This is a genomic window from Pelagovum pacificum (assembly GCF_016134045.1).
Classification (GTDB): domain Bacteria; phylum Pseudomonadota; class Alphaproteobacteria; order Rhodobacterales; family Rhodobacteraceae; genus Oceanicola; species Oceanicola pacificus_A.
Genome location: NZ_CP065915.1, coordinates 940701 through 995061 on the forward strand (window position 1 = coordinate 940701; position 54361 = coordinate 995061).

Here is a 54361-nt window from a genome sequence, read left to right on the forward strand (position 1 = left end):
CACCGTCGACGGTGTGGCCGACATCACGCTCGCCGGTCTGCCGGAAGAGACGATCTACGTCATCCCGGACATGGCGATCCTCGCCAACCTCGGCATCTCGCCCGAGGCGATCATCGGCCAGGTACAGAGCGCCTCCTCCGTCGCGCGGGCCGGGTCGGCGGAGACCGGCGACCTGCGCATCGGCTTCGACATGCCGGAGGGCACCGACAGCGTCCGTGCGCTGGCCGAGTTGACAGTGACCGCCGGCGATCAGGTGATCCGCCTGACCGACATCGCGCGGGTCGAGCGGGGCAGGGACACGACCCCGCTTCAGATGATCCGCCACAACGGGCAGGAAGCCTTCACGCTCGCCGTCGCGGGAGACGCCTCGCGCAACATCGTCGACATCGGCAACCACGTCGATGCCAAGGTGGCCGAGATGTCCGCCGACCTGCCGGTGGGCGTCGATCTGCATCCGATCTACCGCCAGCACGAAGTGGTCGACGAGGCCTCCAACAGCTTCCTGATCAACCTCGCGGCCTCGGTCGCGATCGTCGTCGCGGTGCTCGCGCTCTTCATGGGATGGCGGGCCGCGGTCGTCGTCGGGGTGACGCTGCTGCTGACGGTCGTCGGCACCATCTTCTTCATGTCGCTCTTCTCGATCGAGATGGAGCGAATATCGCTCGGGGCGCTCATCATCGCGATGGGGATGCTTGTGGACAACGCGATCGTCGTCGCCGAGGGGATGCAGCTCAAGATGCTGTCGGGGCGGTCGTCCCGGGATGCGGCGGACGAAGCCGCGAACCGCGTTCAGATCCCGTTGCTCGGCGCGACGGTGATCGGGATCATGGCGTTCTCGGGCATCGGGCTGTCGCAGGACAGCACGGGCGAATTCATGTTCTCGCTCTTCGCGGTCATCGGGATATCGCTCCTGTTGTCGTGGCTGCTCGCCCTGACGGTGACGCCCCTGCTGGCGCACTACGTCTTCCGCCGCGCCGAAGAGGACGGATCGGAGGCCTACGGTGGCCGCCTGTTCCGGGCCTACGGTGCCATCCTGCGCCGCGCGATCCGTCTGCGCTGGCTGGTCATCGCGGGACTTGTCGTGATGACGGGGGCCTGTTTCTGGGGTTTCGGCAAGGTCGAGAACCAGTTCTTCCCGGATTCCGACACGCCGCTGTTCTACGTCCACTACAAGCTGCCGCAGGGCACCAGCATGGACGCGGTGGGCGCAGACCTTGCCGTCGCCGAAGACTGGCTGCTCGAGCAGGACGACGTCTCGGCGGTCTCCACGTTCCTCGGCGGGGGCGCGACGCGCTTCATGCTGACTTATTCGCCCGAGCAGATGATGCCCTCCTACGGGCACCTGATCGTCCGGATGACCGATGTCTCCCTGATTCCGGCGCTGCGCGACCGGTTGGAGGCGTTCGCCGCGGAAGAGCTTCCCAATGGCGAATTCCGCACCCAGCAACTCGCCTTCGGTCCCAACAGCGGCGCCCCGGTGGAACTACGGCTGTCGGGCAACGACCCGGTTGTTCTGCGCGAGCTGTCCGAGCGGATGACGGACATCATTACCGAGGCCGATCCGACCTTGCTCAACCTCCGCACCGACTGGCGGGAGTGGGAGCCGACGATGGTGCCGCTCTATGCTGCCGACCGCGCGGGCAACGCCGGCATCAGCCGCGCCGACGTCGCACAGGCGATCCTGATCGAGACCGAAGGCGTCACCGTCGCCCAGTACCGCGAGCAGGACCGGCAGATCCCCGTCGTCGTCCGCAGCCGCGGGACGGGCGCCCCGGTTAACGTAATGAACCAGGTGATCTGGTCGGACGCGGCGTCGGGCTACGTCCCGCTCGCCCAGGTGATCGACGGGATCGAGATCGAGCCGCGCAACACGATGATTCATCGGCGTAACCGGGTGCCGACCCTGACGATCCAGGCCGAGGTTCCCGAAGGCGGGACCGCGAGCGAGGCGATGTCGCGCATCCGCGGCGCCGTCGAGGCGGTCGACCTTCCGGCCGGATACAACATGGAATGGGGCGGCGAGTACGAGAGCAGCAGCGAGGCGCAGGCCGGCCTCGGCACCAAGCTGCCGCTGTCGTTCCTCGCTATGGTGCTGATCTCTGTCCTGCTGTTCGGAAAGCTGCGTCAGCCGCTCATCATCTGGCTGCTCGTGCCGATGGCGCTGAACGGTGCGGTGATCGGCCTGCTGGTCACGGGGCTGCCGTTCTCCTTCACCGCGCTGCTCGGGCTGTTGTCGCTGTCGGGGATGCTCATCAAGAACGGCATCGTCCTGATCGAGGAGATCGACCTGACCCGCGAGACCGGATTGCCCTTCGACGATGCCGTGGTCGAGGCCTCCGTCTCGCGTCTGCGGCCCGTGTTCCTTGCGGCGGCGACGACGATCCTCGGCATGGCGCCGCTGCTCGGCGACAGTTTCTTCGCGTCGATGTCGGTCACCATCATGGGCGGTCTCGCCTTCGCGACGGTCCTGACCATGATCGCCGCGCCGCTGCTCTACGTCATGCTGATGCGTCGCGAGAGGAAGGCGGACAAGGCGAGCGCGCTGCCGGCCTGAGGCACGTCCCCGTCGGCGGCGTTGTCCCCGGAAACGCATCCGCCCCGCACTCCGATCTGCGGAGGCGGGGCGTCTGCCGGGGGAGGACGGCGCCGCATCGGGAGGACTGCGGCACCGCCGGGGTCGGGGTCAGTAGCACTCGTAGACGGTGAACCAGTTGCCCCATGCGTCGTAGACGGTGACCCATTCGCAGTAGTAGTTGACCAGTTCGATGTCGGAGGTCGCGTCGACGGTGGTCTGTGCGACGGGCTGAGCGACGTCGATGGTGGGTTGGGCAGCGCTGGCGAGGCCGGCGATCAGGGAGAAGGCGGAGGCGGTGAGAGCGGTCTTGAACATCTGGGTTTTCCTATCTGTCTGAGGTGATCTGGTTGGGTTGGAATTGGTGAAGGGTTGAGAAGGGTGCGGACGGTTTGGCGGGGCTCAGTAGCACTGCCAGACGGTGACCCAGTTGCCCCAGGCGTCGTAGACGGTGACCCACTCGCAGTAGTAGTTGACCATCTCGATGTTGGAGGCGTCTTCGGTGATGGCGGTCTGCGTGGCGGGCTGGGCGATCTCGATGGTGGGCTGGGCAGCGTTGGCGAAGCCGGCGATCAGGGTGAAGGCGGTGGCGGTGAGCAGGGACTTGAGCATCTTTGTTTCTCCGGTGTGTGTGTTGGCTTGGTGCGTTGTGTTGTTCGATGATGTAGTTATTACACTAACAGATAGTGTTGTAAACACACTTAATGCGTCCGACCGCAGAAATCGTGCAAGCCATTGATGCCGAATAAGTAATTTTGGGATGGTTTGGCCCGCGCCGGGCGCTCCAGCGAGAAATACCGGGCCTTATCAGGCCGCGACTCCAGCTATTCCGGACTGATTCCACCGAAACAGCCAGCTGACCGACTCGTCGGACTCAGCCGAGAGCCGGATCGCCCCGCGCCGTCCGGATTGCGACCGGAGGGCCACCAGGCCCGCACAAACGCAAAACGCCACGGAGCTCCGTGGCGCAAGCGGGCGACGACCGGACGCGGGGCATCCGGAGATGTGGGGACGGCTCAGTCCGGCTTCAGCCGGAACAGCGCCGCCGGGCGATGCCGCCCGCCCGAGGACTTCTCTCCGGTGTCCTCGATCGACCATTCGTTGGACAGCCACTTGCGGAAGTTGCGCTTGTCCATCTCTTCGCCGCGCAGGGTCTCAAAGACACGCTGCGCCTGAGACAGGGTGAATTTCTCAGGCAGAAAGTCGAACGCGACAAGCGCGCTGTCATGGATGGAGGCGGTCACGTCGCGCGCCAGCTCGGCCCGGCCGTCGGCCAGGATCTCGGCGTGGTCGAACGCGAGCGGGGGGAGGTCGTCGATCGGGAACCATCGCGCATCCTGCGCGTCGCTGCCGCCCCGGGCGATCAATTCGTCGGACGGCACGAGTGCGATGAACGCGACGGTGATGACCCGGCCGCGCGGATCCCGGTCCGGGGCGCCGTAGGCGCGCAGCTGGCGGAGCGGAATGTCCGACAGACCCGTTTCTTCTTCCAGCTCGCGCAGCGCGCCGTCACGCAGGTCCTCGTCCATCTGAACGAAGCCCCCCGGAATCGCCCATGTCCCCTGAAAGGGGTCGATCTTGCGTTCGATCAGAAGCACCTGAAGGACACCGTCGCGGATCGAGAAGACAAGGATGTCCGTCGTCACGCTGGGGCGCGGGTAGTCGTATGTGTAGCTCATTCTGCTCGTCTCTGTCTCTGGAGCGATTATGTCCTGCCTACTCTACGTGACAGGTTTCTCGGGGCTGATGAAGGGGAGGACCAGGTCCGGCGGCGCCGCATCGGGAGGACTGCGGCGCTGCCGGGGTCGGGGTCAGTAGCACTCGTAGACGGTGAACCAGTTGCCCCAGGCGTCGTAGACGGTGACCCACTCGCAGTAGTAGTTGACCAGTTCGATCTCGGAGGTCGCGTTGACGGTGGTCTGTGCGACGTGCTGAGCGACGTCGATTGTGGGCTGGGCAGCGCTGGCCAGGCCGGCGATCAGGGTGAAGGCGGAGGCGGTGAGAGCGGTCTTGAACATCTGGGTTTTCCTATCTGTCTGAAGTGATCTGGTTGGGTTGGAATTGGTTGAGGTGGAGACGGTATTCGCGAGGTCCGGCAGTGCCCTGTCGGGAGGGTCACGGCACCGCCGGGGCTGGGGTCAGTAGCACTCGTAGACGGTGAACCAGTTGCCCCATGCGTCGTAGACGGTGACCCATTCGCAGTAGTAGTTGACCAGTTCGATGTCGGAGGTCGCGTCGACGGTGGTCTGTGCGACGGGCTGAGCGACGTCGATGGTGGGTTGGGCAGCGCTGGCGAGGCCGGCGATCAGGGAGAAGGCGGAGGCGGTGAGAGCGGTCTTGAACATCTGGGTTTTCCTATCTGTCTGAGGTGATCTGGTTGGGTTGGAATTGGTGAAGGGTTGAGAAGGGTGCGGACGGTTTGGCGGGGCTCAGTAGCACTGCCAGACGGTGACCCAGTTGCCCCAGGCGTCGTAGACGGTGACCCACTCGCAGTAGTAGTTGACCATCTCGATGTTGGAGGCGTCTTCGGTGATGGCGGTCTGCGTGGCGGGCTGGGCGATCTCGATGGTGGGCTGGGCAGCGTTGGCGAAGCCGGCGATCAGGGTGAAGGCGGTGGCGGTGAGCAGGGACTTGAGCATCTTTGTTTCTCCGGTGTGTGTGTTGGCTTGGTGCGTTGTGTTGTTCGATGATGTAGTTATTACACTAACAGATAGTGTTGTAAACACACTTAATGCGTCCGACCGCAGAAATCGTGCAAGCCATTGATGCCGAATAAGTAATTTTGGGATGGTTTGGCGTTAAGCGAGCGAAAGCCCACCCGGTTCAGCCCCGGCAAAACGCCCCAGACCCACTGGAATCACGGCGACGAGGCGAATCTGCGGAGCGATTCAGCCCGAAAACGTCCAGCGTCGGTGGCCGGACTCAGTCCGCGTCCGCCCCCGCTTCGTCCCGCGCCGTCGCAAGCTCGGTGCGCAGCAAGTCGGGCCAGCCCTCCTGCTCGCCGAACAGCGCGCCCTGCGCCTGCAGGTCCGTGGCGATGTCGAGCGCCTCGCTCAGCGCAGCCACCGCCTCGTCCGGCGCGGTCGCGCGCGACATGTTGAAGAGGCTGGTGACAAGGTCGATCTGCAGCGCGGTATTTCCGGGCGCGGCGTTCGAGAGGGCGCGCCGCATGTCGAGGGACTCGCCGTATGCTGATAGGGCGGCCCCGGTATCTCCCAGTTCCATGTGCAGATTGCCGATCGCGTCGAGCACGAGTGCCAGGTCGCGCCGCCAGAGCACGTTTTCCGGATCGAGCTCCAGCAGGTCGCGCACGGTCCGTTCCGACTCCTGGAAATGCTCCAGTGAGCCTTCGAAATCGCTGTCGAGCGCGCGCAGGTAGCCGATCTTGTTGAGGTTCAGCGCGACGTCGCGCCGCCATGAGACGTTGCCGTCGTCAATCGCGGCGAGGCCCCGCACGATCCCGAGCGCTTCGGTGAAGGCCTCCGTCGCGGCGTCGGGATCGTCCGACCACATATGGAGGTCGCCGATCTTGTTCAGCCCGAACGCGACGTCGTGCTGCCACTGGGTGTTGCCGGGGTCGATCTCGACCAGCTCCCGAACGATGTCGAGCGCCTCCCGGTAGGCGGACAGGGCGCCATCGACGTCTCCGGCGATCGCTCTGAGATCGCCGATCTTGTTCAGGCTCACCGAGATCGAGCGCTGCCAGTCAGTATTGTCCGGGTCGGTCGCCCCGAGCGCGCGCGCGATCTCGAGCCCCTCTTCATAGGCGGCGAGCGCGGCGTCCGCATCGCCGCTCAGCCGGCTGACGTCGCCGATCCGGTCGAGGCCGAGCGACACGTCCCGCTGCCACTGGGTGTTGTCAGGGTCCGTCTCTGCGAGACGACGGCGGATCTCCATCCCTTCGACGAAGGCCGTGCGGGCGGCCTCCAGATCGCCGGTCTGCAGGCTGAGGTCGCCGACTTTCTCGAGCCCGATGGCGATGTCGCGCTGCCATTCGGTGTTGCCGGGATCGGTGCGCAGCAACTCACGCGCGATGCCGAGCGCTTCCTCGTAGGCGGCGAGGGCACCGGCGGCGTCGCCGGCTCTCCGCCGCAGGTCGCCGACATTATTGAGGCTGAACGCCACGTCCCGTCGCCACTCGGCATTGCCGGGATCGATCGACGACAGCCGCCGCACGATGTCGAGGCTGTCGCTATAGGACTGGAGTGCCGCGCCTGCGTCGCCCGTGCGCAGCTGCAGATCGCCGGCATCGTTCAGGCTGACCGCGAGGTCGCGCTGCCAGAGAGTGTTGCCCGGCTCCTTCGCCACGAGTCGCCGCATGATGGATTGCGCCTGCTCGAAGGCCTCCAGCGCCTCAGCGGTGCGGCCGGCACGCAGGTGCAGGTCTGCAACGAGGTTCAGGCTCACCGAGACATCGCGCTGCGCCTGCGCGTTGTCGGGGGCGAGCGCGGCGAGGTGGCGGCGGATCTCGAGCGCCTGATCGTAGGCCTCGGTCGCGGCCCCGATTTCTCCTCGCCGAACGTGCAGGCCACCGATCCGCTCGAGGCTGATGGAGAGATCCCGGCGCAGCACGCGATCCGTCGGCGCCAGGTCCAGCAGGCTGCGGCGGATCTCGTAGCCCTCGATGAAGGCGGCGAGCGCGGCATCGACATCGCCAGCCTGCAACTGGAAGTCGCCGATCCGCTCGAGCGCCACAGACAGGTCCCGCCGCGCCTGCGAGTCGCCGGGCGCGGAGTCGATCATGCCGCGGAGCAGGGCGCGGGACCGCTCCGCCGAGGCAAGGCCGCGTTCGCGCTCTCCCGCGCCGGCGTAGACTTCGGCGAACTCCGCACGCATCGCGGCCTCGATCCGCTGCAGCTCGGAATTGTCGGGATCGGCCGCCCGCAGCCGCATCACCGCGTCCTCCGCGCGCGACAGGATCGCCTCGAGGCTCTCCAGCCGCAGGCCTTCGGCGTTCTTCAGGCCCTGGGCGATGTCGTAGACGAGAGCGTCGATCGCCGTGCGTGCCGTCCCGAAGTTCCGCTCCGCCCGGTCCCGCTCCGCCGCGACCTGCGTCAGGGCTGCTTCCGCACGCGCGGTCTCGGCCTCTGCGAGGTCGGCGTTGGTCTCCGCGATCTGCCGCTGCGCCTCGGCCTCGTCGCGTGCCTCGGTCGCGATCTCGGTCTGGCGCCGCGCGAGCCGCTCGTTGTCGAGCGCCGCGTTGCGCTGGACCCACGCGAAGGACGCGAGCACCCCGACGACCAGAAGCGCACAAAGCGCGCCGGCGAGCGTGCGACGCTGCCGCCGCGCCTGCGCGCGCCGGCTTTCGATGATGAACTCGCGTTGCAGCTCCGTCGGCTCGGGCGCCCCGCGCGGCTGCGACAGAAGCCACTTCTCAGCGGCTTCGAGGTCGTCGCCCCGCAGCGGCTGCGCCCCGATCCGCAGCGCATTGCGCCAGCGCTCGGCAAGTTCGCCGAGGCGCGTGTGCTCCCGGATCCAGTCGATATCGACGTTCAGAGCGTAGCGTATCTTGTCGAGTCCGGCGTCGTAGTCGTTCCCGTCGGTCAGGAAAATGTAGTTCAGCTTGGCGACGTTGGCGGGCACCTCGCCGTCGATGTCGAGGATGACGACAGGGATGATCCGTTTGTTCAGTTCATCGGCGAGGCCCAGTTCCCAGCGGCACACGGGCGAGCGGATGGAGGAGGGGGAGATCGCGAAGAGGATCGTGTCGCTCTCGCGGATCAGTTTCTCCAGCCGGGGCTTCCATTCTTCCGTCGGCAGGATGTCGTGGATGTCGCGAAAGACGATCAGGTCATCGTCGGCAGACAGCGCCTCATACAGGCGCCCGATCCGGTCGTCGTCATTCCGCGAATAGGAAATGAAGAGCTTGGTCTTCGACGTCCCGTCGCTCATGTCCCCAACCCGCAGATCCTCGCTTGCCTCGACGGTAGCCAGAAAGCGGGGCGGGTTCACGTCACTTTTGCAGGGTTCCCTTCGGAGACTGCTCCTGCGGAGTAACGGTTCCTTAACGCCTCTCTGAGATGGTTGCGCGGCGGACTGCGGTGGCCCTGTGTGGTTTGCCCCGTTGAAGGCGCGGCCGGCGGATCCCGGCGAGTGAAGGAGATGACATGGCTTTTGATCGTTTCATCATCGCAATGTGGGTGCTCGTCGTCGTCAACGCGGTGTCGGCATCCGCTCAGACAATTGACGTCGCCGAGGTGAGCACACCAACAGCGGTCTCGGTCGCCACCATCTTCGCTCAGGGGGAGGGGCCTGCTCAGAGACTGGCGGGAGGGACCGGGATGCCAGTGCCGGACATGGTCTCTGCCTCCATCGCGACCGGCGGCACCCTTGCCGTCAGCAACGCGACCGCCATGCGCGACGACGGGGCCGGGTGGGTCACGTCGTCCGCGGGCGCGGTCGACGACGCCACCCAAGTGGTCAACTCGCAAGTCTCGGTGACAGGCAATGGCTTCACCTCGCAGGTTGGAACGCTGCGCTGACTCGGCGAGCTTGGGACGACACCGACCTGGATCAGGGCAGGCCGACTTCAGGCCGCCCACCTCGATTTAAAAGAATCGGATTGTCCGAATCTATTCTCCCTCAGAACGAACGTAGCGGGTCGGCCTAGGGACTAGAGGTGCCATTCCACCATTCTGCTCATGCGGCGTGTTACGGTTAATGGCATCAACCGGACACGGTGCCTTGAATTTGCCGAACAGTCCGAGCCGCCGGGCCCGCTGCTGCGACATGTCCCGACATCCGCCAAAACGGCCGTTGTAGCCAACGATAGCACGGCGACCCTTTCTGCATGCCTCCAGAATATTATTCGTTTTTGGCGACTAATTCTTTGCGATAGCGCTCGGCGGTTCCTCCGAACCTGCCCCAATTGGCCCACCTAACGTACCGTTAAGGTAAACATCGCAACACAATTTCACCTCAAGAGAGGGTCAGAACAGCGTCACTGCCCGAGACGAGCAGTGAAGAAAAAACGAGGGGACAAAGATGAAAATTATCATGATCGCCGCGGCTACCGTCGCAATCACGTCGACTGCAGCATTCGCCGACTCCATTCCGCTACCCACTGCCGAGGCGCCTTTCGCGATCTCGCTTGGCGTGACCTTCAGCGCAGACGGCAAAAGCGCCCTGCCGCTCGACACGATCTCCGCATCTGTCGCCACCGGCGGCACCACCGCCGTGACGAACGCGACCGCAGCGATCGATGGCAGCCTGAGCGCGACTTCCGCCAACGGCGGCGCGACGTCGAGCATGTACAACTCGCTGAATTCCTCGGTCAGCTTCGGCGACCAGGGCTTCGAATCCAGCGTCGGCAATAGCGGTAAGTCCTTCTACCCTCACCCGGGCTGATCGACCGTTCCAGGGCTTCCAGCAGGCCTCCCGACAACCAGTCACCAAATTGATCGGTCGACCGTTACGGCGACCGGACCGATACCACTGACCTCAAATCAAGAGACCAAGACCATGAACTTCTCCAAAATGCTCGCTGCTTCCCTCGTTCTCGGCACGCTCGGCTCGGCCGCTTTCGCCATCGACCTGAACGAGCCGACCGTCGAAGCGCCCTTCGCGATCTCGCTCGGCGTGACCTTCAGCGGCGACAGCGAAAGCGCGCTGCCGCTCGACACGATCTCGGCCTCCGTCGCCACCGGCGGCACGACCGCCGTGACGAACGCGACTGCGGCCATCGACGGCAGCCTGAGCGCGACCTCCGCGAACGGTGGCGCCTCCTCCGGCTACCACTCGAGCCTGAACTCCAAGGTCATGTTCGGTGCGCAGGGCTTCGAGTCCAGCGTCGGCAACTACCACATCTACTGATCTCAATCGCAGGGCGAAGTCCGCTTCGTCCTGCGACACCGAGCTCGTCGAACAATTCAGGGCCGAAAGGCCAGTCATCAGACACTCGCTGAACCACGTTCAGCGGACAGGAGAAGATATGTCCAAATTCATCGCCATCACCGCCGCCGTTGCCACGTTCGTCGGTACCGCCGCGTTCGCCGAACCCGTGATGCAGCCGACCGAAGCGCCCTTTGCGATCTCGCTCGGCGTGACCTTCAGCGGCGACAGCGAAAGCGCGCTGCCGCTCGACACGATCTCTGCCTCCGTCGCCACCGGCGGTACGACCGCGGTGACGAACGCGACCGCGGCCATCGACGGCAGCCTGAGCGCGACCTCCGCCAACGGTGGTGCCTCGTCCGGCCAGTACAACTCGCTGAATTCCAGTGTCCGCTTCACCGACAAAGGCTTCGAGTCGAACGTCGGCACCTACGGCATGTACAGCATCGACTGACCTGAGTGAAATGATGTGGCGTCGCCGTCACATCATTAACTTCGGGTTAATAATTCTTCACAAGCCGCCATCTGAGTGGCTATTCAGAAGCATCGCTGAGTAAAGATTCAGCGTCATGGAGCAATAATGACCAAGTTCACTGCATTCGTTGCCGCTGCCACCGTCGTGGCCGGTTCCGCAGCTTACGCCGAGATCGAGCCCGTCGAAATGGACGCTCCCTTCGCGATCTCGCTCGGCGTCACGTTCAGCGGCGAGAGCGAAAGCGCTCTTCCGCTCGATACGATCTCCGCTTCCGTCGCGACGGGCGGCCGGACCGCCGTTACCAACGCGACCGCTGCCATCGACGGCAGCCTGAGCGCGACGTCCGCCAACGGCGGCGCATCGTCCAGCGACTTCAACACGCTGAACTCGAGCGTTTCTTTCTCGGACTCCGGGTTCGAGTCGAACGTCGGCAACGGCAAGTACATGATCCCCTGATTGAATACTGCCGGGCCGTCAGCGACGGCCCGGCGCATCTTGCGCGAACCGGGGCGGCAAGGCGACCAACGGCACCAGGCGCGAGCAGCGCAGGGAAGACAGCACGGCAGAAGACCGTGCGGACTTGAAGGCAAAAATGAAAATACTGGTTTCTGGCCCGATCGTGGCCGTTTCCTGCACTGTCACGCTACTGACTGCACTCCCGGCTGCGGCCCAGACTCAAGACACTCAGGCGGCCCCTGAGCCTCCGGCGGTCGCCCCCCTTACAACCAGCTTTGTCCTGAACGGCACGCCGCTGAATTTCGGCACCGACTACGTCGCCGATTACGGCGCGAGCTTTGGTGACAGCCGCAACGCGGTCCCGTTGATGTCACTGACGGTGACGCTGGAAGACAGCCTCGAAGAATCGATCTCGGGCGGTCTGTTCCGCCGGCATCAGACGGGCCGCTACTTGATGTTGCGCACCGTGCCCGAAGAGCGCCGGATCACGACGGTCCTGGACGAAGAGATCGACCTCACCGGCACGACGACACGCCTCACGCTGACCGGTCGCTGCTTCCTGCCGGGCAGCGATCCGGATGCCTACTGCTCGTACACGCCCGGCCTGTCGTCTTCGCAGGTCGACATCGACCCCGACACGCTGCTGCCGCGGAACTTCAATGCCGACAGTGACTTCGGCACCGAAATCGATCGTGCCACCCACGAGGCGCTGAAAGCCGACGGCTTCCAGCGCGGCGCACCGGGCTCGGACGAGGTCGTCGGCCTGTCGATCGAACTGCCCAACAGCGGGTTCGTCTATTCGACCGCCCGGGCGGACCGGAACGGCATCGAACGCACCGAAGACGTCGACAGCTGGCCCATGCTGTCCTTCGCGGAGATCGACCAGAACCTCTACAGCAACAGCACCTCCGCCGCTCTGGACCGGACGATCCGGGGTGCGGTGCTGCTGCCGGCCGATGATTGGGACAGCACTGCGGTGCTGATGCAGACGCTGGCGTGGATGCTGCCCGGATACGACGCGGAGCTTGCGCCCGATCAGGCCGATCCGCGGCTCAACATCAGCAACAACCTGTTCTATGCCGCCAACAACATCCGCCTGCCGGAGAACGGCTATACTGTGTTCCACACGGCAACCGCCTGGGGCGACCACGCCCTGACGCCGCCCACCCGTGCATCGGAGACGCCGGTGGCGTGGGGGCAGGGGGTCTGGGTCGGCTACTCCCCGGTCACGAAGATCAGCCGGACGAGCCGGTCGCGGATCGTGACGACCTCCGACCCGGTGGTTGAACAGCAATCGTTCCGGCAGGCCGGCGTCACATACGATGTTGATCAGGACATCGCGGGGACGATCTCGATTCTCGACATCGCCACCCAGGAGCTGGCGCAGTTCGACATCACCAATATCCAGGACATCTTCGTGCAGTCCGGCTCCATCGTGACCTCGCAAGAGGCGATCCGGCGGATCACGACGCTCGAGGAATACGACTACAGCTACGTCCCGCACCTGTCCTTCTCGGGCAACCGCACCGACGGCACCAGCGTGCTTCGGTACTACACGGGTGTGCTGGTGGGGGATTCTCCGAACGCATACGTCGGAGGGGACTACACGCTGAACACCGAAAGCGGCCTTCAGGCCTCGCTCGGGGCGACTTTCTATTCCGAACCGACCTACGATCACTACAGCTACGTCAACGCCGCCCTGTCGAAGCGTTATGACCTTCAGCGCGGCCAACTGTCGCTCGGCATCGCCGGCTCGGCCGAGCTTGAGCGGCCCGAGCTCGACGGCACCGTCGACCCGGCGGTCGAAGGCGACAACATCGTCGACCTGACCAGCGTCTATACCGAGGGGGCGGGCACCTATTCGCTGCGCCAGCGCTTCGCGAACGTCGGCAACGACGAGGACGAGCGGACGGAAAGCACGACGCTCGGCTACGCGTTCCGCGTCAATCCCAACCTGTCGGTCAATTATGAGGTCACGCCCTGGTCGACCGAGGACAGCTACTTCTCGTCGCGTGCCGGTCTCGACTACCGGTTCGCCGAGATGTCCGGCCAACCGGTGCTCAGCGTGCAATACGCCCGCATCGACTACGACTACGGCACCGACAACGTCGGCGGTGACCTCACCGACACCGAAGAGACCCTTTTCGCCACGCTGAAACTGACCTTCTGATCCAGGAAGAGAGCCCGCCCATGTTCCGCACATCCTTCATCGTTCCAGTCGTCGCCCTGTTCGCCGCCGCGACGCCCGCCCTTGCAGATGATCCGGGCCAGCTGAAGCTCGAACTCATCATCGTCAACGACGGCGAAGAGCTGCGCGGGTTCGCCTATTCCTCCGCTTCCGGCCCCAACGTGGAAACTGCCGGCCTCGTCGCCGACGGCTTGGTCGCGACGGGCGCCATTGCGTCGGTCGGTCCGGTGGAGTCGATCGAGACGGAGACGGGCTTCGACCTGTACTCGTCCCAGGTCGGGACGACGACTCGCTGAGAGCGGCTCATTCACTGACAGCCGGGACCGCCCAGGGCGCAGAAGCCGGCGGTCCCACCTGATTTCGGGGCGCTGCGGCGAACCGGACGCTTTCAATCTTGACCGGCCGGTGCCCATCCAATACCCCTCGGCCCACTGAGCGGGTATGGTGAAATGGTATCACACGAGCCTTCCAAGCTCTTGGTGCGGGTTCGATTCCCGCTACCCGCTCCAGTCCGATCCTGACATAGGCCGCTACGCTGACCTTTCTGCCGACGGGTCGGGAGATGAACCACGGTCTCGCCCGCTACGGCGGGGAAGGCCGGTTCTGTGAACTTCCGCGCGCTCGGCGTATAATGTGGTCTCACGTCGACAGGATCGGACCGAAGACATGCTTCCCGCATCCAGAGGACGGCTCGTAAGGCAGTCGGAGGCCGCCGCCGGGCCGCAAGGCGGGGCGCCCGGACTGGGCTCCCGGCAGATCGCCGACCGCAACGGTCGCGTAGCGCTTGAGTGCGTGCGCCTGGCCGGCCCGCTGACGCGGGCCGAACTGGCGGAGGCGATGGCGCTCTCGGTGCCTGCGGTGACCGGCATCACCCGGCGGCTCGAGGAGACAGGTCTTCTGAAAAGCGGGCAGCGGTCGCTCGGACCGGGCCGGACGGCGCTGGAATACGGGTTGGACCCGGACGGGGCCTTTGCCATCGGATTGCGGCTCCGGCGGGACCGGGGGGAGGCGGCGCTTGTCGACCTCGCCGGGACGGTACGCGACGTCCGCCGCTTCCAGATCGCCGATCTGCTCGCCGACACGCTACCCGTGATCGACAGCCTTGTCTCGGGTATCGACCGTGCGCGGCTCGCCGGCTTCGGGCTCGCGACGGACGATGGCATTTCCGCCGATCTCCTCGCCCTTCGACAGGAACTCGACCCGCTTCCCGTCATCACGGAGTCCGAAACGGTGGCGCTCGCCCTCGCCGAGGCCCCGTCGAGCGGCGCCCCCGACAGTCTCGTAGTGGTGACCATCGGGCGTCGGGTCCGGGCGGGGCTGGTGCTGGGCGGTGCGGCCTTCGGCGGGGTGAACGGACGGGCGGGCCGGATCGGTCGGATGCGCACCGGTGCGGACCGGGTGACGCTCGACAGCGTCGCCTCGACTACTTCGCTCGCCGAACGGATCGGGGCCGCCTTGCCCGGCTGGAGGTCCCCGACCGAGCCGGCGGACCTGCTGGCGACCGATGGCGTGGCAGAGGTCGTCGCCTGCTGGACCCCGGTCGCGGCGACGCACCTGCTCGACGCGGTGGTTGCGCTCGCCGGCTTCACCGCGCCCGGCCGCGTGCTGATCGGGGGAGACCTGCCCGATGCGGTGATCGACGAGCTGGTTTCGCTGATGGAGGCCGAGCGGCGCGGCGCGAAGAACCGGCCGGTGCCGCCACCGTGGCTACCGCGCATCCAAAGGGCGGAACATCCGCGCATCGGCGCGGCGCGGGGCGCGGGGCTGTCGGTACTATACGAGACCGTTCTGCTCCACCCGAACCAGGCGTATGCGGCGACCTAGGTGTCGGCGGGCGTGAAGCTCACGGCGAGTGGCGGCGTCATGTTGCGCAGTGGCGTGCGGGTCAGACGCTCGGCATCGACAGACAGCGCGAACGTCTCCGCCAGCGGCATCACGGCAGCGCCGAGCGCGGCGGCATCCTCTGACCCCGCCGCCCGAAGGACTGGTGGCGCCGTGTCCTCGGCGCTCTCCAGCCGCAGTCGGAGGCTGTCGATCAGCGTGTCGAGATAGGGCACCGGAAGGCGCCCGCCGAACAGCACCGCGTCGGGGTCGAGGATCAGGCCGATGTCATTCACGGCCTCCGCGACATGGTCGGCCACTTCGTCGATCCAGTCGGCGACCGCGCGCTTGCCCTCCGCATCGAGCGCGAGCAGATCATCGGGCGTCCGCGCCGCGATCCCCCGCGCGCCGAGATGTTCGTACAGGCTGAAGATGGAGAACAGGTTGCCGAGCGGATGGACCTGCTCCGACCCGGAGCCGATCGGCAGCCAGCCGATCTCGCCGCCCAGCCCGGTCTGCCCCCGATAGCACGACCCGTCGAGCACGAGCCCCCCGCCGAGGCAGGCGTTCACGAGGATGTAGAGGAAACTGCGGTTCCGCGTGCCGACCCCGAAATCGAGCTCGTAATGCGCGGCCGAATTCGCGTCGTTGTCGATCGACACCGGCGCGTCGGTGATCTTCGCCAGCTCTGCCCGGAAATCGAACTCGGCCCAGGCGTCATAGCCGTCGGGCATCCCCGGCACCGGCACTTCGGCGAGCCAGTCGGGAATGGCGAGGCCGACGCCCGTGAGCCGGTCTTCGTTCAGCGCACCCGAGCGGCGGAACGCACTCCAGGCGTTGCGCATCTCCGACAGGAACTCGTCGGGCAGCATGAAGTAGCGCTCGACATGGTGGCGGGCGCGGATCCGGCCCAGGGCATCGACCAGCACGACGGTCAGGAAGTCGCGGTCGATGTTGGCCCCGATGGCGCAGGCGCCGGCGGGGTTGATCTCGAGGTCGATGGGAGGCTGGCCACGAAAGCCGTGGCGGCGGCGGGCCTCGATCACCAGGCCTTCGTCAATCAGCCGTTCGACGATCCGCGCGATGGCCTGCTTGGTCAGTCCGGACTGCTGCGCTAGCTCGGTGCGCGACAGCGGCGCATGACGATGGAGGGCACGCAGCACGACGCCGCGATTGTGGGCCGCCGTCTGTCCGGCGTTGGCGCCGAGGAGGCCGGTCTTTCTCACGTGTCTGCCCGTTCGTCTGTAATGCGATCCGGCGAAGCTACAGCCCCGCCGGATCCCGGGCAAGCAATGCTCACCCGCGCTTGATCTTCCACGAGCGCAGCTCGAACGGCGTGAGCGGGGCGAGCGCGTCACCTTCGGCCGCCTCTTCGAGCACGTTGACCCGTTCGCCGACCGACCAGCCATCGGGCAGGGTGGGGGACAGCGCTCCGCTCCGCCCTGCCGGCTCGTTCACCCGCAGGATCAGGCCGGAGCCATCCTCGGCCCCCTTCAGGCCGGACAGCGCGACTTCAACCCCGTCCAGCGTGACGAGCGCGTGCGCCCCGGCGGCGAGGCCGGAGGCCGTCACCGACGGCAGCGGCTGGTTCAGCGCTTCAGCCTGTTGGCGGACGCCGCCCTCGTGCCACGCTCCGGTGTGCGGGTAGAGCGCGTAGGTGAAGGTCTGCTCGCCTTCGTCGGCGAGCGGGTCGGGATAGACCGGCCCCCGGACGAGGCTAAGTCCCAGCAGGTTGCCCTTCACGCTGTGGCCGTACTTCGCGTCGTTCAGCAGCGCGACGCCAAAGTCCGGCTCGCTGAGGTCGGCGAAGCGATGCGCCGGCACCTCGAACTGCGCCGCATCCCAGGAGGTGTTGGTGTGGGTCGTCCGCTCCACCACGCCGTGCGCGCACTCGAACGTCGCGCGGCGGGCGCGGATGTTTGCCGGCGTGAGCGTGCGCAGCATCGTACGGCGGTCGTGCCAGTCGATCGTCGTCTCGATGTCGAGCCGCCGGCCGCTTGCCGTCAAGATGTAGGTCTGCGTCACGGTGGAGGCGCGGTAGCGCTTGACGATCCGCAAGGCCGCGCGATGCGGGCCGGACTCGACCAACTCGCGGCTTTCGACCTCGGTGAGCTCGACACCCTTGCGGGCATAGTCGTCCTCGATGTCCCACGCGTCCCAGTTGCGCGGCTTGTCCGCCGGGTAGACCCAGAGCTGGTTGCCCCGGTCTGCCAGCGCCTCGCGGCCCGTCGCCTTGTGGATCAGGCTCGTCACCGTGCCGTCCTTGCCGATGGTCGCCTTGAGGTGCGCGTTCTCCAGCACCTCTTCGCTGGCCTGAAGCCCGGAGGCCGGTTCCAGCTTGGCGAGGTCGAAGACCGCGACGCCAAGCGCGGGGACCGTATCCTCGCTCGACAGGTAGCCACCATCGGTCGCCACGTTGAGCGCGAGCGGAGAGCTCGTGGGGTTCGCCACCACGATGGCCTTCGCCGCATCACCCTTCGGCAGCAGCCCGGCAATCGCTCCCATCGCGGCGTCCTGCGCGGCGATGCCCGTGTCGTAGGCTTCCGTCAGCTCGTTCACCGCGTCATCGTTGATCTCCTTGATGCCCGAGCCGGGCAGGATGTCGTGGAACTCGTTCTTGAGGACATGGTGCCAGCTCGTCTCGAGGTTCTGCGGCGCGTCGCCGCCGAGCAGGGTGGCGAAGCTCTCGAGCGTTTCGGCGGTGATGAGCGACCGTTCGGCCCGGCGGTGCATCCGCTTGACGTGGCTCTGCGTGGTGAGAGTCGCACGGTGCAGTTCGAGGTAGATCTCGCCGGCCCAGACCGGATAGCGGGTCTCCGGCTCCGCCGCACGGGCACGGGCGTAGAACTCGTCAATGCGGCCCCAGCGGGCGCTCGGCAGGGCAGGGAAGTCGCGCAGCTGCACCTCGCGTTCGACCATCTCGGGCGTCGTGCCGCCGCCGCCGTCGCCGTAGCCGACCGCGAGAAGCGTCTCGTCATGCACTTCCTTGCCGCGGAAGTTCTTCCACGTCGGCACATGGCAGTCGGGCCGGACGAAGCCGTTGTAGCCCTGCATCGGGTTGTCGAACGTGTGTGCGAGAACGCGGGATCCGTCGAGCCCTTCCCACCAGAACAGGTCGTAGGGAAAGCGGTTCGTCTCCGACCAGTTCACCTTGATGGTGAAGAAGTTGTCGATACCGCCCTGCTTCAGGATCTGCGGCAGCGCGGGGGAGAAGCCGAAGCAGTCCGGCAGCCAGCAGACGTCGTGGCGGACGCCGAAGGTCTTCTCGAAATAGCGCTGTCCGTAGAGCACCTGCCGCACGAGGCTTTCCCCCGTCGGCATGTTGGTGTCGGGCTCGACCCACATGCCGCCGATCGTCTCCCACCGGCCTTCCTTCACGTAGGGTTTGATCGACTCCAGCAGCTCCGGGTCGTCGCTTTCGAGCTGGTGGTAGTAATGCGCGGTCGACTGGTTGAAGTGGAAGTCCTTCGAGGTCTCCATCAGGCCAAGCGCCGTGTGGAACGTGCGCCGCGCCTTGCGCCGGGTTTCGGCATAGGGCCAGAGCCACGCGAGGTCGATGTGCGCATGTCCGGTCAGCAGGATCTTCCCCTGCGGCGGGAAGCGTTCGGCGAGCTCGGACAATTGTGCGGTAAGCGACGCGAGTGCATCTTCGACTGTCTTGCGGCTGGCGTCGTCCAGCCCGGCGGGGTTCTCCTTCAGCTCCGGCAGCTGCCAGATCTTCTGCTGCATGACGGCAGACGAGGTGCGGGAGACGTAGTCGGGCCCGTCTGACGGCCAGTCGAGCGACCGCAGCGCGTCTTCGGCGGCGGTCAGCAGGTGCGGGCAGACCTCGTGATCGCCGAGCGCATCGCAGGCTTCGGCGATCTGGCGCAGCAGCAGGTGCAGCTCGTGAACCGGCTTGTCGATCCAGGACAGGCGCGCCCACTGGACGCGCGGCTCGCGCACCGGCTCGCCGAAGGGCAGGCGGGCGACGCTGTCGGAGGCGATCTCCACCGACTGCGCGGCGAGCGGGAATTCCTGGTGATAGGGGTCGAGGCCGAAGCTGCGCGCGGTCCCGTCGGGATAGGTCAGCGTGATGAGGCTCTCGCCGCCGAGGTTCAGCATCAGTCGCGTGTCCGACAACGGCCAGCCGTCCGGAACCTGCGCGCTGCCAGCGAATTTGAGCACGCCCTCGCGGGTCGGCCAGCCGTCACCTACGGCGATCGGTGCGCCGTTGACGGTCCAGCCGTCGACCGGGACGGATTCGCGCTCGCGCCAGTGGGCGAGTTCCGCGATCCTGACCTTGATCCGGTCGAGGCGTTGCGTGTTGTTCAGTGGCATAGGGGTCTTTTCCTTTAAGTTGTATAGGGTTGAGCGCTCAGCCCTTGACGGCGCCACTCATGATGGAACCCAGGATGAGCCGTTGAAGCGACAGGAACACGACGATCGCCGGAAGGACAGAGATCAGGCACGCTGCGGCGAGAACCTGCACTGTCGAGGCGTTCTGCGTGCCCGCGAAGTTGAAAATACCGGCAGCAATCGGCATCAGGTCGTCCCGCGTCAGCAACAGGTAGGGGACGAGGAACTGCGACCAGCCCGCGATCACGGTGATGATGAAGGCCGACGCGATTCCCGGCGCCGACAGCGGCAGGATGATCCGCCAGAAGACCGAGAACCGGTTGCAACCGTCGATCAGCGCCGCCTCGTCGAGGCTGCGCGGGATACCGTCGATGAACCCCTTCAGCAGCCACGTCGCCAGCGGCACGCCGACGGCGATGTAGACCATGACGACCGCGAAGTGCGTGTCGATCAGGTTCAGAGCGCTCATGTAGCGGTACAGGGGGACCATGATGACCAGCGGAGAGATCATCTGGAACGCCAGCAGCGCCATCAGCCACGCGCCCTTGAAGCGGAATTCGAACCGCGAGAAGGCATAGGCCGCCGGGGCCGCAACGATCAGGCAGCCGACCGCGCCCAGGCAGGCCAGCTTCAGCCCGTTCCAGAGGTACATCGGGAAGTAGCTGTTGGTCAGCACCTGCCGGAAGTTCTCGAGCGTCGGGTTCTCCGGGATGAAACGGCTCACGCCGAGGAAGACCTCGGTGATGTCGCGCAGCGACAGCGACAGCAGCCACAACAGCGGCACCGCGAAGAACAGGAACATCACCAGCATGAAGAGGTAGGTGAGGACGTCGAGGATACGTTCGCGCGTCTTGTGGGTCATGTGGTGTCCCCCTTCGGCAGGAACAGCGCGTAGATCACTGACAGGATCAGCGAGATCATCAGCATGATGACCGAGATGACGCTCCCCGCCGCGAGGTCGTAGTTCCGGAAGACGATGTTGAAGGCATAGAGCGAGATGACTTCCGTCGCCCTGCCGGGACCGCCGCCGGTCAGCGCGATGATCGCGTCGAACGTGTTCACCGTCTGGATGGTGATGAGGATCATGTTGACGAGGATCGCCGCCCGCAGCTGGGGCAGGGTGACGAAGCGGAACTTCTGGGTGCCGCTCGCACCGTCGACCTCCGCCGCCTCGTAGAGCACGGGGTCGATGGCCTTGAGCGCGGCATACATCACGACCATCGAGAAAGCCGTACCGCGCCAGATGTTGGAGATGATGACCGACCACATCGCCATCTGCGGGTCGGACAGCCAGTAGACCGGCGAGATGCCGAACATGCGCAGCAGGCTGTTGAGCCCGCCGAACGGGGCTTCGGAAAACAGCATCTGCCAGATCAGCCCGACCGCGATGCCCGGCACCACCCATGCGACGAGCGCGGTGGTCCGCAGGATCGTCGGGCCGAACAGCCGCCGCCGCTCGGCGCGGATGACGACCATCGCGATGATGAGGCCGAGCAGCTGCTGCCCGATGACGCTGCCGGCTGTGAAGATCAGCGTGATCCACAGGATGAAGGGCAGGTCATTGTTCGTGATCGTCTGCTGGATCGTGCGCGAGGTGTATTCGTAATCCTGCCCGATGAGCGTGACGTCCGTCGCCGCGAAGCGGAACACGTCGAACACCGGGTAGAGGTAGAAGAACCCGAGGATCAGGATCACCGGCAGCAGCCAGGGCAACGGCTGTCCGGCGAAGCGATAGCCGACCCGCTCGTGCCAGGGCAGGCGGGCGACTTTGTGGGCTTGGACTGTCATGTGGCAGGCACTCTCCGCGCAAGACGCTCGGGCAGGGGACGGCGCGCCCGTCGCATGGGCGCGCCGCTCTCTTCAGGGACGGATCAGAGCCGCTCGTAGGCGTCGAGCGCCGCCTGGTAGGCGTCGTCGAGCGCGTCTTCCGGCGTCTTGGACCCGGTCAGCACGTCACCCATCATGATCTGGATCTGGTTGCTGATCTCGGGGTAGATCGCCGCGCCCGGACGGGCCCGGCCATCGTCGAGCGCCTCGGCGAAGGTCTGGTTCGCCGGCGTGTCGAACACCTCGTACTGGTCATAGAGGTCGGCGCGGGTCGGCAGCTGCTGCTGTAGCGCGTTCGCCGGGCCCATGTAGACCTCGCGAACGAGGTTGGCGCACATCTCGACCTTCTCGGGGTCGTCGCTGAACGAGCCGAAGGTCCAGCCGCCGGTCCCGGTGGAACGTTCCTCCAATGTCGGCCCCGGAATCGGCGAGAAGGTCCACTGCTCGAAAGTCTCCGCCGGCAGCGTGTCCTCGAGCTGCGAGTACTGCCAGTTGCCGCCGATGAAGAGCGCGGAGGTGCCCGCCGCCGCTGCCGCGACGAAGTCGTCGTAGCTGGCGATGTTGGCCACCCGGCGCGGCGCAGCGCCGCTGTCGACGAGGTCCTTGAAGTAGTTGACCGCCGTCAGGAACTTCTCGCGGTTCTCGCCCTCACCGAAGATCGGCTTGCCCTCTTCGTCGACGAGGTCGCCGCCCTGCGCCCAGTAGTTGGCGAGCCAGTCGAAGGTCGTGCCTTCCCAGCGGCCGCCGTTGAACAGCAGGCCTTCCATCCCGTCCTCGGTCGAGGCGATGGCCGCTTCCTTCAGCTCCTCCCACGTCTCGGGCGCTTCAGGCACGATCGTTTCGTTGCGGTAGAGGACGCGCAGGTCCGTGTTCCACCACCAGGCGTAGATCTCCCCGTCTTCGCCGGTGATGCCGTCCCGGATGAACGGGAACAGCTGGTCGATTTCCTCGTCGCTGAAATAGGGCGAGAAGGACGCCAGAACGCCGTTGCTGATGAACTGCGGCAGCACGAAGCTGTCGACCGCCGCGCAGTCGGGCGCGCGGCCGGCGCGGGCCTGCTCCAGCATCCGCGCCTGTTCCTGGCCGATGTTGTCGCTCATCAGCTGCATCTCGATCTTCCACTCCGGGTGGTTCCGGATGAAGTCGGAATAGAGCTCGTTATAGCCCTCCGCGGTGGCGGGGTAGTTGTTGCCCGGCCCGTCGGACGTCAGCCGGAGCGTAAGAGTGTTCGGGGCGTCCCGATCGCCGACGAGCGATCCGTTCACCAGGTTCTGCGCAACCGCAGGGTGCGCAAGTACAGTCGAGGCTGCGAGCAGCCACGCCAATCGTGTCATATTGATTCTCCTCCCATGTCGCGAAACCACCCCTGATTCCTGTAGGCAGCCCCGCTCAAAGTGGCTATTAGATTAAGTCACATTATTTTAGCGTCAACAGCAAAGGGAGGAGCTGATGGCCGACGTGAACATCCGCAACGTGCGGAAGGCCTACGGAGGATTCGAGGTCATTCACGGCGTCGACGTGGAGATCGAGGACGGCCAGTTCGTCGTTCTGGTCGGGCCGTCGGGATGCGGGAAATCGACGCTTTTGCGCATGATTGCTGGGCTTGAGGAGATCACTTCGGGGGAGGTGGAGATCGACGGCGTGGTGGTCAACGAACTGCCGCCCAAGGCCCGCGACATCGCGATGGTGTTCCAGAACTACGCGCTCTATCCGCACATGACGGTGACCGACAACATGGGATTCGCCCTGCGCCTGGCGCGCGCGACGAAGGACCGGATCAAGTCGGAGGTCGGCAAGGCGGCCGGCGTGCTCGGCCTCGGCAACCTCCTCGAACGGCGCCCCGGCGCACTGTCCGGCGGACAACGTCAGCGTGTGGCGATGGGCCGGGCGATCGTGCGCGATCCCAAGGTGTTCCTGTTCGATGAACCGCTGTCGAACCTCGATGCCAAGCTGCGCGTGCAGATGCGGTCCGAGATCAAGGACCTCCATCGCCGGCTCGGCACCACGACGATCTACGTCACCCACGACCAGACCGAGGCGATGACGATGGCCGACAAGATCGTCGTGCTGAACGGCGGCCGGGTGGAGCAGATCGGCAGCCCGCTCGACCTCTACTGGAACCCGGCGAATCTCTTCGTCGCGGGTTTCATCGGCTCGCCGCACATGAACCTCCTTGAGGGGCGCTACGCCGAACCCTACGGCGCGCACACGGTCGGCGTGCGGCCCGAGCATGTCGATGTCGGCACCGGCAGCGGCGGAGAGGGCTGGCAGGGCAAGGTCGCCTTCGCCGAGCATCTCGGCAGCGACACGTTCGTCTATGTCGATCTCGACGAGCGCACGCGGGTGACCGCCCGCGCCGACGGCAGCGCGCTGTTCGAAAGCGGGCAGGACGTCACGCTGCGCCCGATGCAGGGCTTCGCCCGGTTGTTCGATGACGACGGGTCGTTCCTGAAGGCGGCCTGAGCGAAGCCGGGGTCGTGTTTCAAAACCGCACCCCCGTCTCGCCGTATTCTGGCCATCTGGCGCGGCCAACCTGAGCTCATGGCAGAGCACATGACACATCAGGCGGGCCGCGCCTCCTTCCAGCTGCGGCTCCATGACGAAAGCGATCCGTCCATCGTGGTCTTCTTCGCGGGGCGGGGCTCCTGCGGGCCGGTCGTGGTCGACAATTACGGTGGCCACTTCGCGAAGCGGCAGGGCCTGAACATCCTGCTCGTCCAGCCATTCCTGCCGAACTGGTATCAGGGGCCGGTCGCCCGGGCGATGCCGAAGGTCCTGCGCAAGCTGCTCGGGCCGTTCGGTCCGACGACCTTCGTCGGGGCCGGCATGGGCGCCTACGGCGCGCTCCTCGCGGCGCAGGCCATCCCGGCGGATCGGGTGATCGCGATCCGGCCGGTCTCGTCGCTCGATCCGTGGCGTGCGCCCTCGTTCGAGAACCGCCCGCGCGAGATGAAGCGCCTCGGCACCGACATCGACCCGGTGCTGACCCACCGTGCGCGCGACTACCAGGTGTTCGCCGACGGCGGCGCGACGGACGGGCAGGCGGCGCGCTTCTTCCTGCCCGCCGACCGGACGCACTGGCACGATGCGACGGACCTGCCGACCGACAGTTCCCTGCCGCTGACCGACGAGCGCCTGCTCGGCCTCCTCGTCGGCCCCGAAAGCGGCCCGGAGCGCAAATCCGCCGCAGGCTGACCGGCCCGCTTTCCTTGCTCCCCGTCGGCGCGGCGCTTATGTCCGGGCTGGGACAAGACGGGTGAGACGGAGGACCTTCGCGGATGGCGAATACCGAAGACCGCGAGAGCTCGCGCCAGATCGGCGTGCTGCGCCAGCTCGTCCCCTTCATAACCCCCTACAAGATGATGCTGTTCTGCGCCCTCGCGGCGCTGGTCCTGACCGCGATGGTGTCGCTGGTGATGCCGCTCGCCGTGCGCCGGGTGGTCGACAATTTCAACGTCGCCGACGGCGCCCTGATCGACCGCTATTTCGGCGCGGCCATCGGTGTCGCGGCGCTGCTCGCGGTCGGCACGGCGCTGCGCTACTATCTCGTCACCCGGCTGGGCGAGCGCGTCGTTGCCGACATCCGCAAGGCGGTGTTCGACCGGATGATCGGCATGTCCCCCGCCTATTTCGAGCGGGTGATGACGGGCGAGATCATCAGCCGCATCACCACTGATACGACGCTGATCCTGTCGGTCATCGGCTCGTCCGTCTCCGTCGCGTTGCGCAACATGCTGATCCTCGTCGGCGGTATCGCCCTGATGCTGCTGACCTCGGTTAAGATGGCGCTCATGGTGCTCTGGCCGATCCCGGTGATCGTGCTGCCGATCGTTATCCTCGGCCGCCGCGTTCGGGCGTTGTCGAAAGAGAACCAGGATTGGGTCGCCAATTCCTCCGCCTCGGCCTCCGAAGGGTTGCTCGCGGCACAGACGGTGCAGGCCTTCACGCAGGAGGGCGCGAGTCGCCGTCGCTTTGCCGAGGTGACCGAACGCAGCTTCGTCGCGGCGCGCCGCCGGATCGGCACCCGCGCGGTGCTGACTGCCGTCGTCATCTTCATCGTCTTCGCCGGGGTCGTCGGCTTCCTCTGGATGGGGGCGACCGATGTGCGCAACGGCGAGAGCACGGCGGGTGAGCTGCTGCAATTCATGATCTACGCCGTGATGGTCGCCGGTGCCGTCGGCTCGCTCACGGAGGTCTGGAGCGAACTCCAGCGCGCCGCCGGCGCGACGCAGCGGCTGTCGGAGCTGCTCGCCGCCTCCGACAGCGTGACGGACCCGAAGGAGCCGCGCCCCGCGCCGACGCCGGCCCGTGGCGTGATCGAATTCGATGCCGTCACCTTCACCTACCCGTCGCGGCCGTCCGTCTCGGCGCTCGACAATGTCTCCTTCCGCATCGAACCGGGCGAGACGGTCGCCCTCGTCGGTCCCTCCGGGGCGGGCAAGTCGACCGTGTTGCAGCTGCTGCTGCGCTTCTACGATCCGCAGACCGGCACCGTCACCATCGACGGCACCGACCTGAAGTCGATGTCGCGCAACGACTTCCGCCAGTTCATCGCCCTCGTGCCGCAGGACCCGGTGATCTTCGCCGACACCGCGCGCGAGAACATCCGCTTCGGCCGTCCCGGCGCGACCGATGCCGAGGTCGAGGCCGCCGCCCGGGCCTCTGCCGCACACGATTTCCTTGTCGCACTGCCTGATGGCTACGACAGCTACGTCGGTGAACGGGGCGTCATGCTGTCGGGCGGCCAGAAGCAACGCATCGCCATCGCCCGCGCCATCCTGCGCGATTCCCCCATCCTGCTGCTGGACGAGGCGACCTCCGCGCTTGACGCTGAAAGCGAGCGCGCGGTGCAGCTCGCCGTCGACGAGCTCGCCGTCGACCGCACCACCATCGTCGTCGCGCACCGGCTCGCGACCGTGAAGAAGGCCGACCGCATCCTCGTCTTCGAGAACGGTCGCATCGTCGCGCAGGGCACGCACGAGAGCCTCGTCGCGGATGGCGGCCTCTACGCCCGCCTCGCGCGACTGCAATTCACCGAGACGGCGCACGCCGCCGAATGACCCGACCAAGGCGGAAATCTCCGCTTTGCGATCGCGGCCACGATTACGTTGCCGCGAGGACTGTCGTTCCGTCATACTTGCCGAGAGGTGTCCTGACGCTACACGGTAGGTCAGCACCGTCCGGCATCGGGAGAATGCCGACGTTCCCGGAGGAGACCACTTGGCCTACGCCACGATAGAAGACCGCGCCGCCGTCGAAGCCGAAATGCCCTGGTCGGAGCGCGGCATGCCGCCGACGATCCATGAACAGCTGCGCCGCACGGCGGAGAAGTTCGGCTCGCGCAAGGCGACCACCTTCCAGATGTTCGCGGACGCCGGTGCGCCCGAGGACACGCTCACCTGGATCGAGCTGCTGGCGCGGACGAACCAGACCGCGAACCTTTTCCGCTCGCTCGGCGTGGGGGAGGGGGACAAGGTCGCCTTCCTGCTGCCCAACACCACCGAGACGATCCTCACCTACATCGGTGGCACGACGGCGGGTATCGTCTGCCCGATCAACCCGCTGCTGAAGTCGGAACATATCGGCGCGATCCTGCGGGACACCGGTGCCAAAGTGCTCGTCACTCTCCGGGCCTTCCCCAAGACCGACATCGCCCAGAAGACCGCCGAGGCGCTGGAGCTGGCTCCCAATGTCGAGACCGTCCTCGAGATCGACCTGCTGCGCTACATCACCGGGATCAAGAAGTTCATCATTCCGCTGATCCGCCCCAAGGTGCAGGCGAACCACAAGGCGAAGGTGCTCGACTTCAACCGCGAGATCGACAAGCAGCCGACCGACCTCACCTTCAAGACAAGCACCGAGGATCGCGTCGGGGCCTGCTTCCACACCGGCGGCACGACCGGGATGCCGAAGGTCGTGCAACACCGGCACGAGGGGATCCTCTACAACGGCTGGATCGGCGCTCGGCTTCTCTTCAGGGAAACGGACGTCATCATGTGTCCGCTTCCGATCTTCCACGTCTTCGCCACGACCGTGACGCTCGGCGCCTCGCTTTGCTCCGGTGCACAGATCGTCTTCCCGACGCCCGCGGGCTACCGGGGCGACGGAGTATTCGACAACTTCTGGAAGCTGATCGAGCGCTACCGCGTAACCTTCATCATCACGGTGCCCACGGCCATGTCCGCGCTGATGCAACGGCCTGTCGATGCCGATATCTCCTCGCTCAAGCTGGCGTTCAGCGGTTCGTCGCCCCTGCCGGTCGAGCTCTACAAGCGGTTCGAGGCGGCCGCGGGCGTCACCATCTGCGAAGGCTACGGCCTGACCGAGGCGACGTGCCTCGTTTCCATCAACCCGCCCGACGGCGAGAAGCGCGTCGGCTCCATCGGTTTCCCGTTCCCCTACACAGACGTGAAGATCATCGCGCTCGGCGACGATCCGAAGGAATGCGCGACGGATGAGATCGGCGAGATCTGCGTCAGCAGCCCCGGAGTCGTGCCCGGCGAGACCTACACCGATCCGAAACGGAACGAGGGTCTCTATTACAACGGGACGCACCTGCGCACCGGCGATCTCGGTCGGTTCGACGAGGCGGGGTATCTCTGGATCACGGGCCGGGCGAAGGACCTCATCATCCGGGGCGGGCACAACATCGACCCGGCCGAGATAGAGGATGCCCTGTCGGCGCACGATGCCGTCGCCGTCTGCGCCGCCATCGGACAGCCCGACGCCTACGCGGGAGAGCTACCGTGTGCCTATGTCGAACTGGTGGGCAACAAGACGGTCGACACGGACGAGCTCATCAAGTTCGCCAACGAGCGGATCCACGAGCGTGCCGCCTACATCAAGCATCTGGAGGTGATCGACGAGATCCCGAAGACTGCCGTCGGCAAGCCGCTGAAGAACGAACTGCGCAAGCTGGCAATCAAACGGATCTACGACGCGGCCCTGAAGGACGCGGGCCTCGATGCCACGGTCGAGGAAGTGGTCGAAGACAAGCGCCGCGGCCTCGTCGCGAAGCTGACGCGCAACGGCGCGTCCGAAGGTCAGGTGTCGGAAGCGCTCGGCAACTACACGCGGCCGTGGGAATGGGCAGACTGACGACCGACCGTTAAGCGACGGCTGTCCGGACTCCGGTCAGCCGTCTCATACCGGACATCAGTCCGTTTCGACTTCCCGCCGGGCGAGACTGTGCAGCGACTCCGTCAGGCGCGATGTCGACAGGGGCTTGGGGCAGAACTGCGCATCCGGGAAGCGGTCCGAGATCTCCCCGCTCAGCGCATGGCCCGAGTGGAAGATCAGCCCGACACCACGATCCCGCAACTTGTCGGCGAGCGGGAAGACTTCGCCATCGCGCAGGCGCACGTCAAGAATGGCGACCCGAAGACCCGGCTCGTCGCAGGATCGGTTTGCCGAGGCAACGCTCGGGAAGGGGCCGAGGACATCATAGCCGACCTCTTCTACGAGCATCTTCAGATCGAGCGCGACGATGGCCTCGTCCTCGCAGATCATGATGCTCACCTTGTCGTCTTTCCGTCCGGTCGGGTCCGAGTCATCTCTCGGGCTCATAGGTCAACCTCGTCTTGCGTCCGCTTGCATGGCTGTCGACGCTCACTTCACCGCGGATCTGCGAAGCCGACAAAGTCACGAGCGTGGACCCGAACCCGGGTTCGCCCGTCTCGACCTTTTCAAGCCGCTCATCGTAGATTTCGTTCCAGTGAAGATCGATTTTTCCGTCGCTGCGACGGTGCCACATCACATCGAGCCGCCCCTTGAGCGGGCCGAGCACACCGTATTTTGCGGCGTTCGTGGCCCATTCGTGGAGCAGAAGGGACAGCGGCGTCTGATCGTGCGTGGTGACCTCGATGTTGGGGCCCTCGCAGGTGATCTTCGCTTCGCTGTCATAGGGCTCCAGCGCGACCCGCACGGAGTCCTCGAGCGTGACCGGCCCGTCCTCGGCACTCCGCTGCGTCATGTCGTGCGAGCGCGACAGCGCCGTGACGCGCCGCTCGATCCCCTCGACCAGCGCGGGGATGGACTGGGCGTTGCGGCCGGCGATGCGCACCATGCCGGAGATGATCGAGAACAGGTTCTTCACCCGGTGGTTCATCTCGCGGATCATCATCTCGCGGACGCGGCGGGCCTCGGTTTCCTTCGTGACGTCGAACAGCACGCCCAGGATACGGGCGCGCCGCCCCTGTCCGACGCGACTGCCGACGCAGCGAAGCGTGTGCGGCCGGTCGCCGTCGCCGATGGCGAAGTTGACGTCCATCGGCTCGCCGTGTTCGCGCATGTTCCGCATCGCGCTTTCCACCGCAACTCGGTCTTCCTTCGCGACCAGGCGCAGCAATTTGCGAACCGTATCGGGCGGATTGTCCGCACGAGCGCCCAGCAATTCCTTGGATTTGCTGTCGTAATCGAGCGCGCCGGTTCTTGGGACGAACTCCCAGACCCCGAAATGCGCCACTTCGAGCGCCAGCTTGAGACGCTCGCGCTCCCGGCTGAGCTGATCCTGAAGGCGCAGCGCGTCGGTCAGCTCGGTAAAGACCAGCGTGGCGCCGTCGAGGTCACCGTAGCGCGTCAGGTAGGGCGTGATGACCAGCGCCCAGGTGCGCTCGTCGCTCCGCTCGGACACCCGCATCTGCACCGGCTCGTTGGTCCGCATCACGGTCGTGATGCCCTCGAGAACCTCCTCGTTTTCCACGAGGCTGCCGGTCACTTCCGACAACGGGCGACCACGGTCGGCCTGCCGGAACGGATAGATCGACTGGATCGCATCGGTGAAGTTGCGGATCCGTTTCTGGTTGTCGACCACGACGAGGGGCAGGGTGGTCGAGGCGAAGAAGTTGGAGAGGTCCGCGTTGGCGACCGAGAGTTCGTCCACCTTCGACTTCAGCTCGTCGTTGACCGTGGCGAGTTCCTCGTTCGTCGACTGGAGCTCCTCGTTCATCGACATCATTTCTTCGTTGGAGCTCTTCAGCTCCTCGTTCGCCGTCTCGAGCTCTTCGACCGTCGTGTGCAGGCGTGTGCGGGTCGAGCGCAGCTCGTCCTCGAGGCTCTGGACGTGGCTGTCGGAGGGATCGAGCTGTTCGATATCGTCCTCGTCCTGCGCCTCGAACCGGTCGCGGTCGCGGAACACCAGCAGGACGGAGCCGTCCGGCATCGGATCGGCCACGAGGTCCAGCTTCTGCACCCCGAGCTCCGAGCGCGCGGTCAGATCGCGGGAGACGGCGCGGCGACCGGTGCGCACGACATTGCGGATCAATGCCGACATGCCTTCGCGCAGGCCGGGACGGGCGATCGCGTGGGCGTGCTGGTTCTCCGGCCGACCGGGGTTGATGTCGAGATACTTGCCGAGCTTGCCGGTCGAGCCGAGCACCTGTCCGGTAGGCGACACGAGCAGCGACGCCGGCGCATAGCCCTGCATCAGCTTCTCGGTCACGTCGGAGCGCTGATACGACTGGCGTTCGCCTTCGGACGCCTGTCCGCTACGGGACGAGGGTTCGCGATCCGCGGAGTCGCCGCGCACCTGTCCGGGCAGATGCAGCGGATATTTCCGGCGGCCGTCCTTGCGGCGGAAGATCCGGGCGTGCGCGTCGATCGGCTGGAACAGGTTCTCATGCCGGCCGACCGTCTCCGACGGGCCGAGGAACAGCACGCCGCGCGACTTCAGCGCGTAGTGGAAAATCGGCAGCGCGGCGGTTTGGAGCTTGTCGCCGAAGTAGATCAGCAGGTTGCGGCAGGACAGCATGTCGATGTTGCTGAACGGCGGATCGCGCACGACGCTGTGAATCGAGAAGCGGATCATCTCGCGGATGCTGGTCGCGACCTGAAAGCTGCTTTCCCGCGCGATCGTGTAGCGGTCGCGCATCGTCTCGGGGATGTCGGCGAGCGCGGCGTGCGGGTAGACCCCTTCGCGGGCGATGCGCAGCATCCGCTCGTCGATATCGGTCGCGAAGATCTGCACGTCGAGATGCCGGTCGGCACTGCGCACTTCCTCGGCGAACAGCATCGCGATGGAATAGGCCTCTTCCCCGCTGGAACAGCCGGGGATCCAAATCCGGATCTCGCCGTCGTCTGCATCGCGGACCAGCGGGCGCACCACCTCGTCGCGCAGCACGTCGAAATGGTCGGGGTCGCGGAAGAAGCGGGTAACGTTGATGAGCAGCTCGCGGAACAGCACGTCGCACTCGTCCGCGTCGCTGCGGATACGCCGCAGGTAGGCGGTGGCGTCCTTGAGGTCGAGCACCTGGATACGACGCTGGATGCGCCGGATCAGGGTGGATTTCTTGTAGCCGAAGAAGTCGTGGCCGGAGGTCTTGCGCACGACGGTGCAGATGTCCTCGACACATTGCTCCACTGTCCGGGCCAGCTTCTCCTCGCTCTCCGCGACCGAGGTGTAGGCGTAGAACTGCTGGATACTCTCTATGATCCGGTCGGGGCTGCGCACGAAATCGACGAGGCCGGTGGACTGCGCCGAAGTCGGCATGCCGTCGTACTTCGCCGTCTCGGGGGCCTGCACGATGCAGAGGCCGCCATGTTCCTTGATCGCCCGCAGACCCGCGCTGCCATCGGCGCCGGTGCCCGAAAGGATGACGCAGGCGGCGTAGCGGCCCTGATCTTCGGCGAGGCTTTCGAAGAAATCGTCGATCGGCCGCCGCAGGCCGCGGGGTTGCGCGAAGTCGGTCAGGTTCAGCACGCCGCCTTCGACGGACAATCCGTGTCCCGGCGGAATAATGTAAACGTGACCGCGCGTGATCTCTTCGCCGCCGGCGACCTGGCGCACTTTCATGTCCGTGTGCCGGCCGAGCAGCTCCGCGAGCAGGCTCTCATGATTCGGGTCGAGGTGCTGGACCACCACGAAGGCGAGGTTGGTGTCGCCTTGCGCGCTCGCCAGCATCTCCCGGATAGCTTCGAGGCCGCCTGCGGAGGCGCCGATCCCGACGATCACGGTGCGGTCTGACTGGTCGTCGAGCTTGACGGGCGCGGGTTCGTTATCTTCGATCGTCAACGGTATCCGTCCATGGAAAGGCGGGCGAGCATGGCGACGGAGTCCGACAGGATCTTGGCGGAGCCCTGCATGGCGAGGCCGAATTCACGCCCGATCGTCTCGACGTCCGACAAGCTGCGGTTGAGCCGCGCATCGTTATCGTCGAGTCGAGCGCGGAGCTTGGTCGTTGTCATGTCGAACTGGGAGGCAAGGATGAAGCGGGTAACGCCCTGATCGTCGCGAAGTCTGGTCATGAAAACAAGGTTGTAGAAGGCTTCGCCCGATTTCCGGTAATTCAGGATCGGGAAGCGGCCGCCTTCCTGGCTGTCGTCTTCGAGGAATTCGCGCAGACCTGCGCGATCATCGGACGAGGTTTCTTCGCCCTGCAACATCCGGCAGTTGTGGCCGATGACGTCATCGGGCTCGTAGCCCGTCAACTCGCAGAACTTGTCGTTGACGAGAACGAGGGGCACGTCGTCGCTGGTATCCGACAGGGCGAGGGCCACCGTCGAACGATCGAAATAGGAGCGGAGCGCCTCGGGAAGCGCATCTGCATTCGAAGTCATTCTATTGCAAATCCATGCCTGGTTAGCGTTTTGTCGTCGCGTCGTGTCAATCCGACGGCGGACCGGGTCAATCTTTACGACAATATGCGAATAGTTCTGCCGAGAGGAAGGCCACTAGATCCGTTCGGCGTCAATTTGACATGGTTGCCCTAGGGTCAAAGTGTCATTTGTTATGACGAACGGGGCTTCCCGGATCATCCTGAGCCCAATCTTGCCGACATTCCGCGGTCCGCGACCATCTCGGACCCGTTCATCGTGACCGATGCGTCCGACAGCAGGAACACGGCGGCGGCGCCCACATCTTCGGGAGAATTGATGCGCCCGTCGGCGTGCCAGTCCGACAGCCGCCGGTGCTTTTCGGGATCCTCGGTGATGTGCGCGGCGCGTTCCGTCAGGGTCAGGCCGGGGCTGAGCGTGTTCACCCGGACGCCCGAGGGGCCGAGGCTCCACGCCAGCGCACGCCCGATCGCAAGCACCCCGCCCTTGGTCGCGGCGTAGGTCTCGAAACCGGGATCGGATTCGTGGGCGTGGTTGGAGGCGATGTTGACGATCGCGCCACGCCCCTGCGGCACCATGATGCGCGCGGCCGCCTGCGTGCCGACGATGACCGAGCGCAAGTTGGTCTGCCAGAGCCGGTCCATCGCGGTGACATCGAGGTCGAGGAACGGGATCACCTCGGTAATCCCGGCATTGTTGACCATCCCGTCGAGCCTGCCTTTTGTTCGGGCGACATCCGCCACCGCGGCGGCGAAAGCCTCCGCATCGGTCACGTCAACCTGCACGAAGTCCGCGCCGTCGTCCCGCGCGTTTCCCGCGCCGGCGGCATCCCGGTCGAGCACCGTCACCCGCGCCCCGGCGACCAGCGCCTGCCGCACGATGCCGCGCCCGATCCCGGCAGCGCCGCCGGTCACGATGACGATGCGATCCGCAAGCGGGCCTTGTTTCGTCGGGTCTGTCTGCGTGCTCATGTGTGCGCCTGTCGGTAATGCCTCGGCAACTTGGCACAAGGCCGGAGGAGGGAACAGGCCGGGGGCGGGCGTCCACGCCGACCCGCGGACCAGATCCTGCCTGGCGGCACGTTAAGCCGATGGAGCGACACGTCTGGCCCGGCGCAGGGGAGGGAGGAAGATCACCGGCCCAGCTACACGCTTTGGTGTCGGTCGCCGAAGGGGCCGACCCATCGCTGTTCGCCTGGTCCGGCCAACGGCGCGTTTCAGCCAGCAAGATCAATGCTCCGACCCGCCGCTCCCTCCATCCGGAACAGGGGCCGACCGCCCGTCAGATCGAGCCGGGCCACGGAAGTAAACCTTGCTATTTAGCGCGGTTAGGCCCATGTATGTGAGGCGAAGTTTTAATCTTCTCGAACCTCTGTCTCCGATAACACGGTTCTCAGTTGCTCGAACGGGACCGACTCTGCCGGGCTGCCGCGACTTGCGGGCAGCGTTCAACGGGGAGACATCACCATGACTCATGGTATCGTCAAATGGTTCAACGACCTTAAGGGCTTCGGCCTGATCAAGCCGGACTCCGGCCGGGACATTTTCCTTCACATCTCGGATGTTGAAATCGCCGGCATCGGGCTTCCGGGTCAGGGCCAGAAACTGAAATTCAGCGTGATGACCGACCGGTTCGGTCGCGAATCCGCCAGCGATCTGACCCTCGCGTGAGGCGGTCGATCGAAGAGCTCCTTCAGCGTATTCCGCCGAAAAGCGGGAACGGCGGCCGTTACCAGTCGCCGACCAACGTCTTCAAGGACGTGCCCGAGCCGCCGAAGACGCAGCTCGACAAAACCTCCGCGAACGCCCGGGTGATCATCGACGACGATGCCGTCGAACGGCTCGCCAAGAAAGAGCGGTTGAAGGCTGCGCGGCAGGCCCGCGACGCGGCGAAGAAGAACGAAGACTAGGCGCTCGCCAGGCCCGGCCGAGACGGCCCGGCGGCGAACGTCATCTCAATCGCTCGGAAACCGGAACGCTGCGCGCCCGTCTTGCGGGGGCGCCGTGTCCTCTTTGCCGAAACGGCGAGGGGTCCGACGGGCTCCGTGGTTTCGTGCCGACGTTCCGAGCGCCCGACCATCTGTAGATCGACCCCGAGAAAGGATCTCGACCATGGGCTATTCAACCCCGAAGAAACAACTCGACCTCAAGGAATTTCTCAGCCAGCCGGCGAAGAAGCGACGGGACGGCGGTTACGCGCGCCCCTGGGGCCGCACCAAGCCGGTTCCGGTCCGCGACGCACCGAAAGCCGCCGAAAGCTCCGACGCCGAAAAGTAAGCCGACCTGCCGAACGACTGTCCCGCGTGCCCGACCCGAAGGAAGGCCCTCGCGTCGGCGTGAGAGCTATGTGAACCGGTCGTCCCGCGGAGCTTCCGGGCGAACAGTCAGGTCGTTTGTGCGGGGATCGAATGGTGCTGCCGGAGAGATTTGAACTCTCGACCTCTCCCTTAACAAGGGTGCAAGCATTGGAAAATTATCCAATATTTGCGAGCGCCTTAGCGCTTCGTGCGGACATGAGCTGTACCCGATTTGTACGAAACGCGCCTTGTACATGCCTCCTGTCCGACAGCCTTGCGGAAGCTTAGTAAAAGAGTCAGAAAAGGTCTGAGAGAGCGCTTTATGTCTCCCGAGATGATTGGATCTCCTCAAGTAAAAGTCTGTCCGGAACGCGGATGTCATTTCCGCTGCTCAACCCCGAGGTTTTGATCGATGCGCATGTTCGCTGCTTCCACCGCCCTAATCTTTCTCTCTATGCCGGTGCTGGCACAGGAATTTCCCTTGGAGATCGAGCACAAGTTCGGGGTGACCCGCATTGAGGAGCAGCCGCAGCGGGTGGCGACGGTCGACGGCAACGGGGCAGACAATATTCTCGCCCTTGGTCTGCAGCCGGTTACCATCGAAGACTGGTATGGTGACTACGAGCACGGCCTCTGGCCGTGGGCGTCGCCGCTGCTGACGACCGAACCCGTCATGCTGGAACGAGGCAACTTGGATTTCGAGCGGATCGTGACATCCGACCCCGACGTGATTTTGTCGCTCTACAATTCCATGTCGAACGAAGAGTACGAGAAGCTTAGCGAAATCGCCCCTGTCGTTGCGGTCCCTGCTGATCGGGGAGACTGGAGCTTGTCCTGGCGGGAGCGGGCTACGCTCACTGGGTTGGCCACCGGCAAGCTCGATCAGGCACAGGACGGCATCGAGGCGATCGATGCGCGGCTGGCCGAGATCGCCGATGCTCATCCCGAATGGCAGGGAAAGACAGCCCTGATTGCCTGGATCTCTCGTGATGGTCAGCTCGGCGTGTACTCATCGCACGATTCTCGTACCCAGTTGCTCGAGCAAATTGGGTTCGTGACGCCTGACGAGATCAATGCGCTGGACGGCGAGGCAACCGCATCCGTCACGATCAGCAACGAGGCGATTGAGATCCTGAATGTCGACCTGTTGGTCTGGATCGATGGTGACGGAGACGTCTCGTCGATCACCGAGCTTCCAGGCCGCGACTTTATTGAACCCCATGTTGATGGCCGGGAAGTCGTGTTTACTAAGGAGGTCACTGGAGCGCTCTCCTATGGATCACTCCTCAGCCTGCCATACGCTTTCGATCGTCTCGAGGCCGGCATCGTAGCAGCCCTTGATGGCGACCCGTCCACGAATGACGATGACCGACCTGACTCTTGGTGACACAAGACGCAGTTGAAACATAAGTGCGCGTTCCTCGCACGTCGGCACGTCGGCACTTCGGCTTTAGGCGGTAGGAGTCAAGCATCGCAGATATCAAGACTTTGACGCCGAAGCGCAATAAGTAGCTTGCCGAAGCCCTGTGAGCACACTATGTTGTCTACGGGCCCCTCCTTGGTCGAAAGTCCAAGTTCCACTTGGATCGCTCATGTAGACTTTGGTCGGGCCCATCTATCCAACCCTATTTCCGCCTTTAGCGAACCTTAGGTCTACCTCATGATCAGTGGGCTTGAATAGCCAATGGCGATATGGATTATCCCAACGGTCAGTCGGTCCGTTGGGCGAACCAGTGTTGGCTCCAATGTTGAATAGTCGAGGTGTGATATTCTGTATCTCTGAATTAATATGTCGATATAGCTTCTCTTTTGCGATGGTTCTCTTGCCTCTTCGACGGGCGCCCTCTGGCTTGATGTAGAGCTTTCCATTCAATTGGGCGCAGACCGATCCTAGAATAATGTCTAGTCCTTGCAGTATTACGTGCTGTGATGAATCAATATCGTTAATGTGGCGCTTCGGTATGAAGACGTTTATACCACGCATATCGTTAGCGTTTGGTATGTTGCTTACCCGTGACTTGAAGTCCGCAATCTTCGCAGAGCTCTCAGGCAATTGATCTGGAAAGATGTGGAAATAGACTCGATCTAGGCTATTGGGATTGCAGTACTTTATTCCGAACCCATGCTTATAAAACTGATAATACAAGCGTAGATATTGCTCATCAACCTGTTCGCGCGTTAGGCCTTTGGGGACGTGAATATTTTGCGTGAACATGAGCCGAATTCGAAGGCGTGAGGTTGCCACAAATGTGAAATAGAAAGAGATAAATTCTTTATATTTTTCTAGATAGTTGGCTGTTACCTTCTCCCACTTGATTTCGCCGTTAAGGTTGAGTTCGATCTTTTTTGCAGTAAGCAGTGCGTCAATTTCTTCTCTATCTTCAGCCTTGAGCAATACGCCCCCAAAGAAATTGGAAAAGTACTTACCTTTTCGATCCGATTCATCGCTGTATATGATGTAGTTTCTCTTCGCCATGTTGCCACTGCATGCTGAGGTCCGACAGAAGTCAACCGGATCGCGTCAAGAAATCCACTCGCGAGCGAATGGCGGACGACGATAAAATTTAATTGCGAGGCGGGCAGAATTAGCTAACAAGGCGCGCGCCAAAATTTGAGTTGATCAGATCTTCTTAGCGTTTGGGAAAAAGCTCAGCAAGATTGCTTCGTGTTCAACTGCTCCGAAGTAGCAGGCGGACATGTCGGACGGATCAAAGATGAATGCCATGTCGTGTTGCTTGCTAAGGCCCTGAACGACCTTCCGCGAAAAGGGCTCGGTGCTTAGATCCGAAGCGATAAGGAGGAATGACGTCGGTTCGGCCCAAAATCCTTTCCCCTCATCAGCGTTCTCTAAAATGGAGCCGTATCTCTCATGGTAGGATTTTCCGTTCACCGTCATGTTCGCTATGCGAAATGTTACGCAATATTCATCAGTCATATTGATTCTCCTCAAGAAAGTTGGTCAAGCTTGTTCCGAAGGACCGATCTTGTCAAAGCTTAGTTCGCAAACAAATATTCTTCCAATTGATATGGCGTGCTAACAAAGGTGACGCAGAATCGAACATCACTCTGATGCTCTGTCGACCAACGGAGGAGTCTCTTGCCTTTGCGGTTTTTGGTTTTTTCTACCCTGCTTGCGATGACGTGTTCGCAGGCCGCCAATGCAGACCACTTGTCATCGGTTGCGGGACAGTACCTTTGTCGGCACTCGGTAGAGCCGGTAAGCGGCAACCCCGAAGATAAGCACTACTGGGAGTACCAGCTGTCAGCGGACCCCGATGGCCAATTCCAGATGCAAGGCTACTACTTCAACTTCGCATTGGGGCAGGTCGGTATCCAGGGCGGAGGTCAATACGACTACGCCCCCGACATCGAACCAGGCGCCGTACGGTTCAGAGGTCAGATTGTGCGAGCGAACGGACTACAAGAGCCCTACAACATGACCGTCCGGCAACTGAACCAAAGCCAACTCTACGTCCAAGTCCGCAACGTAGCGCATCTCATCAATATCTCTTGCGAGCGCTGACTGGCCGCTTTCAGCTTTGTGCAATTTGCCCGCGGCAGCCCTGCGGGGCAGATCGTTATTGTGTTCGGGATCGCGCTACAGAGCCCGTTGACCTAATGTGTTCACGAGCTTCACTGTCTGACATTTCGACCCTCGCATAGACCCGGTCCGGCAGCGCAGCATTCGACCAGCGGCCAGCTCGCGCGGCGCTGAGGCTATCAACGCCCTGTCGCACCCGCAGCTCGGTGTAGAATCCATGTCGCCCCGCCTGGTGTGGCGACAGGTATTCGACCTTGGCCGCCTTACATGCCGTCTTGAGCGCGGACGTGAAGCCCGATCGATTCGAGTAACCAAAGACCCGTGCATCCAGCCGATAGCCATCTCGGCGGTTGTGCGGGCGCCTGGGCTTGAGGTTGGCTAAAGTGACGACCATCTCGGTCGATATGGCGACCCACTGAGCGTCATGTCCCTTCTGAGCCTGGAGCCAGACGCGACGCTTCATCAGGTCGAGGTCCTTCGGTCGAATTTCGACAAGTTGTCCGATCCGGCACCCAGTCTCGAACATGAACTCCAGTCCCGCTGATACATAGACGTTGGAGTGCGCCTGCACCGATCGTATCCAAGGCCAGCTGCCGGCATTTTTTGGAAGGCGGCTCTGCTTTCCTCGGAGCTTGTCCTGATCGATGCGCTGCTGCGACGAGTACCCCCTGATGCGGATCGGCGGACACTTTCCGAGATCGTGGGCGTGGTTGATGACGGCGGACACCGGCGTGATCACCTGACGTTTCCAGGTGTCTGTCGCGGCGCTCGGGTAGAGCTTCGAACCAAGATCCCTGACCTGTTGTGGCGTGATCTTTTTCACTGGCAGGTGGCCGAGCTCAGGCAGTACCTTCAGAAGGAATTTCGCCTCGGCCGGCTTCGCAGGGTAAAGCAGCACCGCGTCGGCGAAGGTCAGGCTCGCTTCGTCGCCAAGGAGGTAACGACGGACTTGCCGCTCCGTCTCCTCTGAGATCCACGCCCTTGCGCCTGCTTCTGAAGATGCGCCTGTGCTGCTGCGGAAGTAGTCGGTGACTGGCTGGCCATCGTATTCGATGCGGCCGCGGACCCACCACGTCTTGCCTCGTTGGTATGGTTCGAGCGGCATAGCCTGCCCTCCAGGATACGATCCATCTGATCGGGTGTGATAAGCATGGCGCCCTTACCCATAAGGTGGCAAGCGCCGGCCTTCCGCGCGGCGCTCCGTAGGGTCCTCGGCGAAATTGTCATGCCGCGGTGTTCGAAGTGCCGACACCATTCCTCTGGCGTCTTCGCGCTGTCGAATATCGTGCTTCCTGTTTCAGCTGGCATTTGAGTTCACCTCCGGCCAACTCGATGACGCCGCTGGTGGCGTTGTTTCAGAGCGCCGATCATTTGACTTTCTTCGCCTCGCGCGCTTGGTGCTCGAGCTTCGCGATCGCGAGGATGGTCGGCTTCAACTCGGCCGGTGCGTCGTCATAGCCCCGACCGAACCGCCCGTTGAGCCGGGGGAGTAGCGCGCGAGGCAAGGCTTCCCAGTTCGCCGGGTCGGTGTTGGTCTTGTCGCCGTCGAGGCACTTGAGGCAGTGCCCGTCCGGCACCGGTCCATTTGCCTTCTCCCAAAGCCAGCGGTGTTCCTGGACGTACCGGCGGCCATAGCCGGTGTGCGGGTTGGTCTCGGCGACGCTGACCTCGACATAACCGTCCTTCGATATCCTGCGGTGGCCGAGGTACTTCGTGTTGTGAGGCTCGCGTCCTGGCTTGAACTGAGTCCTGGCGCTGTTCGGGTGAAACGGCATGGACTTACCCTTATTCATGGCGACCTGTCCGGGCACGAACCGCCCGTCGCGACCGGTCTTCCAACCTTGCCGCGTGCAGAGCGACTTCAGGTGATCCACCGTGATTTCCGGACGCCCGAACGTACGCTGAAACTGCCGGTGCAGTTCGCGCCTCGGCAGGTCTCGACGGACACTGACGAAGGCGAGCTCGAGCTCGGTGTATGAGATCGCCTTGCCCTTCATTCCGAATTCCCGATCTGCGGCAGGTGCGGAAGGATCTCGGCGCCGTGGTCCGCGAACAGCTTCGCGGCCTGCAGGCGAAGCTTCTGACCCTCGATGATCTGGTCGGACAGCGACACGATCGCGGTCGCTCGCTTGGTCTCCTGCTCGAGCTGCTCAGTGCTCATGGCCTCGTCGGACATGCGCTCGAGCTGCGCGAACAGGTGATCGTTCAGGTCGGTGAGCTTGTTCTTTGTCATTTGCGGATCCTCAGATGGCCTGCGACAGGGCGATGCCGGCGGCGGTCAGGCACGGGGACACGAAGCCCCAAAGCCGGATAGCGAACTGCAGGTCTTCGATGGTTTTGTCGGTGGTGGCGGGGGACAGGCGGGCCATCAGGCTGCCGCACAGGATGGCAAGCGCCAATGCGCAGGCGTGGAGCAGCACGATGACGCTGAACAGGATGATCGAGAGGATCGTCATGCCGACGGACCTTGGCCACTTGTCACCGCAACTATTGCCGCTAGGTCACCATCGCTAGCCTGTCTTGAGGCCTCGACCACCTGATCAGTCAGCTGGGCGTATGGAACGGCAGTTTCGTGACTGAGTCCGACAGCAATGGAGAGTCGCGGTATGATCTGGATTTTGACCTGGTTGGGGTCAGCCGTGGCCACTGCCGTCGTCGCGGAGTTCAAGGGGCGGCGCGTGATGTCTTGGTTTCTGCTGGGCGGTGTGCTCGGCCCTTTAGCGCTAGCTGCAGTGCTGGTGATGAAAGGTCTCGATAACGATACGGACGTCTGAGTGGCATGCATCATGCTGCACCTCTTTGCTCAGCGGTAAGCAAACTCGGCTGAACCACGACCCGGTCGCCATATGCCGGCTCCTCGCGCAGGAGCGCGCAGAGGTCCTGAAGCCTACGCTCGATCCCATGCAGTTCCTCGAGCGCAGCCGCGCGCAGCGCCACAAGCTTCCGCTTACGAATCACGAGCGCGCCGTCGTTCTGCTGAAGTGCCTTCCAGATCTCGTCGAGCGTGAGGCCAAGCCGCTTGCCCTCGAGGATCATCTCAAGCCGCGCGATCTGTGACGGTGAGTACTGCCGGTGTCCGCTCTTCGCTCGATGGCTCGTGAGCAGCTCCTTCGCCTCGTAGTGGCGCAATGTCCGCGTCGTGAGGCCGTAGGTCTCGCAGACTTCGCTGATAGTTTTCATGTGGTCGATCCTCCGTGGTCGCCTGGCACATGGGATGGGGCCGGAGCTCCGGCCCGCACCGATGGGTCAGGCCGTGCGGCCGAAGAACAGTGGGAGGCCGGTCTCTTCGGCGATGCGCGTCGCGATGGCATTGAAGTGGGAGCGGCGCGCGTACTCGACGCGGCGCCAGCGGAAGCCGAGGAGCAGACCGTCAGGCGTCGGCCGCCAGCGGAACAGGCATTCGAGCTGCGTCGGCTCCTCGCCGTGGTAGAGCGGGATCTCGAGGGTGAAGCTCGTCGGGATCGTGATGTCGCCTTTGACGACGGTGTCCTGCTCATAGGTGAACGTGCGATCGCCGTTGTCGAGCCGCGCCTTCGACCGGAACTTCGCGCCCTGGGATGCTTCGAGGTCGCGACTGATCTCGATCATCACGCCCGGCTCCGGGTCGACGATGTCGCTCGCGTTTTCTTCGAGGAACAGGGCGAAGTCGGTCTGCTCCTGCAGCTTGTCTGCGATGCTGTTCCAGCGAGTGAACTCTTCGGACGGCAGCAGCTTGAAGGTTGCATTGTGCTGATCGTGGCGCGCGGAGAGCGGGGCGTCGTGCTGGTTGTGGCCGTGCCAGTCGAGGCGCGCTTGGATGCGCCCTGCGTCATAGTCGGCAATCAGGACCGACGTCTCGGCGCTGAACCGGTTGACGTAGGTGATGTGGCTCGCCGCGTCATCGAGCGTGACCGACTGTCGAATGCTCGGGGGCAGGGCGTGCGGGTCGGGAAGCTCCTTCAGCTGGTGCCCCTCGGGCAGCAAGAAAACCTTGGCGCCGTTGAAGCCTTCGCGCTCCGGATCGGCGATGCGTGCGCCGTCGAGAACGGCCGCGAGCGCGTCGGGACTGTAGCCGATCAGCGGCAGCTCGGTGAGTGTTTCGGGGTCGGTGGGCGGTGCCATGTCGGTCTCCTCGATTGCGGTAGGTGGCAGGGTCATTCGTCGGTGCCCGACCGGGCGCCGATGTAGTCTTCGATGTCGGCCTGGTTCGGATCGCTCCGGCTCAGGAGGCCGTCGATCGTGGGCCAGTAGATCCCGGTTCCGATGGACTTGGACGGCTTCTTGATCGTGATCGTGGGGGTGGTCTCGAGCTGGCCGGCCTTGTTGGTCTTGAAGTCGATCTTCAGCGTCAGCGACCCGGAACCACTGGTCTCGCCGATCGCCTCGATCAGCTCGTGCAGCCGGTCGTCACCCTCGGACACCAGCTGGCCGCGCCGGAAGGTCTGCAGGAAGGTGAGGAAGTTCATCTCTTCGGGTTTGGCCACGGCCAGTCTCCTTTGGGATCAGAATGTTAAGGGGTGCATTTCGTGCGATGGATCAGGTTGCGCAGGCCCCACGCGCGCTTGCGCCGCGCTTCGTCGCGGGACAGGGACAGCACGGTCTCTGCGGCAGCGGCGATCATCGCGTCGGAGTATGTCGGCGCGTCTGACAGGACCTGCTCGGCCGTTGTCAGCAGCGCCGCAGCATCGTCCGCCCGGATCGCGAGCTGCGCGGCGTCCGGGGCAGCACTGAGCCGCTCGAGGATGTCCCGGTGGCGGTCGAGGTTCGCGGCCTTGTCGGCGGCGGTGTAGGGATCGGGGGTGGTGATATCGGCGAGCGCGTCGACGGCCTCGACGTCCTCTTGCGGGGGCGGTGGCCGGACCTCGTCACGGGGCGGGGCTGGAGGTGAACAGCACGCCATCAGAACCACCGCGAGTAGAGGGTGGCGGCGAAGAGGATGGCGAGGAAGGTGACTGGTACGGCGAAGCGAAGGAGGTCCGCGAGCATTTCGTTGCGGCGAGCTGCCCGCCGGCGAGCATTGGCGGCCACCATCATCTCGGCGAGGCACATCATGTTGCCCGCCGCGTTTCGTTTCAGCTTGGAGTGTATCAAATTCATCTCCCCTGCAGCCTCTGTGGCTACTGCGGGAGCAGTTAATGCATAACGTGCATCATGTCGTCAATGACGAAATTGCATGATATGCATCAAACGAAAGCGGCTCATAAAATCCGATTCGGGCAAGATGCAGCACGCCATGGGTAATTATATGGTGCCGCTGGACCCTTGCTACTTAGGCTGGTGTCTGGACGTTCACGGTTTGATCCAGTATGCGTAAGATGCCTTTTGGGGGTGCGAATGAAGAAAGAAGTTATCTTCGTCGCTGGTATCGCTTCGCTTACTGAGGACCAGCTTAATCGTTTTCTTAGACTTGCGGAGCACCATCTCCGCGCACCAGATCGAGGATCGAAAGAACACGATCCCGCTGATCTTCCGGTATCGCGCGGAACGACTTAACCAATTGGAGCTCTACGGCGGAGCGGTCGTCTGAGAATATGTCTGCTAGACTGACGCCCAAGATTTCGGCGCACTTCTTGTAAGTGTCCAGCTTGGCTGACGGGTGCATGGCTTCAGCCCGCTGTATCGTCGATTGGTTCACACCGATCATATCAGCGAGTTCGCGTTGGTTAAGGCCCTTGGCCTGTCTGAGCCGCGTCAGGTTCATGCCCAAATAATGCGCCACGTCGCGGATTCCGGCAAACGCACCACGTGCATCACGGGTCTTGTCTTGCAGATGCATAAGGTGCATCATATCCGACATGAGCAGCCTAGCCGCATATCGAAAAAGGACCGGCCTCTCCCAGCGGGCACTCGCAGAGGCCCTGGGGCGGGATCAGTCCATCATCAGCCGCCTTGAGGGTGGTTCCCTGATGCCGACTATCAGTTTCGCGTTTGAGATTGAGCGGTTCACCCAAGGCGAGGTCCCGGCTTCTTCGTGGGTGCCCGCAGATCCCAAAGCCAGAGCAGCGTCGTGATCGTGCGAAGACTGCATATCCTGGTCGGCGAAATGCCAAGGGGCAGCTTGATGTCTCTGCGGTTCTCATACCAACATCGTACTTGGTCGCTGGGGCGCCGCCCATGAGTAAGCGCCCCCTGATCTCGCAAGATGCTGCGGCTCGGTCAGTGGAGGATGCGATGCGTCTCCGGGTCGGACGTGGCAGGCGGTATTCCTTCGCCGGTCTCAGCGATGCAACCGGTATTCCGACCAGGACGCTCGAGAGCTACGTGCAGGGCTCGACGCCGGGGCATGCTGCACTTCTCTCGCTCTGCTCGGTTCTCGGCCCGTCCTTCACCAGCGACATTCTGGCCGTCTGCGGTCAGTCAGCCAAAGACGGCAGCACCGACGATCCGGAACACATGCAAGTGCTTGGTGCCCTTGGGTCTCTCACGGCCAAGCTCGCTGACGCATTCGCAGATGGTCATGTCGATCATCGCGAAGCCGCGGCGCTGCGGCCTGCGGCACAGCACCTGATGGAGGTGCTCGAGCCGCTGACGCGGGACCCGGCGAAGGTCACGACATTGGGGGGCGGGAAATGAAGCTGTCACCGCGTTCCGAGGCGTTGGCCTACCGGATCTGGGGGCACTGCACCCCGATCGGCTGGAACTGCACGATGCGAGAGGTCGCCGAGGCCCTCGAGGAAGATCGCAGCCGCATTTCGTCGATCGCGAACAAGAAGGGATGGTCGGACCGGTTCCGTCGATCCGGGCGGCACATGCACTTTCGGGGCGATGATCCTCCGACGACCACTCACGGCATGCTCCTCCGGATTGACGAGGAGTTGGAGAACCTCGGGGGTGATGTGTGACGCAGAACCGATCGTCTGCCGTCATGGCCCAACGCCACGAGGCACACGACAGCCTGGATTTCTTTCCGACGCCGCCCTGGGCAACCCGCGCGCTCTGCGAGTGGCTGCAGGGGCAGGGGCAGCCGATCGACCAACTGCGCGCTACTGAGCCGGCGTGCGGGCAGGGCGATATGGCGCGTCCGCTGGCGGAATACTTTGGCGATGTTTGGGCGTCTGATGTTCACGACCACGGCTGGACGGGTCTCTGCGAGATCTGGGACTTTCTGCTGTCGCCGCCGCACCGGGATGCTGACGACTGGATCATCACCAATCCGCCATTCCGGCTGGCGCTGCCGTTCATCCAGCTTGCCCGCATGCGTGCAGCGGCCGGGGTCGCCATGCTGGTCCGGACGTCGTTCCTGGAAGGCGGAGAGCGGTATCGGGAACTGTTCGCCGACGATCGACCGACGCATGTCCTGCAGTTCTGCGAACGCGTCCCGATGGCGAAAGGGCGCCTCGACGCGAAGGGTAGCACGGCGACGGCCTACTGCTGGCTAGTCTGGCTTGGTGCCGACCGCGCGCTAGAGACGGTCTTCGACTGGATTCCGCCCGGCACGCGAAAACGGCTCGAGTTGCCGGGCGATTATCCGACTGCTCCGAAGCTGGAACCCGGCTCAGCGCCGTTGCTGGAGGGAGCGCGGACATGAGGCGCAAATTTCATGCCGACTTCGAGCTGAGCGAGGCCGTTCTCCGCCTGACCCTATCCGAGGCCGACCGCCAGTTCGACACGCTGGTGGTCGACCCGATAAACCCGCGTGCCGAGGACCTGCTGCTCGCTTGCTTTGTGCCGCTGCCCTGGACGGCGGACATGACCGTGACGTGCAACTTTCCGGCGCGCCACTGGGAGCGCAGCAGGCCATCCACGTTCTGCAACGCGATCCTCGAGGCTGCGCGGCGTGAGCTCTCTGCCAGGGGGGCGGCCAATGCCTGAGCCCATCCTCACCTGGCGCCGGATCAGTGCTGACGTCGGCCAGGCCGAGCACAACGGCCGCTGCTACCAGCTCCTGCGGTACCGGCCCGCCCGTGGCCCGCCTGTCGGCGCTCTCTCCCACACCCTGTTCGGTCTCTGGATCGGACCTTTCTTGGACGGCGCGGGCGCGCATCTGTGCGCCCGGCCGTCGGCGCGCGAGCTCATGGCGTGTGCCGAGTGGTGGGCGGCGGAACTGCCGCCCATCGCCCGGGACGCTGCACCTTCAGAAGACCCCGGCGGGGGCGGAACGGACGGCAAGGCATGCAGGCATCAGGACAACAGGACGGCCGCCTGATCGGGTCGGACGAGTGGCTGCAGGGCCGCTTCCTCTGGCTGAAGGACGTGCGCCGGGACGTCTCGCTCAGCATGACCGCCCGCATGGTCGGCCACGAGCTCGTGCTGGCGCACACGAACCGCCAGAGCATGCGCTGCGATCCCCGCCTCAGCGACATGGTCGACAATCTCGGCATCTCCGAGCGGACGCTCAAGCGCGCGATCGCCGAGCTGGTCGACCAGGGCTGGCTCGTGCGGTCGGTGAAGGGCCGGGGGCGCGGCTCAGACTATCGCTTCCGCTTCCGCAACCGGCTGGTCGTCATAAAGGGTGACAGAAATGGCACCCATTCCAGCTCCGAAAGGGTGTCAGAAATGGCCTCCTTTGAGAGCGGAAAAGGTGTCAAATCTGGCCCCCTTTCGGATGGCAAAAGGGTGCCAATTTTGTCCAAAAAGGGTGCCAGATCTGTCATCCCCCATAATATAGCTAAACCAGAACTGAACCAGGAGGCGCGCGCCCACACACGTGCAGGCGCGCGAGGCGGCTCGCCGCGTTCGCCAGGTTCGAAACTCTCCGACAACCCGAACGTCGTCGCCGAGGCCGAGCGCGCGGTCGCCCGGTTCCGCGACGGCCACACCGACGCGATCGCCGAGCTGCAGCCGTGGGTGCGCGGCCACGTCCTCGCCGCCGGCCTGCTGACCGACGCGGAGCGCGAGACCGCCGGCGTCGGTGCCGAGAAGGGATCAGCGCCATGACCACCGACAGCACGCCGACCCAGACCGCCGAGACGAAGCGCGACCGGGTGCGCCGCCTGCTGCTCGAGCCGCTTGGCTTCCGCAAGTCGGCCAACGTCACCGCCGAGCGGCAGAAGGCGATCCTCGACCAGGTCTGCGACGAGCTCGCCTATCTCAGCGACGAGGGGCTGGCCCGGGTCCGCGAGGCGCTGCAGGCGAAGGGGCAGGGCAAGGCACGCGACTGCTGGCCGGAGCTCGCGAGCTTCCGCGCCTATGCCGAGATGGCCGAGCCGCGCCCGATCGAGGAGCTGCCGGCGCTGCGCCGCTGGTTCGGCTCGATCGAGGGGCCGAAGGCCATCAACGAGCGGACGCTGGTCGAGACGTGGGTCTGGTTTCAACGCCACAAGCGGCCTCCGGTCACGCCCGCAGATCGTCGGCAAGTTTTCGAGCGCTCCGAACGCAACCGCCGGAAGCTGACCATCATCGAGGAGCGGATCGCGGCGGGCCGGGAGGTCGACGCCGAGGACCGGGACTGGGTGCGGCGGTACCGGGAGAAGCGGGACTACCTCGAGCAATTGGTCGAGCAGGAGCGCGGGGCGAAGGGGCAAGAGGCATGATCGGAGAAACGATGACGCGCAGGATAAGCGACGAGGACCGGCGGCTGATCGACGAGGCCCTCGGGCAGGGCAGGGCGACCGTCAAGCGCAAGGCAGCGCCGGCAGAGCGGCAGCCGCTCGACTGGCCGGACAAGATCGCTCTGCCGCGCGAACGCTCGGGCGTACCCGTTCGCGCCGAGCGCCGTACTGTCCCGGCCGAGATGTCCGTCCAGCAGGCGCTGGAATGGGCGTTCCGGCGCGAGAAGGTGCACCTCGAGCTACCGGACAACCGACCGGCGGAGGAGCGGGGGTTCGGGTTCGGGATGGAACACGTGCTGATCGAACGGGCGAAGCTCGGTGGCGTGCGCATCGACACGTCGATCGGCCGCAGCGAGCCGCACGAAGATGCTGAGGCGATTGCAGGCATACTCGCTGGGCTGCCGGGATTGCTCGGCGGGAGGTTCGTAGCAATCAAGGTCGCCGAGTGCGCTCGGACTGGACTGACGCCGGATTGGATGCCGGGGGCGACGCCCAAGCTTGTACCTCTGGACTGGACCCGCCGCCGACCTGGTGAAGTCGCCAGTAGTCAGGCGCTCGAGGAAATCGAGGTTCGCTACAGGGGGCGTCGTCGGCGGAGGGTCATCAACTGGACGCCGTGCGAGTACGCTCCATCGTGGTCTACAATTGCGCATGCGCGCGCGGTTTATCGTGATTGGTGGTTCGCCCTCTCGCATGTCCGCCGCGCCCTCCAGTCATCGTCTGTTCTGAGACACACCAACATCAACGACCTTATGCCTCCGCAGCAGCCGTGGGGTCAGGACCTCCGAAAACCGGACTGGAAACCTATCCCGCCACTGCGCAGCTGGACCGGGCGACCGCTTGCAGGCCGATGATGCGCCTTTCGAGCGTGATGTTGGGACGCGATGGCGTCGGAGGTTGCATCACCCTGTTTCGCGACGATAGCTTTACGAACGTGGCCTTGAACTTCTCAGGGTATGTGAGGGCGATGAGCGACCTAGACTCATCCAGAACCGTATTTCGTGCGCTACGAGGTGTCGCCTGGCTGGTGATCTTTACCGGCGTGTTGGTGGCTGTGCTGTTGTGGATTGCTCGTGACGCTGGGACCACTTCAGGCTCGGCCTCCGGCGCGACATCACTCGTCGTTGGATTGGCAGTCGGCGGTGCGATCTCTACAGGCGGTCTCGTGCTGCTCGCGATTGCGCATCTGGGATTGGTCCAGGTTGCGGTTTTCGATGCCGGCCAGGAGACGACTGGCGATGGCTCGGTCGCATCCGCGCGCCCGGTGCTAGTTCAGTCGAACGCTCTGATTTCTCCCATCGGGGACGATCACGCAGACCGATCAACCGTCTACCGAGGCACTGTCGTTAGGGACGGTGGAGATCACCTAACGGCGAATGGACAACGGTTCGCGTCCGTGGAAGACGCGAAGGCGGACATCGATCGGCGGCTCGAGCAATCATCAACCTGAGATCGCCGTCCATTGGCAGCCCTGCGGTAGATCCTTGTTGACAGATCGGGACTCGAGTGGTTTGACATCTAACCAGCAACCGATTTGCGCCCGGCAGAGAGTTCCTCCGCTGGGCGCTTCTCGTTTCAGCCCCGTCCATCGCCGCTACCCCCGCACCCTTCGGGTCCTTCCGGGCCTCGAGGGTATACGGGGGCGCTGAGCGCATGTGCTTAGGCGGGGTAAGCAAGTTCGAAAGCCTAAACCAATTGGGCTAAACCACTAAGCCTTCGGAGCAGTCCAGATGAACGTCAGCGCCTCTGCGCTGGCTGCGAAGCTCGGCGTGACGCGGGGCCGGATCAGCCAGCTCGTCAGCGAAGGGAAGCTGGACGGCTGCTACCAGGGCGAGGGCAGGGGCCGGCGGTTCGATCTCGGCAAGTCGGCCGAGGCGCTCGGCAAGCGGCTCGACCCGGGGCAGATGATGGGCAACGGCGCGGACACGCGCCGCGCGCTGCACGACCTGGCGAGCGGAGCTGACGGCGAGGACGAGGCACCTCGTCGCCAGCGCCCGGACGGCGTGCTCGATGGCAGGGACCCCGACCGCTACGAGCTGGCGCGGACGCAGAAGGCCGAGGAAGAGGCGCGCAAGCTGCGCCGCCAGAACGCCGAAGCCGAGGGCACGTTCGTCCTCGCCTCGTCGGTCGAGCGCGAAGTCGCCAAGCAGCTCGGGCAGGAGATCGCGGAGTTCGAGATGGTTCTGCGCGACGGGGCCCGGCGGATCGCCGATGAGCTCGGCGTCGACTTCGGCCGGGCGCGCCAGCTGCTCGTGCAGACCTGGCGGGCCCATCGAGGCGCGCGCTCCGAAGCTGCGGCGGAGACCGGCGAAGGTGTCGAGCTGTCCGACGCCGAACGGGCCGAGGACATCTGATGGGTTTCTTGGCGTCGGCCGAAGCGATCGTCGCGCGGGCGGTGGCCCGGGCGATGGCGCCGCCACCTCCGCCGGACATCACGAGGTGGTGCGAGGAGAACATCGAGTTCGACGAGCGCTCGCCGCTGCCGGGCAAGTTCCGGATCGAGCGCTTTCCGTTCCTGCGCGAGATCCACGAGGTCCTCTCGCCGGAGCACCCGGCACGCGAGGTGACGGTGCGCGGCTCTGCGCAATGGGGCAAGACGGTCTCGGTGATCCAGCCGACCATCGCGGCCTGGCACTCGAGCACCGCGCTCGACAGCCTCGTCGTTCATCCGACCATGTCTGCTGCGACAGAGTGGGTGAACAACAAGTGGCTGCCGATGCGCCGGCAGGCGCCCGACCTGCGTCGTGTGTTCGGCGACGCGCGGAGCGGCGAAAAGAAGGATACGACCTTCAACCAGGAGACGGTCGACCGGAACGGGTCACTGAAGGTCGCCTCGTCCGGGTCGCCAGCCGACCTGACCGGAACCTCGCGCCGGCTCGTCGTCATGGACGACCTGTCGAAGTACGAGCCCACGCCGCTCGGCGATCCCGAGGCGCTCGCGGTGTCGCGGGCCAGCGGCTTCGAGGACGCGAAGATCTTGCGGGTCAGCACGCCGATGATTTCGGGCACCTGCAGGATCACCCGGTCGTTCAATCGTGGCGATCGGCGGTTCTACCACGTGCCCTGTCCGCATTGCGGGCACGAGGCTCCGCTGACCTGGGAGAACTTCCGCCGCAACCTCGATCCCGAGCGGCTCGCGGCGGCGCACTTCACGTGCGATGCCTGCGGTTGCGTGATCGGGCACGCCGACAAGGAACGGATAGTCGCCGCAGGCCGGTGGGTCGCACACAATGCAGCCGGTGATCACCCATCGTTCCATCTGTGGCGCGCCTACGCGCCGCAGCGGGACTGGGCCTCGATCGCGCACGAGTATGCGCAGGTCATGGGCTGGTCGCGGCTCGAGGTGACGGCCGAGACCGAGGCTGGGCTCGCGACGGCCGTCGAGGCCGAGACCGAGCAGACGTTCTGGAACGATGTGCTCGGGCTGCCTTACGAGCAGGCGAGCAAGGGGCCGGACTGGGAGGCGCTGCGCGATCGGGTCGAGAACGCCGATCCGGCCGACCAACGACCGCGCGGCATTGTGCCATCGCGGGGCGTGATCCTGACCTGCGGCGTCGACTGCCAGGCGGACCGGATCGAGCTGCACGTCGTCGCCTTCGGCGAGCAGTACCGGCGCTGGACGGTCGATTACGTCGTGATCCCGCATCATATCGGTGATGACGAGGGCAGGGCGGCGCTCGATGCGTACCTGAAGGCGACGTGGCGGACGGAGAAGGGGCTTCGGCTACCGCTCGACATGCTGGCGATCGATGGCGGCACATACACCGAGGACGTCTGGTCCTGGGCGAAACGCCACCCCTGGAACCGGGTGATCATCGTGAAGGGCTCGTCGTCGCAGACCGGCCCTATCCTGACGCCGCAGAAGTTCGAGCGGCGGGCAGACGGCAAGGCGAAGCGCCGGCAGAAACGGGCGTTCATGCTGAACGTCAGCCAGCTGAAGGCCGACTTCTACACGTGGCTCGCCAAGGACGATCCGCTCGAGCGCGGCTTCGTCGCCTTCCCGGTCGGGCTCGGCGACGAGTACTTCCGACAGATCACCTCGGAGGTCCGGGTGATCAAGCGCAGCCGGGCCGGGGTCGCGACGAGCCAGTGGGACCTGGTCGAGCCGACCCGGCGCAACGAGGGCCTCGACACGATGAACTATGCCGAGGCCGCGGCGCGCCGGAAGGGCTGGACCTCGAACACGGCCGACCAGTGGGCCGTGCTCGAGGCGCAGCGCGCGGCCGAGCCACAAGATGCACAGGCCGACCTGTTCGACGCTGCCGTCCCGGCCGCGCCGGCGGTCGCGCCGACCCCGACACGACCGGCGCAGCCGACCGCGGCCGAGGCCAAACCCGATCAACCCGCCGACGACGGCACATGGATACCGACGAGGAGCGACTGGATATGAGCAGTTTCAGCCAGGCTCAGCTCGACGCGCTGAACGCGGCGATCGCCATCGGTGCGACCCGGGTGACCGTCGACGGCAACACGACCGAGTACCGGAGCCTCGACGAGATGTTCCGAGTCCGCGCGAAGATGCAGCAGGAGCTGGCCGACGCAGCCAGCGCGCGACCCACGCACATCCAGCCCCGGTTCGAGCGGCCCCTCTGATGTCGACGATAGATCGGATCATCGGCCACCTCGCCCCGGGGATGGCCCGTCGCCGCATGCAGAACCGTCTCGCCCTGGAGACCGTCACGGCGCATTACGAGGCAGCCCGCGCGGGGCAGACCCGAGGCACGGCCTGGCGGCCGAACCGGAGCGACGCCGACGGCGCGGCGCGTGGCGGTCGCGACCGGTTGCGAGCGATCGCGCGGGACATGCTGCGCAACTCGCCACTGGCCACGCGGGCGCAGGCGGTGATCGCGAACAACGTGATCGGCGACGGGATCATCCCAAAGGTCGCCAGCGATGACGAGGCCGCACGCCTCGAGCTGCAGCAGCTGGTCGAGCAGCACCTCGACACGGTCGCGATCGACGCCGACGGGCGGCAGAACCTCTACGGGCTGCAGCGTCTGGCGATGCAGACGATCGTGGAATCCGGCGAAGTGCTGATCCGCCGCCGGCGTCGGCTGCGGCGGGACGGTCTGCCCTTGCCGTTCCAGGTGCAGGTCCTGGAGCCCGACTTCCTGGACGTGACCCGCGACGGCACGACGGACGATGGCCACGTGATCCGCGACGGGATCGAGTACGACCGGGTCGGCCGGCGTGTCGCCTATCACCTCTACAGCGAGCATCCGGGTGCGCTTGGCTGGCGCAGCCTGCGGCAGGAGAGCCGGCGGGTCGAGGCGTCGGAGGTTCTGCACATCTACCGGCAGGACCGGCCGGGGCAGATGCGCGGCGTGAGCTGGTTCGCGCCTGTCGCGCTCTCGATGCAGGACCTGATCGATCACCAGGACGCGCAGCTGATGCGCCAGAAGATCGCGGCCTGTTTCGCGGCGTTCCGAACCAACATTGAAGACGACGAGAGTGATTGGAAGGACCCGGGCGGTCTGTCGACCCTGTCGCCGGGGCGGATCCAGCAGCTCGCGCCGGGTGAGGACATCAAGTTTGCCTCGCCTCCGGGCGTCGAGGGCTATGACGAGTTCACGCGGGCGGTCCTGCGCATGGTCGCGAGCGGCCTCGGCATCACCTATGAGGCGCTCAGCGGCGATCTCTCAAAGGTCAACTTCAGCTCGGCCCGGATGGGGCGGCTGGAGATGGATCGCAACGTGTCGTCCTGGCAGTGGCTGTTGATGATCCCGCAGATGATGCAGCCGATCGGTGCCTGGACGCTCGAGGCGTGGGGCCTGGTCCGCCCGCGTCCCGCCGGCGCGCCCGTCGCGCTCGGCTGGGTCCCGCCGCGTCGGACCATCGTCGATCCCGACCGCGAGCTCCGGGCGATGCGCGACGGCGTGCGCTCGGGCTTCTGGTCCCGCTCTCACGCGATCCGCGAGCTTGGTTACGACCCCGAGCGGGTCCTCGAGGAACATAGGACCGACGCTCAGGCGGCCGATGCGGCCCAGCTCGTCTTCG

General features: G+C 64.7%; 59 protein-coding genes and 1 tRNA gene (2 of these 60 only partly in view). 32 read left to right on the plus strand and 28 right to left on the minus strand.

Going from position 1 to position 54361, the window contains the following annotated elements; genetic code table 11:
* Positions 1–2554, plus strand: the 3' portion of a protein-coding gene (locus tag I8N54_RS04760; RefSeq protein ID WP_140193659.1) for an efflux RND transporter permease subunit. 500 nt of this gene lie to the left of the window's left edge; only the last 2554 of its 3054 coding nucleotides appear in the window; its start codon lies beyond the left edge, outside the window; its stop codon occupies positions 2552–2554.
* Between the two features lie 129 nt (positions 2555–2683).
* Here the strand turns inward: I8N54_RS04760 and I8N54_RS04765 are convergent, their stop codons facing one another.
* The 7 genes from I8N54_RS04765 to I8N54_RS04795 all read right to left on the minus strand — a co-directional run bounded on the left by I8N54_RS04765 (position 2684) and on the right by I8N54_RS04795 (position 8464).
* Positions 2684–2890: a hypothetical protein gene (locus I8N54_RS04765; protein ID WP_140193656.1), complete on the minus strand. Its 207-nt coding sequence runs from the start codon at positions 2888–2890 to the stop codon at positions 2684–2686.
* 84 nt (positions 2891–2974) lie between these two features.
* Entirely contained in the window at positions 2975–3184 is a 210-nt protein-coding gene (locus tag I8N54_RS04770; RefSeq protein WP_140193655.1) for a hypothetical protein, read from the minus strand.
* Between the two features lie 404 nt (positions 3185–3588).
* Positions 3589–4251 carry an NUDIX hydrolase gene (locus tag I8N54_RS04775; RefSeq protein WP_140193658.1) on the minus strand — a complete coding sequence of 221 codons (663 nt, stop codon included), beginning with the start codon at positions 4249–4251 and terminating at the stop codon, positions 3589–3591.
* A 132-nt stretch (positions 4252–4383) separates the two neighbouring features.
* Positions 4384–4590, minus strand: a complete 207-nt coding sequence (locus I8N54_RS04780) for a hypothetical protein (RefSeq protein ID WP_140193657.1) — start codon at positions 4588–4590, stop codon at positions 4384–4386.
* Positions 4591–4710: 120 nt separating this feature from the next.
* Entirely contained in the window at positions 4711–4917 is a 207-nt protein-coding gene (locus I8N54_RS04785) for a hypothetical protein (RefSeq protein ID WP_140193656.1), read from the minus strand.
* An 84-nt stretch (positions 4918–5001) separates the two neighbouring features.
* Positions 5002–5211 carry a hypothetical protein gene (locus I8N54_RS04790; RefSeq protein WP_140193655.1) on the minus strand — a complete coding sequence of 70 codons (210 nt, stop codon included), beginning with the start codon at positions 5209–5211 and terminating at the stop codon, positions 5002–5004.
* Positions 5212–5494: 283 nt separating this feature from the next.
* Positions 5495–8464, minus strand: a complete 2970-nt coding sequence (locus I8N54_RS04795) for a toll/interleukin-1 receptor domain-containing protein (RefSeq protein ID WP_140193654.1) — start codon at positions 8462–8464, stop codon at positions 5495–5497.
* Between the two features lie 215 nt (positions 8465–8679).
* Here I8N54_RS04795 and I8N54_RS04800 point away from each other — a divergent pair, with 215 nt between their 5' ends.
* From I8N54_RS04800 to I8N54_RS04840, 9 genes are all read left to right on the plus strand, one after another.
* A complete protein-coding gene (locus tag I8N54_RS04800; protein WP_140193653.1) occupies positions 8680–9054 on the plus strand; it encodes a hypothetical protein in 375 nt (124 codons plus the stop codon).
* 502 nt (positions 9055–9556) lie between these two features.
* Entirely contained in the window at positions 9557–9919 is a 363-nt protein-coding gene (locus I8N54_RS04805; protein ID WP_140193652.1) for a hypothetical protein, read from the plus strand.
* A 114-nt stretch (positions 9920–10033) separates the two neighbouring features.
* Complete coding sequence (locus tag I8N54_RS04810) at positions 10034–10384, plus strand: hypothetical protein (protein WP_140193651.1); 351 nt, start codon at positions 10034–10036, stop codon at positions 10382–10384.
* Positions 10385–10502: 118 nt separating this feature from the next.
* The gene (locus I8N54_RS04815) at positions 10503–10856 is read left to right on the plus strand and encodes a hypothetical protein (protein WP_140193650.1); all 354 of its coding nucleotides are present in this window, start codon (positions 10503–10505) and stop codon (positions 10854–10856) included.
* Positions 10857–10982: 126 nt separating this feature from the next.
* Complete coding sequence (locus I8N54_RS04820; RefSeq protein ID WP_140193649.1) at positions 10983–11333, plus strand: hypothetical protein; 351 nt, start codon at positions 10983–10985, stop codon at positions 11331–11333.
* 136 nt (positions 11334–11469) lie between these two features.
* On the plus strand, positions 11470–13503 hold the full coding sequence (locus tag I8N54_RS04825) for a hypothetical protein (protein ID WP_140193648.1): 2034 nt from the start codon (positions 11470–11472) through the stop codon (positions 13501–13503).
* Positions 13504–13523: 20 nt separating this feature from the next.
* The gene (locus tag I8N54_RS04830) at positions 13524–13817 is read left to right on the plus strand and encodes a hypothetical protein (protein WP_140193647.1); all 294 of its coding nucleotides are present in this window, start codon (positions 13524–13526) and stop codon (positions 13815–13817) included.
* 139 nt (positions 13818–13956) lie between these two features.
* A tRNA-Gly gene (locus tag I8N54_RS04835) sits at positions 13957–14030 on the plus strand.
* 157 nt (positions 14031–14187) lie between these two features.
* A complete protein-coding gene (locus I8N54_RS04840) occupies positions 14188–15345 on the plus strand; it encodes an ROK family transcriptional regulator (protein WP_140193646.1) in 1158 nt (385 codons plus the stop codon).
* Here I8N54_RS04840 and I8N54_RS04845 read toward each other — a convergent pair.
* The 5 genes from I8N54_RS04845 to I8N54_RS04865 all read right to left on the minus strand — a co-directional run bounded on the left by I8N54_RS04845 (position 15342) and on the right by I8N54_RS04865 (position 22841).
* Complete coding sequence (locus I8N54_RS04845) at positions 15342–16568, minus strand: ROK family transcriptional regulator (RefSeq protein ID WP_197097502.1); 1227 nt, start codon at positions 16566–16568, stop codon at positions 15342–15344. The two genes, I8N54_RS04840 and I8N54_RS04845, sit on opposite strands and share 4 nt — an antisense overlap.
* A 70-nt stretch (positions 16569–16638) precedes the next feature.
* Entirely contained in the window at positions 16639–19662 is a 3024-nt protein-coding gene (locus I8N54_RS04850; RefSeq protein ID WP_140193644.1) for an alpha-mannosidase, read from the minus strand.
* Between the two features lie 37 nt (positions 19663–19699).
* Positions 19700–20542 (minus strand): carbohydrate ABC transporter permease, encoded by an 843-nt coding sequence (locus I8N54_RS04855; protein ID WP_140193643.1) that lies wholly within the window; start codon positions 20540–20542, stop codon positions 19700–19702.
* Complete coding sequence (locus I8N54_RS04860; RefSeq protein ID WP_140193642.1) at positions 20539–21468, minus strand: carbohydrate ABC transporter permease; 930 nt, start codon at positions 21466–21468, stop codon at positions 20539–20541. Before I8N54_RS04860 ends, I8N54_RS04855 begins: the two co-directional genes overlap by 4 nt.
* Before the next feature lie 83 nt (positions 21469–21551).
* Positions 21552–22841 (minus strand): extracellular solute-binding protein, encoded by a 1290-nt coding sequence (locus I8N54_RS04865; protein ID WP_140193641.1) that lies wholly within the window; start codon positions 22839–22841, stop codon positions 21552–21554.
* Between the two features lie 115 nt (positions 22842–22956).
* Here I8N54_RS04865 and I8N54_RS04870 point away from each other — a divergent pair, with 115 nt between their 5' ends.
* The 4 genes from I8N54_RS04870 (at position 22957) to I8N54_RS04885 (ending at position 28605) form a co-directional block, all read left to right on the plus strand.
* Positions 22957–23970 carry an ABC transporter ATP-binding protein gene (locus tag I8N54_RS04870; protein WP_140193640.1) on the plus strand — a complete coding sequence of 338 codons (1014 nt, stop codon included), beginning with the start codon at positions 22957–22959 and terminating at the stop codon, positions 23968–23970.
* A gap of 90 nt (positions 23971–24060) precedes the next feature.
* On the plus strand, positions 24061–24702 hold the full coding sequence (locus tag I8N54_RS04875; protein WP_140193639.1) for a hypothetical protein: 642 nt from the start codon (positions 24061–24063) through the stop codon (positions 24700–24702).
* A gap of 83 nt (positions 24703–24785) precedes the next feature.
* Positions 24786–26567: an ABC transporter transmembrane domain-containing protein gene (locus tag I8N54_RS04880; RefSeq protein WP_140193638.1), complete on the plus strand. Its 1782-nt coding sequence runs from the start codon at positions 24786–24788 to the stop codon at positions 26565–26567.
* A gap of 160 nt (positions 26568–26727) precedes the next feature.
* A complete protein-coding gene (locus I8N54_RS04885; RefSeq protein WP_140193637.1) occupies positions 26728–28605 on the plus strand; it encodes an acyl-CoA synthetase in 1878 nt (625 codons plus the stop codon).
* A gap of 57 nt (positions 28606–28662) precedes the next feature.
* Here I8N54_RS04885 and I8N54_RS04890 read toward each other — a convergent pair whose 3' ends face one another.
* The 4 genes from I8N54_RS04890 to I8N54_RS04905 form a co-directional block, all read right to left on the minus strand.
* Positions 28663–29016, minus strand: coding sequence for a response regulator (locus I8N54_RS04890; protein ID WP_140195603.1), 354 nt, complete (start codon positions 29014–29016; stop codon positions 28663–28665).
* A 40-nt stretch (positions 29017–29056) separates the two neighbouring features.
* Complete coding sequence (locus I8N54_RS04895; RefSeq protein WP_331459687.1) at positions 29057–32515, minus strand: chemotaxis protein CheB; 3459 nt, start codon at positions 32513–32515, stop codon at positions 29057–29059.
* On the minus strand, positions 32512–33060 hold the full coding sequence (locus I8N54_RS04900) for a PAS domain-containing protein (RefSeq protein WP_140193636.1): 549 nt from the start codon (positions 33058–33060) through the stop codon (positions 32512–32514). The genes I8N54_RS04895 and I8N54_RS04900 overlap by 4 nt, the downstream gene beginning before the upstream one ends.
* A gap of 194 nt (positions 33061–33254) precedes the next feature.
* Positions 33255–34028 (minus strand): SDR family NAD(P)-dependent oxidoreductase, encoded by a 774-nt coding sequence (locus I8N54_RS04905; RefSeq protein WP_140193635.1) that lies wholly within the window; start codon positions 34026–34028, stop codon positions 33255–33257.
* A 495-nt stretch (positions 34029–34523) separates the two neighbouring features.
* On the opposite strand from I8N54_RS04905, the gene I8N54_RS04910 reads away from it, so the two are divergent.
* From I8N54_RS04910 to I8N54_RS04925, 4 genes are all read left to right on the plus strand, one after another.
* On the plus strand, positions 34524–34727 hold the full coding sequence (locus tag I8N54_RS04910; RefSeq protein WP_140193634.1) for a cold-shock protein: 204 nt from the start codon (positions 34524–34526) through the stop codon (positions 34725–34727).
* Positions 34724–34966 (plus strand): hypothetical protein, encoded by a 243-nt coding sequence (locus I8N54_RS04915; RefSeq protein ID WP_140193633.1) that lies wholly within the window; start codon positions 34724–34726, stop codon positions 34964–34966. Before I8N54_RS04910 ends, I8N54_RS04915 begins: the two co-directional genes overlap by 4 nt.
* Positions 34967–35168: 202 nt before the next feature.
* Positions 35169–35333, plus strand: coding sequence for a hypothetical protein (locus I8N54_RS04920; RefSeq protein ID WP_197097613.1), 165 nt, complete (start codon positions 35169–35171; stop codon positions 35331–35333).
* Between the two features lie 432 nt (positions 35334–35765).
* Entirely contained in the window at positions 35766–36740 is a 975-nt protein-coding gene (locus I8N54_RS04925) for an ABC transporter substrate-binding protein (protein ID WP_140193632.1), read from the plus strand.
* A gap of 228 nt (positions 36741–36968) precedes the next feature.
* Here I8N54_RS04925 and I8N54_RS04930 read toward each other — a convergent pair whose 3' ends face one another.
* From I8N54_RS04930 to I8N54_RS04955, 6 genes are all read right to left on the minus strand, one after another.
* A complete protein-coding gene (locus I8N54_RS04930; protein WP_140193631.1) occupies positions 36969–37829 on the minus strand; it encodes a DUF3800 domain-containing protein in 861 nt (286 codons plus the stop codon).
* A gap of 144 nt (positions 37830–37973) precedes the next feature.
* On the minus strand, positions 37974–38288 hold the full coding sequence (locus tag I8N54_RS04935; protein WP_140193630.1) for a hypothetical protein: 315 nt from the start codon (positions 38286–38288) through the stop codon (positions 37974–37976).
* A gap of 643 nt (positions 38289–38931) precedes the next feature.
* The gene (locus I8N54_RS04940; protein ID WP_140193628.1) at positions 38932–39999 is read right to left on the minus strand and encodes a site-specific integrase; all 1068 of its coding nucleotides are present in this window, start codon (positions 39997–39999) and stop codon (positions 38932–38934) included.
* A 262-nt stretch (positions 40000–40261) separates the two neighbouring features.
* The gene (locus I8N54_RS04945) at positions 40262–40891 is read right to left on the minus strand and encodes an HNH endonuclease signature motif containing protein (protein ID WP_140193627.1); all 630 of its coding nucleotides are present in this window, start codon (positions 40889–40891) and stop codon (positions 40262–40264) included.
* Entirely contained in the window at positions 40888–41127 is a 240-nt protein-coding gene (locus tag I8N54_RS04950; protein WP_140193626.1) for a hypothetical protein, read from the minus strand. Before I8N54_RS04950 ends, I8N54_RS04945 begins: the two co-directional genes overlap by 4 nt.
* Before the next feature lie 10 nt (positions 41128–41137).
* Positions 41138–41350 (minus strand): hypothetical protein, encoded by a 213-nt coding sequence (locus tag I8N54_RS04955; protein ID WP_140193625.1) that lies wholly within the window; start codon positions 41348–41350, stop codon positions 41138–41140.
* 150 nt (positions 41351–41500) lie between these two features.
* Here I8N54_RS04955 and I8N54_RS04960 point away from each other — a divergent pair, with 150 nt between their 5' ends.
* Positions 41501–41668: a hypothetical protein gene (locus I8N54_RS04960; protein WP_197097500.1), complete on the plus strand. Its 168-nt coding sequence runs from the start codon at positions 41501–41503 to the stop codon at positions 41666–41668.
* A gap of 10 nt (positions 41669–41678) precedes the next feature.
* Here I8N54_RS04960 and I8N54_RS04965 read toward each other — a convergent pair whose 3' ends face one another.
* From I8N54_RS04965 to I8N54_RS04990, 6 genes are all read right to left on the minus strand, one after another.
* Positions 41679–42074, minus strand: a complete 396-nt coding sequence (locus I8N54_RS04965; RefSeq protein ID WP_140193623.1) for a MerR family transcriptional regulator — start codon at positions 42072–42074, stop codon at positions 41679–41681.
* Between the two features lie 66 nt (positions 42075–42140).
* On the minus strand, positions 42141–42995 hold the full coding sequence (locus I8N54_RS04970; RefSeq protein WP_197097499.1) for a DUF2303 family protein: 855 nt from the start codon (positions 42993–42995) through the stop codon (positions 42141–42143).
* Between the two features lie 32 nt (positions 42996–43027).
* A complete protein-coding gene (locus I8N54_RS04975; RefSeq protein ID WP_231592470.1) occupies positions 43028–43357 on the minus strand; it encodes a hypothetical protein in 330 nt (109 codons plus the stop codon).
* Between the two features lie 26 nt (positions 43358–43383).
* Positions 43384–43773: a hypothetical protein gene (locus tag I8N54_RS04980; RefSeq protein ID WP_140193621.1), complete on the minus strand. Its 390-nt coding sequence runs from the start codon at positions 43771–43773 to the stop codon at positions 43384–43386.
* Positions 43773–43970 (minus strand): hypothetical protein, encoded by a 198-nt coding sequence (locus tag I8N54_RS04985; RefSeq protein ID WP_140193620.1) that lies wholly within the window; start codon positions 43968–43970, stop codon positions 43773–43775. The genes I8N54_RS04980 and I8N54_RS04985 overlap by 1 nt, the downstream gene beginning before the upstream one ends.
* A 304-nt stretch (positions 43971–44274) precedes the next feature.
* Entirely contained in the window at positions 44275–44670 is a 396-nt protein-coding gene (locus I8N54_RS04990) for a helix-turn-helix domain-containing protein (RefSeq protein WP_140193619.1), read from the minus strand.
* Between I8N54_RS04990 and I8N54_RS20345 the strand changes: the two genes are divergently transcribed.
* From I8N54_RS20345 to I8N54_RS05055, 13 genes are all read left to right on the plus strand, one after another.
* Positions 44669–44884, plus strand: a complete 216-nt coding sequence (locus I8N54_RS20345; protein WP_140193618.1) for a helix-turn-helix domain-containing protein — start codon at positions 44669–44671, stop codon at positions 44882–44884. The two genes, I8N54_RS04990 and I8N54_RS20345, sit on opposite strands and share 2 nt — an antisense overlap.
* Positions 44885–45044: 160 nt before the next feature.
* Complete coding sequence (locus I8N54_RS05000; protein ID WP_140193617.1) at positions 45045–45446, plus strand: hypothetical protein; 402 nt, start codon at positions 45045–45047, stop codon at positions 45444–45446.
* The gene (locus I8N54_RS05005) at positions 45443–45715 is read left to right on the plus strand and encodes a hypothetical protein (RefSeq protein WP_140193616.1); all 273 of its coding nucleotides are present in this window, start codon (positions 45443–45445) and stop codon (positions 45713–45715) included. The genes I8N54_RS05000 and I8N54_RS05005 overlap by 4 nt, the downstream gene beginning before the upstream one ends.
* A 23-nt stretch (positions 45716–45738) precedes the next feature.
* Positions 45739–46401 (plus strand): hypothetical protein, encoded by a 663-nt coding sequence (locus tag I8N54_RS05010; protein WP_197097498.1) that lies wholly within the window; start codon positions 45739–45741, stop codon positions 46399–46401.
* Positions 46398–46685 carry a hypothetical protein gene (locus tag I8N54_RS05015; RefSeq protein WP_140193614.1) on the plus strand — a complete coding sequence of 96 codons (288 nt, stop codon included), beginning with the start codon at positions 46398–46400 and terminating at the stop codon, positions 46683–46685. The genes I8N54_RS05010 and I8N54_RS05015 overlap by 4 nt, the downstream gene beginning before the upstream one ends.
* Before the next feature lie 300 nt (positions 46686–46985).
* The gene (locus I8N54_RS05020; protein ID WP_198571751.1) at positions 46986–47750 is read left to right on the plus strand and encodes a helix-turn-helix domain-containing protein; all 765 of its coding nucleotides are present in this window, start codon (positions 46986–46988) and stop codon (positions 47748–47750) included.
* On the plus strand, positions 47747–48346 hold the full coding sequence (locus tag I8N54_RS05025) for a hypothetical protein (protein WP_140193611.1): 600 nt from the start codon (positions 47747–47749) through the stop codon (positions 48344–48346). The genes I8N54_RS05020 and I8N54_RS05025 overlap by 4 nt, the downstream gene beginning before the upstream one ends.
* On the plus strand, positions 48343–49218 hold the full coding sequence (locus I8N54_RS05030; RefSeq protein ID WP_140193610.1) for a hypothetical protein: 876 nt from the start codon (positions 48343–48345) through the stop codon (positions 49216–49218). Before I8N54_RS05025 ends, I8N54_RS05030 begins: the two co-directional genes overlap by 4 nt.
* Positions 49218–49814, plus strand: coding sequence for a hypothetical protein (locus I8N54_RS05035; protein WP_232790433.1), 597 nt, complete (start codon positions 49218–49220; stop codon positions 49812–49814). The genes I8N54_RS05030 and I8N54_RS05035 overlap by 1 nt, the downstream gene beginning before the upstream one ends.
* Before the next feature lie 280 nt (positions 49815–50094).
* The gene (locus I8N54_RS05040) at positions 50095–50718 is read left to right on the plus strand and encodes a hypothetical protein (protein WP_140193608.1); all 624 of its coding nucleotides are present in this window, start codon (positions 50095–50097) and stop codon (positions 50716–50718) included.
* Positions 50718–52754, plus strand: coding sequence for a phage terminase large subunit family protein (locus I8N54_RS05045; protein ID WP_140193607.1), 2037 nt, complete (start codon positions 50718–50720; stop codon positions 52752–52754). Before I8N54_RS05040 ends, I8N54_RS05045 begins: the two co-directional genes overlap by 1 nt.
* Positions 52751–52957 carry a phage head-tail joining protein gene (locus tag I8N54_RS05050; RefSeq protein WP_140193606.1) on the plus strand — a complete coding sequence of 69 codons (207 nt, stop codon included), beginning with the start codon at positions 52751–52753 and terminating at the stop codon, positions 52955–52957. Before I8N54_RS05045 ends, I8N54_RS05050 begins: the two co-directional genes overlap by 4 nt.
* On the plus strand, positions 52957–54361 hold the 5' portion of the coding sequence (locus I8N54_RS05055) for a phage portal protein (RefSeq protein WP_140193605.1). 77 nt of this gene lie beyond the right edge of the window; the window shows 1405 of its 1482 coding nt (coding positions 1–1405); the start codon lies at positions 52957–52959; its stop codon lies off the right edge, out of view. The genes I8N54_RS05050 and I8N54_RS05055 overlap by 1 nt, the downstream gene beginning before the upstream one ends.

What these genes read in the sequence shown, in the direction of transcription:
- I8N54_RS04765 (WP_140193656.1), bottom strand. Translation starts at nt 2,890, where the DNA reads ATGTTCAAGACCGCTCTCACCGCCTCCGCCTTCTCCCTGATCGCCGGC.
- I8N54_RS04770 (WP_140193655.1), bottom strand. Translation starts at nt 3,184, where the DNA reads ATGCTCAAGTCCCTGCTCACCGCCACCGCCTTCACCCTGATCGCCGGC.
- I8N54_RS04775 (WP_140193658.1), bottom strand. Translation starts at nt 4,251, where the DNA reads ATGAGCTACACATACGACTACCCGCGCCCCAGCGTGACGACGGACATC.
- I8N54_RS04780 (WP_140193657.1), bottom strand. Translation starts at nt 4,590, where the DNA reads ATGTTCAAGACCGCTCTCACCGCCTCCGCCTTCACCCTGATCGCCGGC.
- I8N54_RS04785 (WP_140193656.1), bottom strand. Translation starts at nt 4,917, where the DNA reads ATGTTCAAGACCGCTCTCACCGCCTCCGCCTTCTCCCTGATCGCCGGC.
- I8N54_RS04790 (WP_140193655.1), bottom strand. Translation starts at nt 5,211, where the DNA reads ATGCTCAAGTCCCTGCTCACCGCCACCGCCTTCACCCTGATCGCCGGC.
- I8N54_RS04795 (WP_140193654.1), bottom strand. Translation starts at nt 8,464, where the DNA reads ATGAGCGACGGGACGTCGAAGACCAAGCTCTTCATTTCCTATTCGCGG.
- I8N54_RS04800 (WP_140193653.1), top strand. Translation starts at nt 8,680, where the DNA reads ATGGCTTTTGATCGTTTCATCATCGCAATGTGGGTGCTCGTCGTCGTC.
- I8N54_RS04805 (WP_140193652.1), top strand. Translation starts at nt 9,557, where the DNA reads ATGAAAATTATCATGATCGCCGCGGCTACCGTCGCAATCACGTCGACT.
- I8N54_RS04810 (WP_140193651.1), top strand. Translation starts at nt 10,034, where the DNA reads ATGAACTTCTCCAAAATGCTCGCTGCTTCCCTCGTTCTCGGCACGCTC.
- I8N54_RS04815 (WP_140193650.1), top strand. Translation starts at nt 10,503, where the DNA reads ATGTCCAAATTCATCGCCATCACCGCCGCCGTTGCCACGTTCGTCGGT.
- I8N54_RS04820 (WP_140193649.1), top strand. Translation starts at nt 10,983, where the DNA reads ATGACCAAGTTCACTGCATTCGTTGCCGCTGCCACCGTCGTGGCCGGT.
- I8N54_RS04825 (WP_140193648.1), top strand. Translation starts at nt 11,470, where the DNA reads ATGAAAATACTGGTTTCTGGCCCGATCGTGGCCGTTTCCTGCACTGTC.
- I8N54_RS04830 (WP_140193647.1), top strand. Translation starts at nt 13,524, where the DNA reads ATGTTCCGCACATCCTTCATCGTTCCAGTCGTCGCCCTGTTCGCCGCC.
- I8N54_RS04840 (WP_140193646.1), top strand. Translation starts at nt 14,188, where the DNA reads ATGCTTCCCGCATCCAGAGGACGGCTCGTAAGGCAGTCGGAGGCCGCC.
- I8N54_RS04850 (WP_140193644.1), bottom strand. Translation starts at nt 19,662, where the DNA reads ATGCCACTGAACAACACGCAACGCCTCGACCGGATCAAGGTCAGGATC.
- I8N54_RS04855 (WP_140193643.1), bottom strand. Translation starts at nt 20,542, where the DNA reads ATGACCCACAAGACGCGCGAACGTATCCTCGACGTCCTCACCTACCTC.
- I8N54_RS04860 (WP_140193642.1), bottom strand. Translation starts at nt 21,468, where the DNA reads ATGACAGTCCAAGCCCACAAAGTCGCCCGCCTGCCCTGGCACGAGCGG.
- I8N54_RS04865 (WP_140193641.1), bottom strand. Translation starts at nt 22,841, where the DNA reads ATGACACGATTGGCGTGGCTGCTCGCAGCCTCGACTGTACTTGCGCAC.
- I8N54_RS04870 (WP_140193640.1), top strand. Translation starts at nt 22,957, where the DNA reads ATGGCCGACGTGAACATCCGCAACGTGCGGAAGGCCTACGGAGGATTC.
- I8N54_RS04875 (WP_140193639.1), top strand. Translation starts at nt 24,061, where the DNA reads ATGACACATCAGGCGGGCCGCGCCTCCTTCCAGCTGCGGCTCCATGAC.
- I8N54_RS04880 (WP_140193638.1), top strand. Translation starts at nt 24,786, where the DNA reads ATGGCGAATACCGAAGACCGCGAGAGCTCGCGCCAGATCGGCGTGCTG.
- I8N54_RS04890 (WP_140195603.1), bottom strand. Translation starts at nt 29,016, where the DNA reads ATGATCTGCGAGGACGAGGCCATCGTCGCGCTCGATCTGAAGATGCTC.
- I8N54_RS04900 (WP_140193636.1), bottom strand. Translation starts at nt 33,060, where the DNA reads ATGACTTCGAATGCAGATGCGCTTCCCGAGGCGCTCCGCTCCTATTTC.
- I8N54_RS04905 (WP_140193635.1), bottom strand. Translation starts at nt 34,028, where the DNA reads ATGAGCACGCAGACAGACCCGACGAAACAAGGCCCGCTTGCGGATCGC.
- I8N54_RS04910 (WP_140193634.1), top strand. Translation starts at nt 34,524, where the DNA reads ATGACTCATGGTATCGTCAAATGGTTCAACGACCTTAAGGGCTTCGGC.
- I8N54_RS04920 (WP_197097613.1), top strand. Translation starts at nt 35,169, where the DNA reads ATGGGCTATTCAACCCCGAAGAAACAACTCGACCTCAAGGAATTTCTC.
- I8N54_RS04925 (WP_140193632.1), top strand. Translation starts at nt 35,766, where the DNA reads ATGCGCATGTTCGCTGCTTCCACCGCCCTAATCTTTCTCTCTATGCCG.
- I8N54_RS04930 (WP_140193631.1), bottom strand. Translation starts at nt 37,829, where the DNA reads ATGGCGAAGAGAAACTACATCATATACAGCGATGAATCGGATCGAAAA.
- I8N54_RS04935 (WP_140193630.1), bottom strand. Translation starts at nt 38,288, where the DNA reads ATGACTGATGAATATTGCGTAACATTTCGCATAGCGAACATGACGGTG.
- I8N54_RS04940 (WP_140193628.1), bottom strand. Translation starts at nt 39,999, where the DNA reads ATGCCGCTCGAACCATACCAACGAGGCAAGACGTGGTGGGTCCGCGGC.
- I8N54_RS04945 (WP_140193627.1), bottom strand. Translation starts at nt 40,891, where the DNA reads ATGAAGGGCAAGGCGATCTCATACACCGAGCTCGAGCTCGCCTTCGTC.
- I8N54_RS04950 (WP_140193626.1), bottom strand. Translation starts at nt 41,127, where the DNA reads ATGACAAAGAACAAGCTCACCGACCTGAACGATCACCTGTTCGCGCAG.
- I8N54_RS04955 (WP_140193625.1), bottom strand. Translation starts at nt 41,350, where the DNA reads ATGACGATCCTCTCGATCATCCTGTTCAGCGTCATCGTGCTGCTCCAC.
- I8N54_RS04960 (WP_197097500.1), top strand. Translation starts at nt 41,501, where the DNA reads ATGATCTGGATTTTGACCTGGTTGGGGTCAGCCGTGGCCACTGCCGTC.
- I8N54_RS04965 (WP_140193623.1), bottom strand. Translation starts at nt 42,074, where the DNA reads ATGAAAACTATCAGCGAAGTCTGCGAGACCTACGGCCTCACGACGCGG.
- I8N54_RS04970 (WP_197097499.1), bottom strand. Translation starts at nt 42,995, where the DNA reads ATGGCACCGCCCACCGACCCCGAAACACTCACCGAGCTGCCGCTGATC.
- I8N54_RS04980 (WP_140193621.1), bottom strand. Translation starts at nt 43,773, where the DNA reads ATGGCGTGCTGTTCACCTCCAGCCCCGCCCCGTGACGAGGTCCGGCCA.
- I8N54_RS04985 (WP_140193620.1), bottom strand. Translation starts at nt 43,970, where the DNA reads ATGAATTTGATACACTCCAAGCTGAAACGAAACGCGGCGGGCAACATG.
- I8N54_RS20345 (WP_140193618.1), top strand. Translation starts at nt 44,669, where the DNA reads ATGAGCAGCCTAGCCGCATATCGAAAAAGGACCGGCCTCTCCCAGCGG.
- I8N54_RS04990 (WP_140193619.1), bottom strand. Translation starts at nt 44,670, where the DNA reads ATGTCGGATATGATGCACCTTATGCATCTGCAAGACAAGACCCGTGAT.
- I8N54_RS05000 (WP_140193617.1), top strand. Translation starts at nt 45,045, where the DNA reads ATGCGTCTCCGGGTCGGACGTGGCAGGCGGTATTCCTTCGCCGGTCTC.
- I8N54_RS05005 (WP_140193616.1), top strand. Translation starts at nt 45,443, where the DNA reads ATGAAGCTGTCACCGCGTTCCGAGGCGTTGGCCTACCGGATCTGGGGG.
- I8N54_RS05010 (WP_197097498.1), top strand. Translation starts at nt 45,739, where the DNA reads ATGGCCCAACGCCACGAGGCACACGACAGCCTGGATTTCTTTCCGACG.
- I8N54_RS05015 (WP_140193614.1), top strand. Translation starts at nt 46,398, where the DNA reads ATGAGGCGCAAATTTCATGCCGACTTCGAGCTGAGCGAGGCCGTTCTC.
- I8N54_RS05020 (WP_198571751.1), top strand. Translation starts at nt 46,986, where the DNA reads ATGCAGGCATCAGGACAACAGGACGGCCGCCTGATCGGGTCGGACGAG.
- I8N54_RS05025 (WP_140193611.1), top strand. Translation starts at nt 47,747, where the DNA reads ATGACCACCGACAGCACGCCGACCCAGACCGCCGAGACGAAGCGCGAC.
- I8N54_RS05030 (WP_140193610.1), top strand. Translation starts at nt 48,343, where the DNA reads ATGATCGGAGAAACGATGACGCGCAGGATAAGCGACGAGGACCGGCGG.
- I8N54_RS05035 (WP_232790433.1), top strand. Translation starts at nt 49,218, where the DNA reads ATGCGCCTTTCGAGCGTGATGTTGGGACGCGATGGCGTCGGAGGTTGC.
- I8N54_RS05040 (WP_140193608.1), top strand. Translation starts at nt 50,095, where the DNA reads ATGAACGTCAGCGCCTCTGCGCTGGCTGCGAAGCTCGGCGTGACGCGG.
- I8N54_RS05045 (WP_140193607.1), top strand. Translation starts at nt 50,718, where the DNA reads ATGGGTTTCTTGGCGTCGGCCGAAGCGATCGTCGCGCGGGCGGTGGCC.
- I8N54_RS05050 (WP_140193606.1), top strand. Translation starts at nt 52,751, where the DNA reads ATGAGCAGTTTCAGCCAGGCTCAGCTCGACGCGCTGAACGCGGCGATC.